Here is a 56,661-nt window from a genome sequence, read left to right on the forward strand (position 1 = left end):
CATCTCCTGCAATAGACGCGGACAACCGCTTCGAACAGATTCGAAATGCTGCGGCGGAGAGGCGCCGGAAATCTGATGCAGAGAGCACGCGCCGCCGCGCCCGACAGGCCGCCGAGGACAATCGGCTTCTCTGACGGGCCTTTGTTTAGGTAGCTTCGGGAAAGCGGGGCCGAGACCATCTCGGAGAGGCTGTCGAGCGGCGGTTCAGCAATCTGAATCGCTTGCTCGCGGTCCTGCATCGCGGCGCTAAGATCGGAATCGAAAATAGCGCAAATTGTTTGATTTGAATTGAGTTGCCCGCACGACGATCCCTATTCCGCGCTGGCTACATGGCGGGACCGTTCAGACGGTCGCGGCCAATTTCCTCGCTGTCGACATGGTCGACGCCGAGCACCGCGCGGCGCATCTTGAGCCCTCGCTCATAACGGGTCTGGTCCATGCTAGACCTCCTCCGGAACTTCATTCAGGAGCTACCTGATGATTTCGCCGACCAGGTCCGACGCCTCCAGCAGGACGGAATGCCCCTCAGGCCGGGCAGGATCCGGAGCCTGGCATCCGGCATGAGATCGCACAGCCATGCGACGCGTCGATCCGACGTCATTCTCTCCCGTCATGTCTCGAAAACAGCGTTGCGCGGCAAACGACGTTTTCCGGCCAGGCTGATATGTATACAATAGCCTGATCACACCGCTGGCAAATGAGATTCTTTGGGAGACTCGCCTCCCGATCCCAGCCAGGTCCTTGGCGGTCTCTCCAAAAGCAATAAACCTATCAAAAGCTTGTAGTTATCCACCACATTGCGGTCGGCAGGAACGCGCCCACTCCGCCGGATCGCGCCGAACTGCGGCCCATCCGCTGCAACGGTCGCCGGATTTCGTCAAAAGCCGTGTTGACAACCGCAAATTATATCCAATACGAATATCTAATAGTATACAATTTGGAAGGCTCGGGATTGGCCCGAACTTCCGCGAGCCCACCGGCTCAGAGGATCGCATGAGGATCAAGCTCATCAATCCGAACACGACCCAGTCGATGACCGATCTTATCGGCGACGCGGCGCGGGCGGTGGCGGCACCGGGGACTGAAATCCTGGCGGTGACGTCGCGATCCGGTGCTGCTTCGATCGAGGGTCATTACGACGAAGCGATGAGCATCATCGGCCTCGTCGACGAGATCATGGATGGACCCGCCGCCGACGCCTATGTCGTCGCCTGCTTCGGCGATCCGGGCCTGCTTGCGGCGCGCGAGCTCACCGGGGCGCCGGTGTTCGGCATCGCCGAAGCGGCGATGCACGCCGCGACCTTCGTTGCCACCGGGTTTTCGGTGGTGACGACACTTGAGCGCACGCGCATCATCGCCGAGCACCTCGTGCGCAACTACGGCATGCAGAACCATTGCCGCCGGGTACGCGCCACCGATGTGCCGGTGCTCGAACTGGAAAAGCCGGAATCGAACGCCCGCGCGATCATCCTTGCCGAATGCGAAAGAGCGCTCTCCGAGGACCGCTCGGAAGCCATCGTTCTGGGTTGCGCCGGCATGGCCGACCTGGCGAAATTCCTCGAGGACAGGCTGCAGGTGCCTGTGATCGACGGCGTGGTCGCCGCAGTCAAGTTTGCCGAGGCGATCGTCGGCATGGGCCTGAAGACATCGAAGCGCGGCGACCTCGCCTATCCTCTGCCCAAGACCTATCGCGGCAAGCTCGCCGGCTATGCGCCAGACACCCGGCTTGCCGACAGGTTGACGGCACGAAAAGTCAGTTAGCTTAGGGGTTTGAACAGCGTCTTGAAGTCGACGCGCACGGGGTGATCGGCAAGGTCGATCTGAGCCTCGATATGACGGAGGTGGTGGTCCATGTACTGCGCAGCTTTCTTGCCGTCCCGCCGCTTCAGCGCGTCCACGATCTCCTTGTGCTCGCTGTACGAACACGGCACTGCGCCCGGTGATTCGTACAGGGCGATGATCAGCGACGTCCGCGACACCAGTTCGTGGACGAAGTCGCGCAGCACCTCGTTACCAGCAAGCGAGGCGAGTTCACGATGAAAATCCCCGGAGAGCTGCAGCCGCCTTTGTTTGCTGTCTTGCTCGACTGCCTCCGCCTCGGCGCTCACCATGGCCGTCAGCCGATCGACGTCTTCCCTGGTGATCGTCGAGGCGAGCTTTTCGGTGAGGATGCATTCGACCCCGCGCCGTGCCTCGAACACCTGCCGCGCTTCCTCTATCGAGGGCTTGGAAACGAAGGCGCCCTTGTTGGGGATCAGGTCGACGAGCTTCTCGTGCGACAGCCGCTGCAAAACCTTGCGGATGATGGTGCGGCTGACGCCGAAGGCGGTCGCCAGCGCGTCCTCCTGCAACGGCGTCGCCGGCCTGATCTGGTGATTGATGATCGCCGAATAGATTTCGCCGTGGATGTGTTCGTCGGTCGGGCCGCCGCGCTTCTTGGTCTTGTCGGGGCTCGGCGGGGCGGCGGATTTCAAGGCGCGGGGCTCGCGTAACATGTCACGATCCTGATGAAACGGCATAGGGAGGACTAGGATGTATTCTATCCCGTACGATGCCCGCTTGGAACATGCCTTTTCCGCCAGCACAATCCCTCAAGCAAAGGCGGTGCAATGATGCATGGACACACTGTCGAAACCGGCGCTGTGCCGCAGATCCCGTCCGTTCTGGATGTACACAATCTGCGCATTGAATTCCCCTTGCGCCAGCGCTCGCTTGTCGCCGTCGACGACGTTTCGTTCAGCATCGGCAAGGGTGAGATTCTGGGCGTCGTTGGCGAATCCGGCGCCGGCAAGTCGCTGACCGGAAGCGCCCTGATCGGACTGCTGCAACCGCCCGGCCGCATATCGGGCGGTTCTGTTCATCTCTCCGGCCAGCGCATCGACGATCTGCCGCAGGCCGAACAGCGCAAGCTGCGCGGCCGCCACATCGGCGCGATCTTCCAGGACCCGCTGACCAGCCTCGATCCTCTCTTCACCGTCGGCCGCCAACTCACCGAAACCATCCGCGCGCATCATCCCGGCAATGCTGAAACCGCGCGTGCGAAGGCGCTGCAGCTGTTGCGCGAAGTCGGCATCGCCGATCCGGAAAACCGCTTCAGCCAGTATCCGCACCAGTTCTCCGGCGGCATGCGCCAGCGCATCGTCATCGCATTGGCGCTCGCCGGCGAGCCGGAACTGATCATCGCCGACGAGCCGACCACCGCCCTCGACGTCTCGGTTCAGGCCCAGATCATCGGGCTTCTCAAGCGGCTCGCGGCAACGCGCGGCACGGCGATCATGCTGGTCACCCACGATATGGGCGTCATCGCCGAGACCGCCGATCGGGTGGCGGTGATGTATGCCGGTCGCGTCGTCGAGATCGGGCCGGTCGACGAGGTCATTCACCGGCCGCGCCACCCCTACACGGCGGGGCTGATGGCCTCGATCCCCTCGCTCAACCGCAAGGCAGAGCGCCTCGCCCAGATCGACGGCTCGATGCCGCGCCTTGGCAGTTGGCCCGACGGCTGCGCCTTCAATCCGCGCTGCCCCAAGGCCGGCACGCGTTGCCGGACGGAGCTTCCGCGTCTGGCCGACGCCGGCGGCACATCCGCTGCCTGTTTCATCCACCAGGGTGGCACGCAACTCTGACTGAGACAGCCGCATTGCCAGCCCAAGGCAGCGCTGGCCCGAAGACCTGGAACATCGCGCGACGAGCGGCCCGCATTCCGCGGACGCTGCGCGCTTCTCGGCTTGCCTATTTCTCAGGCACATCATGTATACAATTGATGCATAGTTGCGCATACAAGGCTGTAGACGAAGCGTATTCGATGTGAAATCATCCCTCCTGTCGGCTCTCAACAGGCTGGGTTCCAGTGACAAGTGCTCGAGATCAGAACGGATCGAAATGGGCATTCCCCGACCCTCGGGGGATGAGAGGATCGCGACTTCGATTTTGTCACGCCGGCCACGCAGCGCTGTTGAACCACCTCAAGCCCCCGATGGATGCGGTGCCTTTCGGCACGCCCGACGCCTCGTCCCTCGGCCAGCCGGCATGTGAACGATTCAAGAATCCAACAAACAAGAACTGCGTGGGAACAGCCGATGAAAAACTACCTGAAACTGCTACTTCTCGCCTCGTGCGCCGGCCTGGCCGTCAACGCGGCTGACGCCAAGACGCTGCGGTTCGCTGAATCGCAGGAAATCAGCTCGATGGACCCTCACGCAGCGCGCGAGGATTTCACCCTCAGCCTGATCGGCAACGTTTATGAGGGCCTCGTCCGCTGGAACAAGGAACTGAAGATCGAGCCGGCCCTGGCCGAAAGCTGGGAGACCTTGTCCGACACCAAATGGCGCTTCCATCTGCGCAAGGGCGTTGAATTCCACAACGGCAACCCGTTCACCGCAGACGACGTGATCTTCTCCTTCGAGCGCGCCGGGTCGCCCGGCTCGCCCTTCGCCGGCCTGCTCGAGCCCATCGCCGAGGTGGTCAAGGTCGACGACCACACGGTCGACATGACGCTGAAGCGCAAATACGCATTGCTGCTCAACGACTTTGCCGGCTGGTACATCCTCGACAAGGAATTCCAGGAATCGATCGGCGCCCAGAAGCCGCTCGATCTGTCGACCAACACCGGCGGCGCGATGATCACGCAAGGGGTTGGCACCGGGCCGTTCAAGGTTGCCAGCCGCGAGCCCGACGTGAGGACCGTCTTTGCCGCCAACGAAAAATGGTGGGACAAGCGCGAGCACAACATCGACGAGATCGTCTACACGCCGATCGCCAACAATGCGACGCGCGTCGCAGCCCTGCTTTCGGGCGAGGTCGACTTCATCCGCAACGCGCCGCCCCAGGACGTCGCGCGCATCGAGGCCACGGCCGGAATGCAGGTGATGCGCGCGCCGCATCTGCGCAACATCTTCTACGGCATGGACCAGCAGTCGAAGACCCTGCCTGGCCTGGATTCCAATCCGCTCGCCGACGTGCGCGTCCGCAAGGCGATCTATCAGGCCATCGACGTCGAGGGCATCAAGCGTTCGATCATGCGCGACAACAGCCGTCCGTCGGCGATCATGATGGCGCCGGAACTGCCGTTCTACGACGCCAGCCTCGACGTCCGCTTCCCCTACGATATCGAGGCTTCGAAGGCACTGCTCAAGGAGGCTGGTTACGCCGATGGCTTCACCTTGCCGATGGATTGCCCGGCCGGTTCATTCATCAATGACGAGCAGATCTGCCAGGCAACGGTCGGCATGCTTGCCAAGGTCGGCATCAAGGCGCAGCTGACGATGCATCCGCCCGTGCAGTTCGACACCGAACTGCCGGCCGGCAAATATTCCTTCTACATGCTCGGCTGGGCCGGCCTGCCGACGCTCGACGCCTACAACATCATCTCGGCGACCTTCCATACGCCCACCGGCGACCTCGGCGCCTGGAACCCGAAGGGCTATTCGAACGCCCGGGTCGATGAACTGATCCCGCAGATCGGCACGGAATACGATGCCGAAAAGCGCCAGGAGATGATCTCGGAAGTCATGAAGCTGCATCGCGACGAGGTCGGCAAGATCATGCTGCACCAGCAGTTCCTGACCTGGGGCATGACCGACAAGGTCCATGCCATCGTGCCGGCCGACGAGTATACGCGGTTCTGGTACTACACGATGGACTGACGATTGATCGGAGGCTGGGCGCCCGGCGCCCGGCCTCCCTCTATTTCAGAGGCTGAGATGATTTCCTTGCTCGCCACGCGACTGACCAGCGTCATCCTCGTGATGCTGGTGGTATCAGCGCTTTCGTTCTCGATCTTCAACTTCCTTGGCGACCCGGTGAACAACATCCTCGGCGTCAACGCCACGCTTGCCCAGCGCGAGGAGTTGCGTGTCGCCCTGGGCCTCGATCAGTCGACATTCGTCCAGTTCTGGCGCTTCGTCGAACGCGCCGTGGTCGGTGATTTCGGCGTCTCCTACCGCAACCGCCAACCGGTGGTCGACCTGATCCTCGCCCGCCTGCCGGCGACGCTGGAGCTCGTCCTGTGCGCCACCGTCATCGCGCTTGCCGCTGGCATTCCGATGGGTGTCTACACCGCACTCAAGCCTCGCGGCTTGCTTAGCCGCACACTGCAGTTCGGTTCGCTGCTCGGCATCTCGATGCCGCAGTTCCTGATCGGCATGCTGCTGATCCTGGTCTTCTCCGTCGAGCTGCGCTGGCTGTCGGCCTTCGGCCGCGGCGACGTCGTCACGCTGGGCTGGTGGTCGACCGGCCTGCTCACAACATCAGGCGTCAAGGCATTGATCATGCCGACCATCACGCTTGCCGTGTTCCAGGTGTCGATGATCATGCGGCTGGTGCGCGGCGAGATGCTGGAGGTGGTGCGGACGGATTTCGTCAAGTTCGCCCGGGCCCGCGGCCTCTCCGACCGCGCCGTCTATCTGACGCATGCCCTTCGCAACAGCCTGTTGCCGGTCATCACCATCACCGGCCTGCAGATCGGCTCGCTGATCGCCTTCGCCATCGTTGTCGAGGCGGTGTTCCAGTGGCCTGGCATGGGCATGCTCATTCTCCAGGCGATCGAATTCGCCGACTTCCCTGTCATGGCGGCCTATCTCGCCTTCGTCGGATTCAGCTTCGTCACGATCAACCTGATCGTCGACCTGATCTATCTCGCCGTCGATCCAAGGTTGCGTGCAAAATGAGCCAGCTTGTCCTCAGACTGAAAGCAATCGGCAACAGCGAACTGGCCTGGCGGTTCAGGACCTCGCCACCGGTCATCTTCGCCACGGTCGTGCTGGTGGTGCTGGTCTTCTGCGCCGCCGCCGCCAACCTGATCGCCCCGCACAATCCGTTCGACCCGGCAACGCTCAACATCATGGATGCGCGCCTGCCGCCGGTGTGGATCGACGGCGGCTCCTCGACCTATCTGCTCGGCACCGACGAGCAGGGCCGCGACATCCTTTCCACCATCTTCTACGGCATGCGCGTGTCGATCCTTGTCGGCATCGCCGCCGTCGCCTTCTCGATGACCATCGGCGTGGCCCTCGGCCTGATCGCCGGCTACCTCGGCGGCTGGGTCGACGCCGTCATCATGCGGCTCGGCGACATCCAGTTGAGCTTCCCCACGATCATGATCGCCTTCTTCATCGACGGCGTCGCCAAGATCGTCATGCCGATCGGCATGCGCGAGGAAATGCGCTTCTACGTCGTCATCCTGGCGATCGGCGTCGCCGACTGGGTGCAGTTCGCCCGCACCGTGCGCGCCGCCACCATGATCGAGCGCCGCAAGGACTATGTTGCTGCGGCCCGCATCAGCGAGGTCGGCGGGTTCCGCATCCTGCTTGCCCACATCCTGCCCAACACCATCGGCCCGGTGTTGGTACTCGCCACGCTGGGCCTCGGCGTCGCCATCCTCACCGAAGCAATCCTGTCCTTCCTCGGCCTCGGCATGCCGCCGTCGCAGCCCTCGTTGGGAACCCTGATCCGCGCCGGCAACGATCTGCTCCTGTCGGGCGAGTGGTGGATCTCGCTGTTCCCCGGTGCAGCACTTGTCCTTCTGGTGCTGGCCGTCAACATAGTCGGCGACTGGCTGCGCGACGTCCTCAACCCCCGCCTCCGCTGAGACCACGGAACCTGCATCATGAACGATCTTCTGCTCACCAATGTTCGTCCCGACGCCGGTGCTCCGGCCAGCATCCTGATCGAGAACGGCCGCATTGCGGCCATCGGCACCGACATCAAGGCGCGCGATGACGTCAAGGTCGTCGACGGCAACGGCGCGATCGCCATCGCACCTTTCGTCGAGGCGCATGTCCATCTCGACAAGATCCTGTGGGGCCTGCCCTGGCACGGCATCAACGTGCCGGATTCGCTCAGGGCAATGATCGACAACGAGGTCGAGATCCGCCGTAGCCTGCCCTGGTCGGTCGCCGAGCGCGCCGGCAATCTGATGCGCCAATGCGTCGCCAACGGCTCGACCCATATCCGCAGCCATGTCGACATCTCGCCGGAATACGGGCTCGACAATCTTCATGGCGTGCTCGCGGCCTGGGAGAAGACCAAGCACGCCGTCGACCTCGAGATCGTCGCCTTTCCCCAGCTCGGCATGCTGATCGAACCCGGCACAGCCGAGCTGATGGAAGCTGCCCTCGACGAAGGTGCTTCGATCATCGGCGGCATCGATCCCGCCAGCGTCGATGGCGACGCCAAGGGTCACCTCGACACCATTTTCGGCATCGCCCACCGCAAGCAGGCCAAGATCGACATTCATCTGCACGAGCGCGGCGAGCTCGGGCTTTACGAACTGGGCCTGATCGCCGAGCGCGCCAAGGCGCTTGGCATGCAGGACAAGGTCATCGTCAGCCATGCCTTCTGCCTCGGTACGGCATCCCGAGACGACCTCGCCCGCATGATGGACCTGCTTGCCGAGGCCGGCATCGGCATCATCTCGGCGGTCCCCGGCGACATCCCCTTCCCGCCGATGTTCGAGCTCGCCGAATATGGCGTCCGTTGTGCCGTGGCCTCCGACTCGCTGCGCGACACCTGGAACCCGCATGGCAATGGCGACATGCTCGAACGCTGCTGGCTGCTGTCCTGGCGCAGCAACTGCCGCACAGATGCCGAGCTCACCGCGGCCCTTGACATGGGCACCAAGCGCGGCGCCGACCTGCTCGATCTCGACGGCCACGGGCTGGAGGTTGGTTGCGATGGCTCCCTGGTGCTGATCGAGGGCGAGAACCTCGCCCAGATCGTCGTCGACCGGCCGAAGCGCGCACTTGTCGTCAAGCGCGGCCTCGTCGTCGCAAAGGACGGCAAGTGGATCGATGGTGCCGGGTCATGAACGCAATCGTCACCGAACAACCCCTGCTCAAGGTTGCCAATCTTGGCCGCACCTTCGACGTCTCGGCGCCCTTCCTGCAGCGGCTGGTGACACGTGCGCCGCGGCGCAGCGTAAAAGCCGTCGATGGCGTCAGCTTCGCGATCAGTCCCGGCACGACCTTCTCGCTGGTCGGCGAGTCCGGCTGCGGCAAGTCGACGGTGGCGCGCCTCGTCGCCGGCTTGGAAAAGCCCACCCGCGGGTCGGTCGACATACGCAAGGCAGGCGGCGGGCGTGTCCGCCTGCAGATGGTGTTCCAGGATCCCGTCGGCAGCCTCAACCCGCGTTGGCGCATCGGCCAGAGCATCGCCGAGCCGATGGCGCAAAAGCTCGACCGCGCCGAGCGCCGCAAGCGCATTGGCGAGTTGCTGGTCACCGTCGGCCTCGCACCCAGCGACGCCGACAAATACCCGCACGAATTCTCCGGCGGCCAGCGCCAGCGCATATCGATTGCCCGCGCTCTTGCCGCCGAAGCCGAGTTGCTGCTGCTCGATGAGCCGACCTCGGCGCTCGACGTGTCGGTGCAGGCACAAGTGCTCAACCTGCTCAAGGATTTGCAACAGAGGCTGGGGCTGACCTACCTGTTCATCAGCCATAATCTTTCGGTCGTGCGTTTTCTCACAGACCGCATCGGCGTGATGTATCTCGGCCGTCTCGTCGAGGAGGGCCCGAGCGAAATCATCCTCGATAGTCCGCAGCATCCCTACACCAGGCTGCTGCTCGAAACCGTCCCCGACCTCGAAGCGCCGAAGCGCGATCGCGCGCCATTGGGTGGCGATATCCCGAGCCCGCTCAATCCGCCCAGCGGCTGCACCTTCCACCCGCGCTGCCCGCTGGCGATGGACGTCTGCAGCAGGGAACGACCCGAGCTGAAGCGCTCGGCCAGCGGCGCCAACGTCGCCTGCCACGCCGCAGAGGAATAAGACCGGCGCCACGGAAGCGCGGCCAAGCTTGGATCACTTGGTACGACTTGGCATTCGGAACTGACCAGCCTGGACTATGCCCGCCTAAGGCGCGGCGGCGGTTGCCTTCACCCCGACCTATAGATCCGCGCCTCTGCGACTGAGGTGTGCAGGACAGCGACCATGCGGGTCGCTCGATTGACCAGGCTTTGCGCCCCCTTCAACGACCGCTTCGCCTAACTACGGCCTGTGACAGACGCCTCAGCAAGGTGCCGTCTTGGCCGATGTCCACCCCTGTTTTCCTGCACCGGTTCGGCGATTGCTTTTGTGTACAATCTTGTATCAAAAATATATTGATTATGTATCCAATAAGTGCAACTCTTGGATTACGGAAACAGACTGAACGGCCCCGAGAACCCACGCTTTCAGGTCTTCGGGCTAATGCACTTCGCTTCTTCCGGTCAATTTCTGGCTGAGAGCCAGATTGGCCATGTGCGTGCAGCCGTTCATGGCCGTCTCTGTATTTGTATCCAATCTGCTAACACCCGAAACCGGGTGAAAGCGAGCATTTCGGGTACATGACGTTGGGAGTGAGGAGCGGTTTCTTTGCCGGCCTGGGCATTCGCCCAGGGAGCCGAAGGCTACCGCATTGCGTCAATCAAGCAGGCATGAGGAGGAAACATGGCCATGCAAAAAGATCTCAAGAATCAGGGCAAGGTCTCTCGACGCGCCGTCCTGGCCGGCATGGCAGGGGCAGCACTCACGGGGGCGATCGCATCCCGGGGGTTCGTCGGCAGTGCCAGCGCCCAGGGCAGCTACAAGCTCGACCTCGGTGGTTATGCCGGCCCCGAATTGTCCAGCGAGCCGGTGACGCTGCGCTTCATGCGCCAGGACTTCACCCCTGACGTCAACGCGCTGCTCGAAAGCGCCTACGCCGAGTTCAAGGCCGCCTATCCCAACATCTCGATCGTCGAGGAGAAGGTGCCTTACGGCGACCTGCAGAAGAAGCTGCTGGTCTACATCGCATCGGGCGACGCGCCCGACATCATGATGGGCCGCACCGATTTCACCGACGCCTACCACGCCGGCAGCGTGGCCCTGCCGGTCCAGGACTATCTCAGCGCCGACTACATCAACGACATCCCGGCCAACCTGCGTGCAGCGGCATCCTCGGGCGGCAACCTCTATTCGGTGCCCTGGGAAACCAGCGTGATGATGCTCTATTTCAATCGCGACCTGTTCGAGAAGGTCAAGATGCAGACGCCGCCGGAAGTCACCGGGCTCGACGGCGGCTGGAGCGACGAGGAGCTCGTCGCCAATCTGATCGAGATGAACGCCAAGCTCAAGGAAGCCGGTGACAACCAGTCCTGGGCGCTTGCGGCGGCTGGCCAGGGCAACGGCGGTCCGGGAGCCAACTACAGCCAGCTCGAAAGCATCTGGATTCGTTCCCAGGGCGATCCGAACGCGGCCAAGGATTCCGCCGCCTACAAGACCCTCATGGGCATCAGCGACGACGGCTTTACCGTCTCCGGCCACATCGACACGCCCGAGGCGATCAAGGGCATGCGCTTCTACCAGAGCCTGTTCGCTAAGGGGCTGACGCCGCTCGGCCCCGTGCCGAACCAGTATCCGGGCGGGCTCGCCGCGACCTATTTCGGCGGCCTCAACTTCACCAACCGCTTCCGCGTGCCCGGCAAGGAGCCCCCGTTCAAGTGGGGCGTATCGCTGCCGCCAAAGGGCAACATCGTCTTCAACGGCAATGGCTCGGACGCCCCGCTCGTCTGGTCCAAGTCCCAGCATCCCGCGGAAGCCGTCGCGCTGCTGTCCTATCTCTGCAACGACAAGAACCGGCTTGCCTTCCACAAGACCTGGGGGTCGATGCCGTCGCGTACCTCGCTGCGCGAGCAGATGAGCGTGTTCACCACCGAGCAACCGTTCAAGATGGCCCAGGCCCTGTCGGACGCCTCCTACAGCGTGCCGCGCAGCCCGGGTTACTTCGACTACTTCAACGCCATGAACCCGGCGGTGAAGGACATCGCGCTCGGCGCCGATCCGGCAAAGGTCCTGCCCGACACGGCCGCCAAGATCGACCGCCTGCTGGCCAAGTACCGGCGCTAGCCGCAAGGCCCATCACACCTGACGCGACGGCCCACCGGGCCGTCGCACGATGTCGCCTGAGCAAGCGGAGGAGAATTCCATGCGACCCACGACGGCACCTGCGCGCAAAAAGCGGCAGTGGACCGGCCAGAACAGCAACATGATCCTTGGCCCGGCAATGATCCTGCCGGCGGTCGTGGCGCTCGCCCTGTTCCAGTATCTTCCGCTGATCACCGCAGTCTTGAACAGCCTGCAATCTTTCAGCCCGTTCGACCAGTCATCGACCGGCTGGGTTGGCCTCGGCAATTACTTCGAGATCTTCGCCGACCCGGCCTTCCGCTACGCCCTGCTCAACACCTTTCTCTACATCGTGCTGATGCTGGTGATGACCATCCCGCTGGCGCTGGCGCTGGCGGTGCTGCTCGACCGGCGCCTGCCCGGAACGACGTGGGCACGCAATGCGGCGATCGGTGCACTCGCTGCCTCTGAGGCGGTGACCGCGCTGATCTGGAACCAGATGTACGAGCCCAGCAGCGGCCTGTTCAACGCCATCCTTCACGCAGTCAGCCTGCCCACGCAGCCCTTCCTCACCGGCGACAGCCAGGCGCTGGTGTCCATCGTCGTCATGACGGTCTGGAAAGATGTCGGCCTGCCGTTGCTGATCTTCTTGGCCGGCCTCCAGGCCATTCCACGCGAACTGCACGAGGCAGCCCAGCTCGACGGTGCCAACGACTGGCAGATTTTCCGCAAAATCACGCTGCCGCAACTGCGGCCCAGCCTCGTCGTCGCGCTGTTCATCATGACGATAACCGCCACCCGCATGTTCACCCCGATCCTGATCATGACCCAGGGCGGCCCCCAGGGGGCGACAACCAACCTGGCACTCTACTCCTACCTCCAGGGCTTTGAGTTCCAGTCGCAAGGCACCGCATCCGCAAGCGTCGTCTGCATGCTTGCAGTACTTGGCATCGTCACGCTCGTCCAAAGCTACGTGTTGCGCGAAAAGCAGGAGAAATAGGCCATGACCGCATCCTCCCTGACCCTGCAGGCGGAAGAGGGCGTTGACCGCACCGCGCGCCGGGCTGCCTTCCTGCATCGTGGCGCCAGCATCCTGCTGCTCGCCGTGGTCGGCGCAGTATTCGCCTTTCCGATCCTCTGGGCGGCAATGTCGTCGCTCAAGTCGACCGATGACATCATCACCGGGACCTACCCGCTGTCATGGTCGTCCTTCGTACCGCTGAAGGCGACGCTCGAGAACTACGTCTATCTCTTCAGCGAGCTGAATTTTCAGCGCAACCTGCTCAACACGCTGATCGCCGCCTGCGGCCAGGTCAGCGTCGCGGTGATCACTTCATCCCTCGCCGGCTACGCTTTCGCCCGCCTCAACTTTCCGTTCCGCGACGTCGTGTTCGGGCTGCTGTTGCTGACGGCCTTCGTGCCCGTCGAGGCGATCATCGTGCCGCTCTACCGGATCATGCACTGGTTCGGCCTGGTCTCCACCTACCCGGCACTTTTCCTGCCATTCGCCTGCAACCCCTTCGGCATCTTCCTGATGCGACAGGCTTTCCGCGATATCCCGGTCGAGATGGAGGAAGCCGCCCGACTCGATGGCGCGAGCCCGCTGCGCATCTTCTTTTCCATCGCCCTGCCCAACGTACGCCCCACTTTGGCAACGCTGGTGCTGATCCAGTTCATCTGGTCGTGGAACGCCTATCTCTGGCCGCTTGTCATCATGCAGGACCCCAACAAGCAGATCGCCCAGGTTGCCATCGCCAACCTCAAGTCGATCCCCAACTCGCCAATGGATGGCCCGCTGTTTGCAGCGGCAACCGCCGTGACGATCCCGCTCGTCATCCTGTCGATCGTGCTGCAGCGCTACTACGTCCGCGGCCTGGTCACGTCAGGAATGAAATAACCCGGCGCCGCGCTGGCGCCGACCGCACAACGAACCTGAAAGAGGAAAATCCGGCATGAGGATTGGCATCGACGGCCGCAAGATACCCGAGGCAGCAAAACGCGGCCCCGTCGGCAGTCTCGACCACGGCAAGAGCCTTGGCATGGCCGGCCTGTTCTACCGCACCGTGCTCGACATGAGCCCGACGCTCGATCTCGGCGAACTTCGCGCCATTCGGACCCGCGCCGACGAGCTTGGCATGTATGTCGAAACCGGCCTCGGCAAGGTCAATCCTTATGCCAGCCCGGAAGCGCCCGAACTCCGCCTGGTCGGCGATGGCGACATTGTTCTGGGGTTCCGACGGATGATGGAAGCCTGCGTTGCCATCGGCTGTACCGAGCTCTGGATCGCCACCGCCAACTACAAGCCCGTCTACAGCGCCCGCTTTGCCTACGACCGCTTCCGCACTGACGTGACCTGGCCGGAGCAGCTTGAGGCGACGAAGACCTTCCTCCTCAAGCTCGCACCGATTGCCCGTGACCTCGGCGTGCATATGAACATGGAAACGCATGAGGAGATCACGACCTTCGAGCTGCTGCGGCTGATCGAGGCCGTGGGCGAAGACGTCATGGGCGTCGTGCTCGACACGCTCAACCCGATGCAGCGCGCCGAACACCCGGTCTTCGCCGCCCGCCGTGTCGCTCCCTATGTCAGGCAGACGCATATCAAGGATGCCTATCTCGCCCATGTCCCCGGCGGCGTCACCATCCAGGCGCGCGCCTGCGGCGATGGCGTTGTCGATTTCCGCGAGGTCCTGAAAATGCTGGCAGCGCACAACCCGACGCTGAACCTGTCGCTCGAATGCGCCGGCCCGCGCGAGGCAAACTTCGTGCCGCGCCACACCTTGCTGGAGGTATTCGATCGCGACTGGCTGGCGAACCATCCGGATCTCAGCATCGAGGAGTATGCTGCCTTCCTCGAACTCGTGCAGGCCTACAGCGGCCGTATCGCGTCGGGCGAAGTGGCGAGCTGGGACGCCTATGTCGCCGCACCGTTCGACTACGAGGAGTCCGTTGCCACCATCAAGAAGAGCACGGCCCACCTTCGCGCCGTCTGCGCTGAACTGCAGCTTCCGCTCGAGGCCGCAGCATGATCGGCATCGTCAAGAGTTCATTGCCTGAAGGCCGGAACCTGGACGCGCGCACAGCCTTGCAGGCAGCCGCGCAGATGGGCCTCAAGGGCGTCCTGTTCAATTCGCTGTTCGACCTGAGCCCCACGCTCGATCCGGCAGAACTGCGCGCGGTGCGTACCGAAGCCGACCGTCTTGGCCTCTACATCTCGTCGATGCTGGGTGTGCTCAACCCTGCCTTGCCTTTCCGTGGCGAGCCCATAGCCAAGGCAGGCGGCGGCGATCTGGAGACGGGCGTCAAACGCCTGGTTCGCCTCGCCGCCGACATCGGCATCCATGACATGTTCTTCGTCATCGGCATGATCGAGGAGCGTTTCCATGAAACCGTGAGCTGGCACGACCAGCGCCATGCGCTCGCGGCAATGTTGCTGCGCTGCGCGCCGGTGCTGCGTGAGTGCAAGTCGAAGCTGCTGCTGAAGACCCATGAGGAGATCACCACTTCGGAGGTCGTTGCGCTGGTCAGGACTGTCGGCCCGGATCTCCTCGGCATCGCCTTCGATCCGGTCAATGTCGTCTGTCGGCTCGAAGACCCCGTCGAGGCAGCACGCCGCGTAGCGCCTTACGTCGCCCAGGTTCACGTCGACGACGCCATCGTCCGTTTCCAGGAAGGCGGCATCCGCCGCTACCTGGCACCTGTTGGCGAAGGCGTTCTCGACTGGGAAACGATCATTGCGCTGATGCCCGAGGCCCGGGTGTGGGTCGAGATGCACAGTGGCCAGTTCGCCATGCCCGTCTTCGATCCGGCATGGCTGGCCGCGCAACCCGACATCGTCCTTGTCGAATACGCTTCGGTGCTTGCCATGGCCACCAGCTTCGGACGGCGCGAGATGCGCTGGAACCAGGACACGCCGATCGAACGCCTGCCGCATGCCCTCAGGAGATTCCAGCCATGACCGACCTTCTGCTCCTCCACGGCACCGTCATCACCGTCGACCGCGAGCGCCGCATCATCGAGGACGGCGCGGTTGCCATTTCAGGTGACCGCATCGTCGAGGTCGGCACCTCGGCCGACCTCGAACCAAAGCATGCCGGCAAGAAGGTGATCGACTGCAAGGGCAAGCTGATAATCCCGGGTCTCGTCGACGCCCACGGCCATGCCGGCCATTCGCTGATCAAGACGATCGGCGCCGACAGCCCGTCGGTGTGGATGCGCATCGTCACCCCGACCTACTTCCACTACACGACGCGCGACTTCTGGTACGCCGACGGTCTGGTTTCAGGCCTCGAACGCCTTCGGGCAGGCGTTACCACCGGCGCCAGCATCATCGCCTCGATGCCGCGCAGCGACGATCCGGTGTTCGGCATCAATCATGCCCGCGCCTATTCGGAAGTGGGTATTCGCGAGATCCTCTGCGTCGGGCCGGCCGGACTGCCCTGGCCGCATCCGGTCACGCGCTGGGAGACCGGCAAGCCGGAGCGCCGGAACGTCAGCTTCGAAGAGATGATCGAAGGCGCTGAGGCGGTGATCGAGGCCTGCAATGGCAGCGCCGATGGCCGCATCAAGGTCTACCTGACCCCGTTCACCATCGTGCCTTCAGTCGACCCGTCCAACCCGACGACGCCCGACAAGGCGACCAGGCTCACCGACGACGACCGCATGCAGGCGCGCCGTGTGCGCGAGACCGCCCGCAAATGGGGTGTGCGCATCCATTCCGACGCCTTCGCCGGCCATGTCCGCATGGCTTTCCAGGACAAGGAAAACGCCCTTCTCGGCCCGGACGTGCACCTGCAGCACTGCATCGGCCTGTCGCATGAGGAGGTCGATATCCTTGCAGAGACCGGCACCCACATGACCCATTCGCCCGGTGGCCGCGCTCCGATCCTCGACATGATCTCGAAGGGCGTGAACGTCGCCATCACCTCGGACGGGACCGCGCCGCGCCGGCCGTTCGACATGTTCCAAATGGCGCGCATGGCACAGTTCGGCCAGCAGTTCCTGCATGCCGACCAGTATCTCCTGCCACCCGGCAAGCTGCTCGAGATGATCACCGTGGACGCGGCCAGGGCGCTCGGGCTCGAACACGAGATCGGTTCGCTCGAGGCTGGCAAGAAGGCCGATGTCACCATACTCGACATGCGCCAGCCGCACCTGACGCCCAACTGGATGTTCGTGCACCGCCTGATGTACCAGGCCGTCGGATCGGACGTCGATACCGTCATCGTCGACGGCAAGGTCCTGATGCAGGATCGAAAGGTGCTGACCACCAATGTGCGCGATGCACTCGATTTCGGCGAACGCGAGGCGCGCGCCCTGGTCGAGCGCGCCGGCCTGCAAGGCCATATGCGCGACCCGGGCTGGGGCAAGCTCAGCCGCACCTTCGACGAGCCGATCGAGCTGCCGCTGCCGCCTGCGGTCGACTGACGCTGCGACCGGCGCTGGGCCCGCCTTGCGCCGATCGAATTCCACCAACGCCACCCCGAGGGAGAGACAGAAGATGGCCCAGATCGATATCCGCGACGTCCGCAAATCCTATGGAACGACTGCCGTCCTGCACGGCGTGTCGATCGACATTCCCGACGGCGAATTCGTCATTCTCGTAGGCCCCTCCGGCTGCGGAAAGTCGACGCTGCTGCGCATGATCGCCGGCCTTGAAACCGTTACCGACGGCGACATCCAGATCGGCAGTCGCGTCGTCAACCACGTCGCCCCCAAGGACCGCGACGTCGCCATGGTGTTCCAGTCCTATGCGCTTTATCCGCATATGACCGTCTACGACAACATGGCCTTTTCTCTGCAACTCGCCCGCATTCCCAAGGCCGACATCGACACGCGCATTCGCAACGCCGCCGAGATGCTGAGCCTGACGGCACTGCTCCAGCGCTATCCCCGCCAGCTCTCCGGCGGCCAGCGCCAGCGCGTTGCCATGGGCCGCGCCATCGTGCGCAACCCGCAGGTCTTCCTGTTCGACGAGCCTCTTTCGAACCTCGACGCCAAATTGCGCGTCCAGATGCGCACCGAAATCAAGGCCCTGCATCAGCGGCTGAAGACGACCACCGTCTACGTCACCCACGACCAGATCGAGGCAATGACGATGGCCGACAGGATCGTGGTGATGCATGACGGGATCGTCGAGCAGATCGGTACGCCGCTCGACCTGTACGACCGCCCGGTCAACCTGTTCGTTGCGGGTTTCATCGGCTCGCCGGCGATGAACTTTCTAAGTGGACGCATCGCTGCCGATGGCAGCAAGACCTTCATCACCGATGACGGCTACAAGCTGCCGCTCAAGAACATCCCGGCCGACGGTGCCGGTCGCCAGGCGATTTACGGCATCCGCCCAGAGCACTTCGTGCTTGGCGGCGCCAATGCCGTCCCGCTCACGGTAGAGGTGATCGAACCGACCGGCTCTGAGACCCAGGTTTTCGCCAAATTGGGCGACAACAATGTCGTGGGCGTGTTCCGCGAGCGTATCGACGTGCGGCCGGGGCAGACCATTTCCGTGATCCCCGATCTGGACCACGTGCATCTGTTCGACGCCGACACCGGTGCACGCCTTGTTGCCCGCAAGGAGGCGCTGGCGGCGTGACGCACATGCGCCCGACGATCCCCGGACATGGCGTCGCGAAAGATCAGGTCTCGGTGGCGTTAACCCTTGCCTGGCTTGCATAGGTGCGAATGGCAGCGGCACAAGCATCGAGATAGGCATAGCCATATCTCAGATCGGGCTCCAGATAGGCACCCTCGCCCCATTCGTTCCAGGCATTGATGAAAACCAGCCGCTGGTCCGGAGGATTTTTCGTTGTGCGTTGCATGGCGTGCGTCAGCCATTCCTCGAACAGCCTGGGTGTCGATCCGTGGTAGATCTGGGCGGAACGTGGCTGACGCGCGCTGTTGTCCCATGATGGCATGACGCCGGGATGGACGACGCCTTGCCCGGTCGGCTTGGCCTTTTCGGCCGTCACGACATCGGCATAGTTTCGAATGCGGCCACCGTCTCTGAAATGCGAGACGGCCAGGCTGTTTTCGATGTTGGTTGTACGGATTTGGTGCGGCGGAAACTCCGACAGGGCGTCGAAGCCATATTGCTCGTGGCCGGCGAAGTCGAACGCATTTGTCGCGATCAAATAGATCCCAGGATAGCCCATCCTTTCTATTTCGCCGCGCCAACGCGTGATGGTTGCCTTGAGGTCAGGGAAAAGGCTGGCGCGATAGATCGTGAAAACCGGCTTGCCTTCGATCTTCAGATAGCGCTCGTCGCGGAAATATTTGTCGAGGCCGTGAATGACCGCGATATCGTCTTCCGCCGAATGCCTCTGTGGCATGAGCACATCCTGCTCGCGGCCAGACCAGCGCCGCGACCAGGTCTCGTTGGCCCAGCAGAGGCAGAACGGAAGTTCGAGGCTCGTTGTCTCCAGATAGTGGTCAAGCGGCCCCTCGAGCAGCCGCGTGCCGCCAAACCAGTAGAAATGGAAACAGAAGGCCGAGATGCCATAGAGCTTGGCAAGTTCGACCTGCCGTTCCATGACTTCCGGCAAGCGCAGGTCGTAGTAACCAAGTTCCCCCGGCATCCGCGGCTGATAATGGCCTTCGAAGACAGGAAATGCGCGCGCCACGTTGCGCCACTCGGTGAACCCCTTGCCCCACCACGCGTCGTTTTCCGCAATCGCATGGTACTGCGGCAGGTAATAGGCAATCAGCCGAACATCGGCCTGCGGCAGCTTCTCGCCTGAAATCTGCACGTGGTCAGCCTGCGGATAACGTCCCATCGCATTGCCGACGTAGCAATCGTACATGTCGCCCGCCGCAGCGGGACGCCCCGTTCCGGGCCGGACGGCACGGCGCAATTTGGCCCACAGCTTGCGCGGCCACGACACCTCCTCGCGCCATGGAGCACTGGCCCGCTCGCTCATGAATGCCCGCCGGCATTGTCCATCGAGCCGGCGTTGAGGCCGCGCAGGAAGCCCAGAAGCTTGGAACGGCGCACATTGCTGAACAGCACATGGGGTGCCATCAGCTTGAGCCACGAGCGATGCCGCTCCGCCGGCAGGTCGAGACGCATATGATGCTTGTTCATGACATAGACGAGCGAGCGACCCATGGCCTCGCCCTTGATGCGACCGGACTGGGGCGAGCGCGCGCTGGAGCCGCCTTCGGCATGATCGATGATAGACGCAGCAGCGAGACGAAGCTCAACGCCAGCCTGCCGCAGCCGCAAGCTGAGGTCATCGTCCTCATGGAACAGGAATATGTTCTGGTCGAAGCCGCCGACCTGCTTGAAATGCTTGCGGCGTATGAAGATGCACGCGCCATGCAGAACCGGTACTTCACAATCGTAGTCGGGCGGCGACCCATGCCAGAAATCGGAGGCCGGCAGCAACCGCGACCAGCGCCTGAAACGGCGCCGCGTGCCTGAATAGAAACGCGGATTGAAAGCAGCATCTGGGTAGGAAGCCGCAGCCGACACCAGCGCCTCGATGGCGCCGGGCTCGAACCGAATGTCGGGATTGACGAACAGCAGGAATGCTCCGTCGCTTGCAGCCGCACCGACGTTGCAGGCACTGCCATAGCCGACGTTCTCACCTATCTCGACAACCTCAGCGCCGGCAGCAGCAGCTACCGCAACTGAGTTGTCCGAACTGCCATTGTCGGCAACGATGACATTCACAAAGTCGGGGATGCTGCGAAGAAACGGCTCGAGAACCGAACCGCTGTTATAGCTGACGACGATCAGATCGATGTCGAGGTTCATGGCATCGTACGCAACATGCGTTGGCGCTCACTAAAATTCAAAGTCGCCATCCCAGAATGAAACCATGATTGAGCACCCCTTGCGCATCTTATTCCCGCTAGTCAGCCACGCCCCTCGGCAAGCCGGCCCCCTGAATCATAGGCATCAGGCTTTGATCGGCAATACATGTCCGATCACGGTTTCTTCTTGCTGATGAGACGCTGTGATCGAGGAGGCTACTCCCGCAACTAAACTCCAGATAGCCGTCTAAATGCGCGGAGCAACCCCCCGGAGACTTTCTTGGGTTCCTGGGCCTCGGTCTCCGGCAAAGAAGTGGGGGCCTCATAAGGCCTCTCCAACCACACGTCCACTTCGGTCCCAAAGACCGTCGCACAACGTGGAATGAAGATACCAGCGTCACGCCCGAAACCTCGATACGCGTCGTGTTCTGAAAGATGTGCAAGATAGGTCTTGTTGGACGAGACGGCGAACGGCTTCAGAATGCCGCCTGCAGACAGATACTGCGAAAACCCCGCCATCACGCCGGGCCACTCGCGATTGAAAAGATCATCGAGCACGACAACACCGTTATTTGAAATCAATTTCTCCGCCAGCCGCAGATCGCTCAGCGTGCACTCCTCCGTATGCCCTCCATCGACGGACAACATTCGCGCGGGCCCGCTTATTTTCAATATAGTATCAGCATCAATAATTCTGGAGTCCGCCTTTACTATCTGAAGACCACTAATATCTCCAGTCCATTTTAATACATTACTCTCGAATATTTTGGAGTTTCCAAACCCAGAACCATCAACGTTCAAGTGCTGCTCTTCAAACACATCAATCGCATACGTATTCTCTTGTTCGCCGGCACATAGTTTCAGCAATATGAATAGCTTTCCATGATGCACCCCTATCTCTCCCAGGCTTCCTTTGATGCCCAGATGAGACTGATGTTTGCTTAGCTTATGTATGATCGAGGCATCGAACGAATTAAGCCAACCTTCCACTTGCCGTCCGTTCGCCAGATAATTCTCGATTTTCTTTGTCATGCGTTCCTCGAAAAGACTTGCTAGATTCGGTTGACGCGTGGCCGGCCGCGCTTGAGGCGGAACCTCCCTGGGCTGGCCGCCTGCTACGACATCATCGGCAAACAGCCTGATGCTATGAGAGGCATCCCTTCCGCCCTCCGCCGGCTTGCGCGCTACGATAAGTAATTGTGAGTCTCCAAAATGCAGAAGTTGTTCAGACCAATAGCTCAGCACTTCTGCATCTTCGAAACCGATCGTCCGGAGCTCATCCAGCAGACGCCAACCGAAGTAACGGAAACATAAGGACCCCGCATTCATGTCCACAGGATTGCCATGGTACTCCGGCTCGAGAAGGTGATCGATGTTCCCATCCCTTTTCAGCACAGCACGGATCTTGTAGTCATAAACTGTTGATTGAAATGGGACGGTGATCATTAGCGTTCCGCCCGGCGCTAAGCACCGGAAAAACTCGCGCAGCGCGGCGGCATGATCGGGGACATGCTCCAAAACATCAAACGTTAATATATAATTAAATACATTATCCTCAAAAGAAAGGCTCTGCACATCTTGATGAATGATGCCCTCAACAACATCGCCAGATTTCTGGCCCGTAGTGAAATATTCGCTTCCGACAGTTTTGGGATACTTAGACCTAAGCCAATCGTATGTCCGCGTTATTCTTTCCGTAATGTAGATCGATGCGTTGCGGTTCGGCTTAAATTCCTGTTGAAGCAAATGAAGTGACGCACGTACGCGATTCACTAGGCGGCAGGACAGACAATCGAGATGTTCGCGCCAGTTGGGATAGGTTCTGCCGTCATCCAAGGTTGCCGACGAATACATCCCGCTGACCTGAAACCCCCCACGATGACCACAACAGGAGCAGACCCCGTCTAGCGTGAAGGCATATTGGCCGAATGGTATTCGGCTGACCTCGGCTTCCCGGCGCCGCGCAAGAATTGAAGTTAGCTGGGCGCGACTGGAGATGAACTCCTCCAGCGACCGGTGCCGTGCAACCGGCAGATGGGGGCGCACGGCTTCGCCACCCCGCATACGCTCGACAGAAATCGCACTGGGCGTGTGAATATTCTGCCCTGCCGCTCCATTCCAACTAAATGCGTAAGGAATGCGCGAGTAATATTCGTGACCATTGCGATAAACGGCGTCACGATACTCGCTCAAGAGATGATTTAACTCACCAATATTCTTAGTTGTGAACTGTGAACTATGACGAGAGAACACCTCGTAGTCTTCAATCTTATTCCCACTGAAATGAAAGAAACGAAGTGGCTGACCATTTGCGACCCACTCTTGGTCGAGATAGCGAATCCTCCGCTGCGACAAGTTCCAATATGCCGCATTGTATCCAGGATGCCTGAGCGCAACGGTGTGATCGATATAAGCCGGCAAAAGGTCCGCCCATTTCTGATCCACGAACAAACCGCCCGGCAGATCGATGACACAGAGGGACTCCAATCGCCTTCCCCACCATGACGCCACCCGCCGCACTTGCGGAGTGTCGCGCAAGGCGCAAAAGCCAAGATTGTAAACCCCGTAACGCAGAAACTGCCGGTCTTCCATTTCGGCATATTCCGCTGGCTCGAGCACATGCGGAGTCAGCACACAGTTCGCACCCGCCACGAACGCACTTTCCAACTCTTCGAACCGTCCAGTGACGAAAATGTCCGGATCCAAATACGTGACGATCTGCTCGGGAAATTTATCAAACAAATACAGGAAAACAAACGGCTTAATAGATGTATTTAGTTCAGTTATGTTGTATTTTCCAGACATCTCTTTGAGATTTGGGATTCCTAAATCGTCAATTTCAATAATAGTGAAGGGGAATTGATCCTTGTCAAAATCAGTCAAGTCATCGCAGACCGCTACATAGAATTTGACAGGACCATGGTGCCTCTGCAGGCTTTCGTGCAGAGTCAAAACATAACTGAAGAAATTTCTTGACGCGATAGTAAAGAATATCATCTTCTTGTACCCGGATGAGACAGATCAATATCCACACCACTGACCCCACCACCGGGAAATGCGGAACCTATTTCTAGAAGAATTTCTCGAATATTCTCGCGCCCCTTGGAGAAACTGTGCTCTTCAGATATCAACGAGTAGCCACCATCGGACAGCTCATTCCAGAGACCTTCGTCCGTGTAAAGGCGAACAAGTTGCTCGGCGAGTTCACCCGGCGAATCAGCAATGAGAACCGACTGCCCATGAACTAAGGCCATCCCCTCTGCCGCTACCTTGGTGACTACGCAAGGCACTCCGTGAGCAAGACTCGTAACTACTTTGCCTTTGGCTCCAGCCCCATACCTAAGAGGCGCCACCATTACGCGAATTTGCTCCAATGACTCTGCGAGATCCGATACGTGCCCCACCGCCACATAGCCGGCGTCCTTTCTTGTGCGGATATGCTCTGGCATGTCAGCGCCCATCGCATAGAATTTTACTTCGGGTAACCTCTTGCGAACTTCGGGCCATACTTGATCAAGAAAGAATGTCACTGCGTCGGTGTTCGGGCGATGAAGATATCCGCCAATAAAACCAATCCCGCTCCGCTCAAGGTAACCGCTCTTTCGGCCAGGCACTCCACGAATTAATGGCACCACCGACACAGGCGTGCCAGGAATTACCTGATTTAGTAACCGGCGCTCTTCGTGTGACACAACAATAGTTACGTCAGCCAGACGCGCTACGGCAAGCTCCCGTTCGCGCGTGCCTTGCGCACGATTGATAGCCTTCCGGTCCCCACGCATCCGCGCTTCGCGCTCCTCGCGTATGTGATGTAGATCGACTGTATTGAAGACAATTTTTGCATCGCCGCAATTCCGCCGTACCTCCTCGATGATCCGTCCACCACAATAGACTCGCGACAGAAACGCGACGTCAATTCGCCCGCCATGCGCGCGCAAAAACTCTTCCACGGACCAATACGCAGGGGCGCAAATACAATTGACCCCCATCTCTTCCAGATTTTCTCGGTAAGGCGATTCCTCGGTGTATTCCGTATCGGCAAAAAAAATCACCCTGAACCCAAGCTCTTGGAATATTTGAATGAAATTTACTGCATCGACAGAACCAGAGTCTCGATCTGGCCGCGGATATACGCCGTCGACCATCAGAACCGTCGGCCGCGCATCATCAAACCTTAACAAAGCTTGCTGTGCAACAGGGTCAATCTTCGTCCTAGCCCGAGACATGATTCTCATCAGCTTCTGTTTAAGACGTCGGGCACTCGGGCGCCTAATCTTTAGCGGACCAATCTTGATCCGGCGTCCATCGCTTGGTAAGCGCTCCATATGAATCTCCGAGGGATTGCCTAAAATTGGTGTAAGCGCCTGAAAAGCTCTTACTTCTTGACGAAGTTTTTCCTCATCGATGCGCGATTGCAATAGCTTTTTCTGTACATCATCAAGAACAACATCAACCTCTTGACGTGCTGCCAGTACAGTTGCCAACGACTTTTTGCATTGATTTACCTCGTAGTGCATCTCCTCATTTGAGGCCGATATATATTTAAGATCTTTCTTCATATCCAGATATGGTAAGTCAAATTTTTCAAATGACGAGTAAAATCCAGGCAACTTAGACTCGTATGAAGCCACCTTCATTAGGGCGTAAGGTCGAAGCAACATAGGCGCCCTCATCAGTGAAGGCAGGAGCTCAGGTATTTTTAAGTACGGCGCTATGGAATGTCGGTAAATCTTCTTCGCGCCCTTTAGATCAGATGCAAATTTTGCTTCTATACCCATCGTTGCAGCGACGTCGTTCCATTTGAAAGGCAAGTCGATGCTACCATTGTCCCAAAATGCAAATGGCCGATTGTACGCAGCAGCTACCAAGGCAGGATGCATGGCCGCCGAGAGCACGAAGTTCGAGCTGGTAAGCTCGTCAATAAATCGATGAATTTCCTCTATGCTAGGCTTTATATTTGGGCGGATGACCAAATCGCAGCCACTTATTTTCTTTAGTTCTTGGTCGGTTCGTTGATCATGGAAATGAGGTATGCAAACCGACCGTCCCTTGAAGTCAGAAACCCTACCGGGCGAATACAACGCTGGGAGCACGAAGGCCGGGTCGCCTAACGGTACGCTATCCTCAAGGCGTAGTTCGGTGGCCGACAATGGGCCGCGAACACTAAGGATCAACGCGCGCTCCCGGCCCTTGGCAGAGAGCCCGCCTGGCTGACGTACACCGCATCCCCAAAAGATAGTCTTGGCTTCAGATTCTTCCCCACTTGGACTATCCATATCGACAAACATGTCATCGATGACACTTCCAATAAGATGTATTGACTTCGCACTCATACCAAGCGGATAGAACACTTCCTCTAAGAGAAACTCGGTAAGGTAATCTCCAAAATTTTGGGTACCATTGTCCTTTAGCCAGTAGCTAATTCGAGATGATGTCACCACGCCAATAGCCCAATCATTTATTTGATTCCGGCACCAAGTAGATCAACAATTTCCACAACCCTCTCCCGCCAGTCCCCCGCTCTAAATCCGAAATCGCGATCGAAGGCGTCCGAGTTCAGCTCCGAGTTCGCTGGGCGGGCTGCCTTGGTAGGCCATTGCTCGCTGCTGATTGGCTCGACCACTGCCGATGGCCCTCCAAGCAAGGCACTGGCCGCGAGCACATGGCTTGCCAGCTCATACCAGCTCGCGCGGCCTTGGCCGGCAAGATGGTAGAGATCTTGCGGGAAGCCACCTCGCTTGCGCCAGATGCTTGCCGCCGCCAACAGGCCATCGGCCAGGTCATCGGCGCAGGTCGGATTGCCAAACTGGTCTGCCACCACCTGCAACCGGTCACGTGCAGCAGCCAGGGACAGCATCGTCTTGACGAAATTGCGGCCATAGCGGCTGACCACCCAGGCCGTGCGGACCACCATGTGATCCCGATTGCCGGCACGCACCGCCTCTTCGCCGGCGAGCTTGCTGCGACCATAGATCGTCTGCGGAGTGGGCCTGTCAGCTTCGACATAAGGCCTGCTCGACCTGCCATCGAAGACGTAGTCCGTGGAAATCTGGACAATCGGAATGCCGGCAAGCCTGGTCAGTCGTGCCAACTCCGCCGGAGCCTCGGCGTTGATCCTGAAAGCTCTTTCGGGCTCGTCTTCCTGCTGGTCGACCCCTGTGTGGGCCGCCGCATTGATGACCATGCCGGGCGCGACCGAGTTCAGGACCGGAGCAAACGTCGCCGGGTTTTCGAGGTCGAGATCGGGGCGACCGACCAGCACGATCTCCGCCTGCCCCCGTGCCCGCGCTGCGAGCGAGCTTGCCAGCTGTCCTGACGTTCCTGTCACCAGAATTCTCACGTCGACCGCACCAGTCCAAGCCTGCTCCCGTCGAACTGTTGCGCGCGTATCGGACGCCACCACCAGCCGTTCGCCAGGTACCAGTCGACGGTTTTCTCCAGACCGCTCTCGAATGTCTCTTTGGGTGCCCAGCCGAGTTCCCGTTCGCTCTTGGTCGGGTCGATGGCATATCGGCGGTCGTGGCCCGGGCGATCGGCAACATAGGCGATGAGGTCGAGGTGCGAGCGGCCACCAGCCCTTGGTCTGCAGGCGTCGAGCTGCGAACAAATCGTCTCGACGACCTCGAGATTGGTGCGCTCGGCCCGGCCGCCGATATTGTAGCTCTCGCCAACCTTGCCTTTTGTCAGCACCGCTTCCAGTGCCCTGGCGTGGTCCTCGACGAACAGCCAGTCGCGCACATTGGCGCCTTTGCCGTAGACGGGCAGGGGCCGCTCATCAAGTGCGTTGGCGATCACCAATGGGATCAGCTTTTCCGGAAAATGATAGGGTCCGTAGTTGTTGGAGCAGTTGGAAAGGACGACAGGCAGCCCATAGGTCTCGTGCCAGGCACGGACGAAGTGGTCGGATGCCGCCTTCGAGGCCGAATAGGGCGATGACGGCTTGTAGGGCGATTCCTCGGTGAACACGCCGGAATCGAAAGGCAGGTCGCCAAAGACCTCGTCCGTCGAGACATGGTGGAAGCGGAAACCCTTGCGTCGCTCTTCGCTCAGGCTGCGCCAGTGATCGAGTGCCGCCGACAGCAGGCTTGCGGTGCCGACAACATTAGTGGTGACGAAGTCCATCGGCCCGTCGATCGACCGATCGACATGGCTTTCAGCCGCCAGGTGCATGATTAGGTCGACCTTCTCGTCAGCCAGAATTTGGCGCACGCGGTCTGTGTCGCAGATATCGGCCTGACGGAAGAGGTAGTTGGAATTCCCTTCTATCTCGCGCAGAGACGCCAGGTTCCCAGCATAGGTCAGCTTGTCGAGGTTGACGACCCGAAAGTTGCCCGTGCCGACCAGATGTCGGCAGACGGCAGAGCCGATGAAACCGGCACCACCAGTGACCAGGACAGTCTGCGGAGCTTGTCTCATGCGTATACGAACCCGGTTTCGACTTCGGCCAGGTAGGGTGCCGTCGCGTCCTTGGTGGACAGCACCATCTCTGCGGCAGCTAGCGGCCATTCGATCCCGATGTCGGGATCGTCGAATCGGATCGACCGGTCATGCGGCTGCGAATAAGGGGCAGAAACCTTGTAGACGACCTCGGTGTCCGGCTCGAGCGTGACAAAGCCGTGCGCGAACCCCTTGGGCACCAGGATCTGGTTCCAGTCCTTGTCCGAGAGGGTCAACCCGACCCAGTTGCCGAAGCTCGGCGAACCTTTTCTTATGTCGACCGCAACGTCGAAGATCGAACCCCGTAGCACGCGCACCAGCTTGTCCTGCGCGAAGGGCGGTGTTTGGAAATGCAACCCCCGCATCACGCCGCGATCCCGCGAAAGGGATTGGTTGTCTTGCACAAAGTCCACCGCGATACCGGCGTGCGCCAGTTTTGCCGCGTTCCATGTCTCGGAAAAGAACCCGCGCGCATCCTCGATCTTGGCTGGCCGGATCTCGCAAACACCATCCAGCCCGAGCTCTCGCACCTCAACCATAGGCGATCTCCCGAACCCGGCGCTCGAGATAGCGCGCGTAGTCGGTCTTGCCGAGCGAGGCGGCCCGGCGGAGAACCTGCTCTTCGCTGAGCCAACCCAGTTCGAAGCCGATCTCTTCGGGACACATGACCTTGATGCCTTGGCGGTGCTCGATCGTGCGTACGAAGGAAGAGGCGTCGTGCAGGCTGTCATGGGTGCCGGTGTCGAGCCAGGCATAGCCTCTTCCAAGCCGGACGACATGCAGATTGCCCTGCTCGAGATAAGTCCGATTGACGTCGGTGATCTCAAGCTCGCCGCGCGCCGAAGGTTTGATTGACGCAGCAATATCGACAACCGGATTGTCGTAGAAATAGAGCCCCGTGACCGCCCAGTTCGAACGCGGCTGCACTGGTTTTTCCTCGATCGAAAGCGCCCGCTGTGTCGCCCTATCGAAGGTTACGACACCATAGCGCTGAGGGTCCTCGACCTGATAGGCGAAGACTGACGCACCGTCCTCACGCGCGACCGCGGCCCGGCAACGCTCCGACAGGCCGTCGCCATAGAAGATGTTGTCGCCGAGTATGAGCGCCACCGGACTGGTGCCGATGAACTCGCGTCCAATGATGAAGGCCTCAGCCAAGCCGTTGGGGGACGGCTGGACCGCATAGGAAAACGACACGCCAAACGCCGAACCATCGCCGAGAAGCTGCTGGAACTGCGGCAAGTCGCGTGGAGTCGAAATAACAAGGATTTCCCGTATACCCGCCAGCATGAGAACGCCGAGCGGATAATAGATCATTGGCTTGTCATATATTGGCAATATCTGTTTTGATACTGCAAGAGTGGCCGGGTAGAGTCTAGTTCCACTACCGCCTGCTAGTATAATTCCCTTCACCTAAGGTTTTCCTGACCTCGTTGCCTTTGACCCCCGTCCGGCGTACGATTCGCGGCTGAATGTATGTCAAACGCTGAACAGACTCCATGAGTTTGGCAGCGCCATTGCACAGATTTGATTTCAGCAGGTAACTATTTGCGAACGCTTGATACTTGCAGTTGGCTGGCTGCCTGAGGCAAGCGCTAGGTGCCTTGCGTTGCCTTATCGGTTCAATGCCTTAGCGCGCACTTGACCATCCGCAGCGAGGCCATGTTGGTAACTACGACACGCTGAAGGCTATTGCCTGTCCCTCGACAAGGGATTTGACCCTGGCGCGTTGACCCACGGGTGAGCGGCCTTCCAGCGTCCCCGGCGGGCCGTAAAATGCAAAAGCCGCCGGGACACCGGCGGCTTTTGATAATTTACCGACGCTGGGCAAGCGGCCTCAGATCGCGGCTTCCAGTGTCGACAGGTGATTGAGGTACGATTCCGCCTTGGTACGAACCTGGTCGTCCTTGGCATCCGACACGTCTTCGCGAGCTTCCTGGATACGGCGCAGCAATTCGGCGCGATCGATATCCTTTACCGGCGTTGCCGATTCAGCAAGCAGCGTGCAGCCAGCCGGAACGATATCGGCGAAACCGCCGAACACGACGTAGCGTTCTTCCTTGCCGCCGACGGCCTTCACCGTCACGACGCCCGGCTTGATCGTGGTCATGACGGGCGCATGGTTAGCCATGACAGTCATTTCGCCTTCCGCACCGGGAATGACGACGGACTCGACCTGCTCCGAAACGAGCAGACGCTCGGGCGAGACCAGTTCGAATTTGAATGCTTCAGCCATGGTGTCTCACAAATGCTTGGACGGAGTTCCGAGCAGACCTGCCCACGAAAGGGCAGTCATCGGTGCAACAGCGCGGACCTCAAGGCCCGCGCTGCGGCTTTTATGATTATGCCGCTTCCGCAGCCAGGCGCTGGGCCTTCTCGATCGCCATGTCGATGCCGCCAACCATGTAGAAGGCAGCTTCCGGCAGGTGATCGTACTCGCCGTCGACCAGGCCCTTGAAGCTCTTGATCGTGTCTTCGAGCGGAACCAGCTGGCCGGGCGAACCGGTGAACACTTCGGCGACGAAGAACGGCTGCGACAGGAAGCGCTCGATCTTGCGGGCGCGGGCAACCGTGATCTTGTCCTCTTCCGACAGCTCGTCCATGCCCAGGATGGCGATGATGTCCTGCAGCGACTTGTAGCGCTGAAGGATTTCCTGGACGCGACGGGCGACCGAATAGTGCTCTTCGCCGACGATCAGCGGATCGAGCATGCGCGAGGTCGAGTCGAGCGGATCCACGGCCGGGTAGATACCCTTTTCCGAGATCGCGCGGTTGAGAACGGTCGTCGCGTCAAGGTGCGCGAACGAGGTCGCCGGCGCAGGATCGGTCAAGTCGTCGGCGGGCACGTAAATGGCCTGCACCGAGGTGATCGAACCCTTGTTGGTGGTGGTGATGCGTTCCTGCATCTGGCCCATGTCGGTCGACAGCGTCGGCTGATAGCCCACGGCCGAAGGAATACGGCCAAGAAGAGCCGACACTTCCGAACCCGCCTGCGTGAAGCGGAAGATGTTGTCGACGAAGAACAGAACGTCCTGGCCCTGGTCGCGGAAATGCTCGGCGATGGTCAGGCCCGACAGGGCGACGCGGGCGCGCGCACCGGGCGGCTCGTTCATCTGGCCGAACACCAGGGCGCACTTCGAACCCTCGGTCGAGCCGTTGTTCTCGTGCGGGTCCTTGTTGACGCCCGATTCGATCATTTCGTGATAGAGATCGTTGCCTTCGCGGGTGCGCTCGCCGACGCCGGCGAACACCGAGTAACCACCGTGCGCCTTGGCGACGTTGTTGATCAGTTCCTGGATCAGAACGGTCTTGCCGACGCCGGCGCCGCCGAACAGGCCGATCTTGCCGCCGCGTGCGTAAGGAGCCAGCAGGTCGACGACCTTGATGCCGGTGACAAGGATCTGTGCTTCCGTCGACTGGTCGACATAGGCAGGCGCTTCCTGGTGGATGGCGCGCTTCGACTTGGTCTTGACCGGGCCGGCTTCGTCGACCGGCTCGCCGATGACGTTCATGATGCGGCCGAGCGTCTCGTCGCCAACCGGAACCATGATCGGCGAACCGGTGTCACGGACGGCCTGGCCACGAACCAGGCCTTCTGAAATGTCCATGGCGATGCAGCGGACGGTGTTTTCGCCAAGGTGCTGCGCCACTTCGAGGATCAGGCGGTTGCCGCCGTTCATCGTCTCGAGCGCGTTCAGGATCGGCGGCAGCTCACCGTCGAACTGCACGTCGACGACGGCGCCGATGACCTGCGAAACGCGGCCAGCGCCCGTGGCGACGACCGCCGACTTTTCGACCTTGGCAGCGGCTGCCTTGGCAGGCGCCGCCTTCTTTGCTGCCGGGGCCTTTTCCGCCGCCGGAGCGGCTTTCGGAGTAGCTGCTTTAGCCATCGTTCTAACCTCTGTGTCCGTTCGTTGTTTCACGCGGACCCGCCTTGCGGCGAGCCATCACGCGGCTAGAGCGCTTCGGCGCCCGAAATAATCTCGATCAGTTCCTTGGTGATCTGGGCCTGACGCTGGCGGTTGTACGTGATCGTCAGCTTGTTGATCATGTCGCCTGCATTGCGCGTGGCGTTGTCCATCGCGCTCATCTTGGCACCCATTTCACCAGCAGCATTTTCCAGCAGCGCCCGGAAAATCTGCACCGAGATGTTGCGCGGAATGAGATCGCCGAGGATTTCGCCCGGCTCAGGCTCGTATTCGTAGACAGCACCGCCGCTGGTGGCGGTATCAGTGCTGACCGTCGGAGCCGCAGCCGGAATCACCTGCTGTGCGGTCGGAACCTGGCTGATCACCGACTTGAACTCGGAATAAAACAGCGTGCAGACGTCGAACGCGCCCTGGTTGAACAGGGTGATCACCTTCTTGGCGATCATGTCGGCATGGACGAAACCAACCTGCTTGGCATCGCGCAGTTCGACGCGATCGATGATCAGCGAGGCGAAGTCGCGACGCAGGACATCGTAGCCCTTCTTGCCGACGGTGATGATCTTGACCGTCTTGCCCGAGGCCTGGAGCTTGCGGACGTGGTCGCGAGCCAGACGCGAGATCTGGCTGTTGAAGCCGCCGCACAGGCCACGCTCGGCGGTGCAGACGACGAGCAGGTGCACGTCGTCCTTGCCGGTGCCGGTCATCAGCGCCGGAGCATCGCCACCGCCACCAACAGCCTGGGCGATGTTCGCGAGAACCGCACCCATACGCTGCGAGTAGGGACGCGCGGCTTCCGCAGCTTCCTGGGCGCGACGCAACTTCGCCGCGGCGACCATCTGCATCGCCTTGGTGATTTTCTGCGTCGCCTTGACCGAGGCGATACGGTTGCGGAGGTCTTTTAGCGAGGCCATGCCTTATCCGTCAGTGTCAGGCGAAGTTTTTCGCGAAAGCGTCGATGTGACCCTTGAGCTTGCCGCGGAGGTCGTCGCTGAGCGCCTTCTCCGTACGGATGCCGTCGAGGACGTCCTTGCCTTCCGAGCGCATGTAAGCCAGCAGGCCCTGCTCGAACTTGCCAACCTTGTTGAGGGCGAGCTTGTCGAGGTAGCCGTTGACGCCGGCGAAGATCACGGCGACCTGCTCTTCGGTCTTCAGCGGCGAGAACTGCGGCTGCTTGAGCAGCTCGGTCAGACGCGCACCGCGGTTGAGCAGACGCTGGGTAGCTGCATCGAGGTCGGAGCCGAACTGCGCAAACGCCGCCATTTCGCGGTACTGCGCGAGCTCGCCCTTGATCGAGCCTGCAACCTGCTTCATCGCCTTGATCTGGGCCGACGATCCGACGCGCGACACCGACAGACCGACGTTCACGGCAGGACGGATGCCCTGGAAGAACAGGTTGGTCTCGAGGAAGATCTGGCCGTCGGTGATCGAGATCACGTTGGTCGGGATGTAAGCCGAGACGTCGTTGGCCTGCGTCTCGATGACCGGCAGTGCGGTCAGCGAACCCGAGCCGTTTTCGTCGTTCAGCTTGGCCGAACGCTCGAGCAGACGCGAGTGCAGGTAGAAAACGTCGCCCGGGTAAGCTTCGCGGCCCGGCGGGCGGCGCAGCAGCAGCGACATCTGGCGATAAGCGACGGCCTGCTTGGACAGATCGTCATAGCCGATCAGCGCATGCATGCCGTTGTCGCGGAAGTATTCGCCCATGGCGCAGCCGGCGAACGGAGCCAGGAACTGCATCGGCGCCGGATCGGAAGCCGTGGCCGCGATGATGATCGAGTATTCGAGCGCGCCGCGCTCTTCGAGCACCTTCACGAACTGCGCGACGGTCGAGCGCTTCTGGCCGACGGCGACGTAGACGCAGTAAAGCTTTTCCTTGTCCGGCCCGGACTGATGGATCGCCTTCTGGTTCAGGATGGTGTCGAGAATGATCGCGGTCTTGCCGGTCTGACGGTCACCGATGACCAGCTCGCGCTGGCCGCGGCCGACCGGGATCAGGGCGTCGATGGCCTTGAGGCCGGTCGACATCGGCTCATGCACCGACTTGCGGGGGATGATGCCGGGCGCCTTGACGTCGACGCGGCGACGTTCCTTGGCCTTGATCGGGCCCTTGCCGTCGATCGGATTGCCGAGCGCGTCGACGACGCGGCCGAGCAGCTCCGGACCAACCGGGACGTCGACGATCGAGCCGGTACGCTTGACGGTGTCGCCTTCCTTGATGTCGCGGTCGGCACCGAAGATGACGACGCCGACGTTGTCGCTTTCAAGATTGAGCGCCATGCCGCGGATGCCGCCGGGGAACTCGACCATTTCGCCCGCCTGGACGTTGTCGAGACCGTAGACGCGGGCGATACCGTCGCCCACCGACAGAACCTGACCGACTTCGGTAACTTCGGCTTCCTTGCCGAAATTCTTGATCTGGTCTTTCAGAATTGCGGAAATTTCCGCGGCGCGGATGTCCATCAGCCGACCTCTTTCAGTGCAAGCTTGAGCGAATTGAGTTTGGTTTTGAGCGACGTATCGATCTGGCGCGAGCCCATCTTCACGATCAGGCCGCCGAGCAGCGAAGAATCTACGGCGACCGAGATCGCCACATCCTTGCCGGCGACGCTTTTCAGCGCTGCCTTGAGTTCCGTTTCCTGGGCTGCCGTCAGCGCATGCGCCGAGGTCACTTCAGCCGAAGTCTCGCCGCGATGCTCGGCAGCGATCTGGCGGAACGCCTTGATCATGCCGGGCAGGGCGAAAAGGCGGCGATTGCGCGCCACGAGGCGAAGGAAGTTGCCAGCCAGGCCGGTGATCTTGGCCTTGTCGGCGATCGCCGAGATAGCCTTTTCCTGGTCTTCGCCGGAGAAGACCGGGCTCTTGATCAGGCGGTCGAGATCGGCGCTGCCATCAAGCAGAGCGGCGAAACGACCAAGGTCGGCTTCTACCTTTGCAACGGCGCCTGCTTCGAGCGCGAGATCGAACAGCGATCCAGCATAACGCTCAGCAACACCGGAGATTGGCGAGGAAGATTGGGCCACGGACCGTCTTTTCTCTTGTCTGACAGGCCGCAAGATTGTTGGCGCGAGCGTTTGACTCTAGCTAAATCTCTGACCTTACTGCGTTTTTTGACCCCGGAGCTAGCGGCAGCCGCATCCCCCCGGCCGAAAGTCGATTGCCGTCTAGCACAGGCTTTTGAGGACCGCAACACGTCCTCTAACAGCCATTTCAGGCACTATTGTCGCATCTTGGGCATTGAGGCTGCTGCCGGACGGCGATTCACGGCCAGAAGCCGAAAACAAACCCCAGGGGTAGGACCGCCAGACCCAGTTCGATGACGATGGCTACCCAGTTGTACGGGGTGTTGGCGCCGTCCGACATCATGGCGACGATCCGCCCGAAGGCGGTGAACAGCCACGACACGCCGAGCGCCATGTAGAGCCACGGCTGGGCGAGCAGGATCGCGCACAGGCCGACGCCGAGAAAGAAGCCCGCCATGGTGGCGCGGCCCTGGGCGATCGCTTCGGGATTGTCGGGGCGAGCCTGCAGCCTGAGCAGGCGAAAGGCGATCCTCGGGGCGAAGAAGAGGATGACGCCGAACAGCAGCGTCACCGCTGCCGAGCTCCAAGCCAACCACTCGCCCTGGCTCATCGGCCACGGAAATGCGAACTCCATCTTTCCCCCTCGGCTAGTGCGCCTCGCGTCCCTTCGGAAGCACTAGCACTTTGAACCGGCCGCGAATACGCGGCGATCATAACCTGCGAACGCGCGCAACGCGAAGCCTGTCCGCCACCAGCCTTCCAGGCACGCACTGGCATTTTTATTTCGCCTCGTTTATATTATGACTACGTGTAACTACAAGGATGGCCCCCGTGAAAAAGATGCAGGTTCGCGAAGCGAAAGCCGGGTTTTCTGCGGTAGTTGAAGCGGCCGAGAATGGCGAGCCGACCATTATCACCAAACACGGCAAGCCAGCGGCTGTAGTTATCCCTGTCGGCGACGCGGAACGACTCTACCCAAATCGAAAACCCAATCTCGGGACATTTTTGATGAGCTTCCCCGGAGGGCTGGAGTTTGAGCGCAACGACTCGCCGATGCGCGAGATTGATCTGTGACAGGCTTCCTGCTGGACACGTCCGTCCTGTCGGCGTTCGCTCCGGAGAGAAAAGCGACCTCTCCGGAAATCTCGGATTGGATGACCGCGCAGGGCGAGGCTCGGACGCTGTACTTATCCAGCATTACCGTCGCCGAAGTGGAGAAGGATATTTGTAAGTTGCGACGCTTTGGCGGCATCGCGCGAGCCGATCGGCTGGCCACATGGCTGGATTCCCTGCTGTCCAGCTTTGGTGATCGCCTACTGGCCGTCGATGCTTCAGTTGCAAGGATCGCCGGTGCGATGGAAGATACAGCGGTTGCTCGCGGCCGTCACCCCGGCTTGGCCGATGTGTTGATAGCAGCAACAGCCCAAGCGCACGGCCTCTTGTTGCTAACCGCGAACGGCAGACACTTCGAGCCGCTCGACATCGCGCATATCAATCCATTCGAATCGTTGCCGGGCGAGTAGTATATTTGCCCTCGCAGCGCCCGCCGCGACACCAGGGTAGGACCATGGCCATACCTCAACGCATTGCCTGGTCGATCGGCCATCTCGAAGTCGAACCGGGCGACCGCCTGCTGGAAATCGGCTGCGGCCGCGGCGTCGCCATGGCCGAGATCGCCCCTCTGCTGGTCGATGGCCACATCACCGGGCTCGACCGGTCCGGTAGTGCCGTCAATTCGGCGGAGGAGAGAGTCCGGGCATCGATCGCTTCCGGCAAGGCGGCGCTCTTTCAAGCCGCCCTGGCGGATTGGTCTGGTCCCGGTCACGCCTTCGGCAAGGTCTTCGCCATCAACGTCAGCCTGTTCTGGCTGGAGGCCGCGCGCGAGCTCAAGGTGATCAGTTCCCTGCTCACCCCTGGGGGCCGACTGTTCCTGTTCTTCGAGCCGCCAAGCGCCGGCCAGATCCCGACCATAGAGCACGCGATCGCCGTGCGCCTGAAGGCTGCGGGCTACACGCTGGAAAGGACGATGTACGGTCCGAGCCCGAAGCCGCCGCTGCTCGGCATGGTCGCGTCGCCCCCGGCCTGATCCGCCTACAGGAAACTCTGCGGGTCGATGTCGACCTGGACCCGCACCGATCCGCGCACCTTCGGCCCGGCTGCCAGTAGCGCGCGGATGTAGCCCTGGATGTCAGCCTTCCTGTCAGCCTGCACCAGCAGCCGGAAGCGGTGGCGTCCCCCGATCAGGGCCAGGGGCGCCTCCGCCGGACCGAGCACATGGACGTCCTGCGCAACCTGTGCTGCGCGCCTGAGTCCGCGCGCATGGCTCTCGGCCTCGGGCCGTGTCGCCGCGCTGACGATGATGCCCGCGAGCCTGCCGAAGGGCGGCAGCGCTGCCTTCTCGCGCTCGGAAATCTCGCGCTCGTAGAAGGCTTCCGAATCGCCCGAGACGATCGCCCGCATGACGGGGTGGTCGGGCTGGAAGGTCTGCAGCAGGCCCAGGCTCTTCTTGCCCGTGCGCCCTGCGCGGCCCGTCACCTGCGACAAAAGCTGATAGGTGCGCTCGGCGGCGCGCGGATCGCCATTGGCGAGGCCGAGATCGGCGTCGACGACGCCCACCAGCGTCATGTTGGGGAAATTGTGGCCCTTGGCGACCAGTTGGGTGCCGATAACGATGTCGGCCTCGCCGTTGGCGATCGCCTCCAGTTCCAGCCGCAACCGCTTGACCCCGCCGAGCATGTCCGACGACAGCACGATGGTACGTGCATCGGGGAAATGCGAGACGACCTCCTCGGCAATCCGCTCGACCCCCGGCCCGCAGGCGACGAGATGATCGAAGGTGCCGCATTCCGGGCAGGCCTCGGGGCGCTTCTCGTTGTGGCCGCAATGGTGGCAGATGAGCTGGCCGCGGAAGCGGTGCTCGACCAGCCATGCCGAACAGACCGGGCAGCCGAAGCGATGGCCACAGACCCGGCACAGCGTCAGCGGCGCATAGCCGCGACGGTTGAGGAACAGCAGCGATTGCTCCTGCCGGCCAAGCGTCTCGCGCATCTTGGCGAGCAGCATCGGCGACAGGAAACCGCCGCGCGCCGGCGGCGAACGCCGCATGTCGATGGTGGCAAGCTTGGGCAGTGCCGCCTCGGCAAAGCGCGCCGACAGCACCGAGCGCGCATACTTGCCCTGCTCGGCATTGACCCGGCTTTCGACCGAGGGCGTGGCGGAGGCCAGCACTACGGGGAAGCCGCCGATATGGGCACGTACCACGGCCATGTCGCGGGCGTTGTAGAAGACCCGGTCCTCCTGCTTGTAGGCAGGGTCGTGCTCCTCGTCGACGACGATCAGGCCAAGGTTGTTGAACGGCAAAAACAGCGCCGAGCGGGCGCCGGCAACCACCCGCACGCCGCCTTCCGCCACCTGGCGCCAGACACGCTCGCGCATCCTCGGCGGCAGGTCCGAGTGCCACTCCGCGGGCTTCGCGCCGAAGCGGTTCTGGAAGCGTTCGAGGAAGGCCTGGGTCAGCGCGATTTCCGGCAGCAGGATCAGCACCTGCTTGCCCTTGTCGAGCGCTGCCGCCACAGCCTCGAAATAGACCTCGGTCTTGCCGGAACCGGTGACGCCGTCGATCAGGGTGACTGCGAAGCGATCGGCCTCCACCTGGCCGCGCAGGCTGTTCGCCACCGTCTGCTGGTCGTTGGTGAGCTCGGCGCTGGCATAGGAGGTGTCGGGCGCCGCCACGACAGGCCGCGGCGGGATCAACACCGTCTCGAACACGCCTTGCGCCCTCAGCCCGTCGATGACCGTCGAGGAGACACCGGCGGCATGCGCCAGTCCCGAGCGGGTCCAGGCCATGCCGTCATTCGCCATCTCGAGCACGCGTGCGCGCGCCGCCGTCATCCGGTCGGGCTCGCCGTCGCTGCGCTTGAGGCCTTCCGTCCAAGGCTCCGGATCGAAGGCCTCCGGCGCCCGCAGGATCATCCGCGCCACCATGCCGGGTGGCGAGAGCGTATAGTGCGCGATCCAGTCGACAAGGCGGCGCATCTGGTCGGTGATCGGCGGGCAATCGAAGACATGGGCAATCGGCCTGAGCTTCTTCGGATCGACCGCCTCGACCGGACCGTCCCAGACGATGCCGGCCACTTCGCGCGGGCCCAGCGGCACGCGCACGACCGAGCCGGGCACCACTTGCATGCCGTCGGGGACGGCATAGGAATAGGCGCGCTCGGCCGGCATCGGCACCAGCACGGGGGCGGCCCTGGTTCTTGGCGAATCGGCGGTCATGACGCGTGACCTTGCCCCGAACTTGGTTTAGAGCAAAGGCCGACAAGTGCTGTGCCCCACAGGCACCCTTCCATTGCCAAGGAGAACCCCATGAAGTTTTTCGTCGACACCGCCGACGTGAAGGACATCCGCGAACTCAATGAGCTCGGCCTTCTCGACGGCGTCACCACGAACCCGTCGCTGATCCTCAAGTCCGGCCGCAACATTGCCGAAGTGACCAAGGAAATCTGCGACATCGTCGAAGGTCCGGTCTCGGCGGAAGTCGCTGCCACCGAATATGCCGAGATGATGAAGGAAGCGGCGGTGCTGTCGAAGATCGCCGACAACATCTGCATCAAGGTGCCGCTCACCCTCGACGGCCTCCGCGCCTGCCGCGCGCTGACCTCGGAAGGCCGCATGGTCAACGTCACGCTGTGCTTCTCCGCCAACCAGGCGCTGCTCGCCGCCAAAGCCGGCGCCACCTTCATCTCGCCCTTCATCGGCCGTCTCGACGACATGGCCGTCGATGGCATGGAACTGATCGCCGAGATCCGCCACATCTACGACAACTACGGCTTTGACACCGAGATCCTCGCCGCCTCGATCCGCTCGACCGAGCACGTCAAGCGCGCCGCACTCATCGGCGCCGACGTCGCCACCATCCCGCCGGCAACGCTGAAGGCGCTGGTCAAGCACCCGCTGACCGACAAGGGCCTCGAGATGTTCCTGGCCGACTGGGCCAAGACCGGCCAGAAGATCGGCTGATCCTTCCGAAAGGACCGACCAAAGCCGGCGCCACAAGCGCCGGCTTTTTTGTGTCCCTTGCCGGTCAGGCCAGCGGCGGCAGGCGCCGCTTCACCGGCTGCGCCTTGACGATCGAGCTGTTGGTCTCGGCCTTGTCGGTGATCTGGTCGAGGATTTTATCGAGCTCGTCGATCGAACGGATGTGCAGCCTGGCGATGAAACAGTCGTCGCCCGTCACCTTGTCGCATTCCGAGAACTGGGCGATGTCCTCGATCAGCTTCTGCACTTGATGCAGCTTGCCCGGCAGCGGCCGGATGCGCACGATCGCCTGCAGCGTATAGCCGAGTGCCTGGGGGTCGATGTCGACCGTGAAGGCGCGGATGACCCCGCGCTCCTCAAGCCGGCGCAACCGCTCCGACGTGCTCGGCGACGACAGGTTCACCCGCTGCGCCAGTTCCTTGAGCGAAATCCTGGCATCGTCGACCAGGATTTCGACGATGCGCCTGTCCAGATCGTCCAGCATGCAATCCTCTTAGGCATTTTTCAGCGTCCACCTTACATGATTAGGAGAATCCAAACAAACGCCTTCTGATATCCATATATTCCCGCAGACCATGAGCGTAAAAATACAGCCCTGAACAGAAAGGGCTGCGAGATGTCGGACAAGATGCGCGGAACCGTCGAAATGACCGCTGCAATGGTGATTTCGGGAACCATCGGACTGCTCGTCGTCCTGTCCGGCCAGCCGGTCATGGACGTGGTCTTCTGGCGTTGCGCCTTTGGCGCGGTCACGCTGCTGATCGTCTGTGCGGCGCTCGGTCTGTTCCGGCCTGAGGTGATGTCGCGCAGCCAGATCGCCTATGCAGCCATCGGCGGCGTCGCCATCGTCTCCAACTGGATCCTGCTGTTCGCCGCCTTTCCACGCGCTTCGATCTCGATAGCCACCGCCGTCTACAACACCCAGCCCTTCATGCTGGTGGCTCTGGGAGCGATGTTCTTCGGCGAGCGTCTGACGCTGACCAAGCTGGCGTGGCTCGGCATCGCCTTCGGCGGCATGCTGATGATCGTCCAGGCAAAATCAGGTGCAACCACCGGGACCGACTATCTCTCAGGCATCCTCCTGGCGCTGGGCGCTGCCTTCTTCTACGCGATTGCCGCCATCATCACCAAGAAGCTCAAGGGCGTGCCGCCGCATCTGATCGCGCTGATCCAGGTAACGGTCGGCATCGCGATGCTCGCACCCTTCGCCAACTTCGGCCATCTCCCCACCGACGCCGGCACCTGGGCACTGCTCATCGCCGTCGGCGTCATCCATACCGGCGTGATGTACATCCTGCTCTACGGCGCGATCCAGAAGCTGCCGACCAACCTCGTCGGCGCTCTGTCCTTCATCTATCCGGTCGTGGCGATCCTGGCCGACTTCCTGGCCTTCGGCCATCGCCTGCAGCCGCTGCAACTGCTCGGCGCCGCAGCCATCCTGATCGCCGCTGCCGGGATGACGCTCGGCTGGTCGCTGGCGAGGCCTCGCGTTGCGCAAGCCTAAACGCCTCAGTCGTCCTCCGGCATCAGCCCGGTCGTCCGCATGCCTTCGATCATGGTGGCACCCTCCAGACGCACGACCGTCAGCGCCCGCGAACCGGTGCGCTCATGCACGAGATCGGCCAGTTCGCGCGAATGCGTGACCACCCAGACCTGCGTCCGTTCGGCCGCGCGGGCGATCATGTCGGCCAGTGCCGGCAGCATGCGCACATGCAGGCTCGCCTCCGGCTCGTTGAGCGCGATGAGCCGTGGCAGCCGGTAGGACATCAAGGCGCCTGCCAGCGCCAGGAACCGAATCTGGCCGTCCGACAGCTCCTGCGGCCGGAACACCCGCTGCGGAAACTCCGGCAGCACAAGCCCGAAGGTCGCCGTTTCGCCCGGCACCGGAACATCTAGCAGCGCCCCGCCAAGCGCCTCGGCGATGCAGCGGTCGAGATCGACGGTATCTTCCCTGATGTGCCGCAGCGTCGCAAAGACGGCGGCGAGATTGGCGCCGTCCTCGTCGAGCATCGGCGCCGTCGTCGCCAGCGCCGGGCGGCGCACCAGCGAATCCGCGTCGGTGCGAAAGCCATGATAGAAGCGCCAGCCGGCAACCGCTGCACGCAGGTCGCCGACCTCGGGATAGCGCCCCGCTCCACCCAGAAGCGCAAGCGCAGTTTCAGAATTGAGGACGCGTTCGGTGTGTTCGACCCGGCGTCCGTCGCCGTCGCGGGCAAACACTGCAGGCCCCTTGCGGGTCATCATCTCGACCGGGCGGCGTCCGGCCTCGACGGTAAGCGTCTCTTCCTTGACGTGCGGTTCGAAGGCAAAGCCGGCCGAAACGGGCGGCGGCAGGCCGATCTCGACCTTGTAGGTGTATTTCGCCGCCGTTTCGTCGTCGACGAACTCGGCATCGATGATGACGCGGACCGGCTGGCCGGCGCGCCTTTTTCCCGACCACAGCGCCGAGCCCATCCCGCCCTCGCCCGCGATTTCGCGGGCCAGCGTTCCCTCGGCAGATGCCTGGATGAGTTGCAGCGAGCGGTAGAGGTTGGACTTGCCCACCCCGTTCTCGCCGACGAAGACACTGACCTGGCCGATGTCGAGCCGGATCGCTCTCAGCGAGCGGTAGCCTGCGGCCGAAAAGGATGTCAGCCGCATCGACCGACCTTCCGTAAAAGGGCCTCAGCCCTTCGACATGTCCTGGGCAATGGCCAGCCTGAGCAGTTCGGCAAGCTCGCGCGCCGCACGGTTCTCGGCGTCGCGCTCGGCGCGCATCCGCGCGAATTCCTGGCGTGGCCGGTCGAACGATGCAGAGACGTTGCGCTTGCCCGCGGCGATGCGCTTGCCGGTCTTGTCGGTGATGACATAGGTGCCGGTCAGCGTCACCGCACCCGCAGTCGGCTCGTCGTCCTTGCTGGTGACTTCGGCCAGCAGCGAGGACTCGGTAAGCGCCGCGACCGCCAGATCCATCGTGTAGGGCGCTGCGGCCTGCTGGCCCGCCCCGCCATTGAACATGAAGATCAGGTGGTTGCGGACTTCCTGGCCGTAGCGGGTGTTGACCGGCTTGATATTGATCGAGGCCAGTTGCGTCGCCGTGCCGGCTTCGACGCCTGCCGACGCCGGGCCGTCCGAATAGAGCGGACGCACCGTGCAGGCAGACGCCAGTGCAAGCGCGGCCAGGAGGGCCAGACGTGCAGCAACGCGCACCGAACCGGCAGAATTTCGCGCATCAGGCAACGACATTGACGATCCTCTGCGGCACAACGATCACCTTGCGCGGCGACTTTCCATCCAGCGCCTTCTGCACTGCTTCCAGTGCCAGCGCCGCTTTTTCGACGGTCAATTGATCTGCGTCGCGGGCGATTGTCAAATCGGCGCGTTTCTTGCCGTTGATCTGCACCGGATAGGTGATTTCGTTGTCGACGATGAGCGCGGGATCGAATTTCGGCCACGGCCGGTCGGCGACCATGCCCTGGCCCCCGAGCGCCACCCAGCACTCCTCGGCCAGGTGCGGCATCATCGGTGCAATCATCACGATCAGGATGTCGACAGCCTCGCGCAAGGCCGAGACCATCTCCGTTGATGCCTTGCCGGCGGCAGCGTCGGCCATGGGCCCCTGCAGCGTGTTGGACAATTCGTAGATGCGCGCCACCGCCTTGTTGAAGGCGAGCTTGCCGATGTCTTCGCCTACAGCCTTCAGCGCCTTGTGCGCAGCCTTCGACACAACGGCTGCATCGCCTTCCGCCGATGCCTCGGCGTCGGCTTTCGCCAGCGCATCGGCTGACTCGGAGATCAGGCGCCAGACCCGCTGCACGAAGCGGTGCGCGCCTTCGACACCGGCCTCGGTCCAGATCACGTCGCGCTCGGGTGGCGAATCCGACAGCATGAACCAGCGCGCCGTGTCGGCGCCGTAGCTGGCGATGATGTCGTCGGGGTCGACCACGTTCTTCTTCGACTTCGACATCTTCTCGATCGAGCCGATCTCGATCGGCGTGCCGTCGGAGAGCAGCGAAGCGCGGCGCTTGCCGTCAGCTTCCTCGATCTTGATCTCGACGGGCGTCACCCAGCCGTTCGGCCCCTTGTAGGTCTCGTGAACGACCATGCCTTGCGTAAACAGGCCCTTGAATGGCTCGGCAATGTTCAGGTGGCCTGCCTCGCGCATCGCGCGGGTGAAGAAGCGCGAATAGAGCAGGTGCAGGATCGCATGCTCGATGCCGCCGATATACTGGTCGACCGGCAGCCATTCATTGGCGGCCTTCGGATCCGTCGGCTCGTTCTCCCAGGGTGCGGTGAAGCGCGCGAAATACCACGACGAATCGACGAAGGTGTCCATCGTGTCGGTCTCGCGGCGCGCATCCTTGCCGCATTTCGGGCAGGCGACATGGCGCCAGGTCGGGTGACGGTCGAGCGGGTTGCCCGGACGGTCGAACTCGACGTCGTCGGGCAGCTTGACCGGCAGGTCGGCTTTCGGCACCGCCACCACGCCGCAATCGTCGCAGTGGATCATCGGGATCGGGCAGCCCCAGTAGCGCTGGCGCGAAATGCCCCAGTCGCGCAGGCGGAACTGCACCTTGCGCTCGCCCATAGGCCGATTGCCGATCGAGATTTGCTCCAGCCGGTTGGCGACGTCGTTGAAGGCGTCCGTCGGCTTCATGCCGTCGAGGAAGCGCGAATTGATCATCACGCCGTCGTCGGTATAGGCCTCCTCGGTGACCTGGAAGGTCGCGGCATCGCCGCCTTCCGGCATCACCACCGGCACCACGGGCAGGCCATACTTGTTAGCGAAGTCTAGGTCGCGCTGGTCACCCGACGGACAGCCGAAGATGGCACCGGTGCCGTATTCCATCAGCACGAAATTGGCGACATAGACCGGCAGCGTCCAGTTCTCGTCGAACGGATGGACGACGCGGATGCCGGTGTCCATGCCCTTCTTCTCGGCGGTCTCGAGCGCAGCCACCGACGTGCCCATGCGGCGCACGTCTTCCATGAAGGCGGCGAGCTCAGGCTTGTTTTCGGCAGCCTTCTTGGCCAGCGGGTGATCGGCTGAGATCGCCATGAACGAGGCGCCGAAGATGGTGTCGGGCCGCGTCGTGTAGACTTCGAGTTCGCTCTCGCCCGCAGGTGCGGTGCCGGCCGCCAGCGGCCAGCGGATCAGCAGCCCTTCCGAGCGGCCGATCCAGTTGCGCTGCATCAGCTTGACCTTCTCGGGCCACTCATCGAGGCCTTCCAGCGCATCCGACAGGTCCTGAGCGAAGTCGGTGATCTTGAAGAACCACTGCGTCAGCTCGCGCTGTTCGACCAGCGCGCCCGAACGCCAGCCGCGCCCGTCGATCACCTGCTCGTTGGCGAGCACGGTCATGTCCTCGGGGTCCCAGTTGACCTTGGACGACTTGCGCGTCACCAGGCCCTTCTCGACGAAGTCGATGAACAGCATCTGCTGGCGGTGGTAGTAGTCGACGTCGCAGGTCGCGAACTCGCGGCTCCAGTCGAGCGACAGGCCCATCGACTTCAGCTGCGTCCGCATCGTGTCGATGTTCTGGTAGGTCCAGGCCTTGGGGTGGACCTTGTTCTGCATCGCGGCGTTTTCCGCCGGCATGCCGAAGGCGTCCCAGCCCATAGGATGCAGCACGTTGCAGCCCATGGCCCGGCGATAGCGCGCGACGACGTCGCCCATCGTGTAGTTGCGGACATGGCCCATGTGGATGCGCCCCGACGGATAGGGGAACATCTCGAGCACGTAATATTTCGGCCGCGGATCGTCGTTCTTCGTCTCGAAGAGTTTTGCCTCGCCCCAGGCCTTCTGCCATTTGGGTTCGGATGCGCGCGGATTGTATCGTTCGGTTGCCATCGGATGTTTTTCACTTAAAAGCGTGCGTGGACCGGGGCGAAAACCCGCGGTTCAGGAAATCGTTGCCGGGTGTTCACCATGGATTCCCGGACCCGTCAACTCCGGCAGGCCGGGGGCGGGCAAAAAGCAGCAGGGCCAAAGTATGGAAAGCTCGGTCGAACAACTCACCCTGGTGAAGCATAAGATAGGTGCGGCCGAGCGCGAGGCCAACCGGCCGGACGGCTCCGCCACGCTCGTGGCCGTGTCCAAGACGTTCGACGCCGAGCACATCCGCCCTGTCATCGAAGCCGGCCAGCGCGCCTTCGGCGAAAACCGCGTCCAGGAAGCGCAGGGCAAGTGGCCTGAACTGAAGGCCGAATTCCCCGACATCGAGCTACATCTCATCGGCCCCCTCCAGTCCAACAAGGCCAAGGAAGCCGTCGCCCTGTTCGACGTCATCGAGACGGTCGACCGCGAGAAGATCGCAGCGGAGCTTGCCAAGGAAATCGAGCGCCAGGGTCGGTCGCCAAAGCTCTACGTGCAGGTCAACACCGGCTCCGAGCCACAAAAGGCCGGCATCGAGCCGCGCGAGGCGATGGCCTTCGTCAAGCGCTGCCGCGAGGTCCATCACCTGGCCATCGAAGGCCTGATGTGCATCCCGCCAGCCGACGAGAATCCCGGCCCGCATTTCGCGCTGCTGGAAAAACTGGCGCGCGAGGCCGGCCTCGAAAAGCTGTCGATGGGCATGTCCGGCGACTACGAACTTGCAGTTGCATTCGGCGCCACCAGTGTCCGCGTCGGCTCGGCGATCTTCGGCAGCCGGTAGGACGGCAATTCAGGAGTCCGTTGAACCGGTCGGTATCTTGCACTATATTCTGGCTAGCCAAGCTAGCTAGGTGATGACCATGAACTGGCATCTGCAGGACGCCAAGAACAATTTCTCCAAGCTCGTCCAACGTGCCCGCAACGAGGGACCGCAGACAGTGACGGTGCGGGGCGAGCCGGCTGTAGTGGTGCTTTCGACGGAAGAGTACGAAAAGCTTGCGGGCAAGCGGAAATCGATTGCTGAATACCTGCTGACCGGTCCAACTTGGGACGAAGAGTTTGCAGCGGAGGTCGAGCGTCGTCCAGACAACATGATCCGCGATATCGAGCTATAATATGTACCTGCTCGATACGAACATTGTCTCCGATGTACAAAGGCGGCTTCCAAAGCCCACGGATTGGCTTGCCACGATCGACCCGTATTCGGTCAACTTGAGCGTCATCACCATAGGTGAGATCGAACGCGGCATCATCAAGCTGCAGCAGCAGGACGCAGAACGGGCAAGACGCCTGGAACTATGGTTGCGCAAATTGCGCCACGACAACGAAAAACGAATTCTCCCGATAACCGAGGAGGTTGCGCTGACTTGGGGCCGGCTGACTGCCGGACGGACAAGAGGCAGCGCCGACTCGCTCATTGCCGCCACGGCGCTGGCTCACGATCTCGTTCTTGTGACACGAAACGTCGCCGATTTCGACGGCATCAGCGTTCCGCTGCTTAACCCCTGGACCCTGTAGACTGACTCACGGGCCTGCCTGGACAGAACGGGCCATAGTCCGCGCATGTACAAAAGGCCGGAGCTTGCGCCCCGGCCTCTTCAAGCAATTTCGCAGTGGCTTATTCGGCTGCGACGATCTTGCCGCCTTCCCACTTGAACAGCGAGAAGCTCGGCGAGGTCAGGTCGCCGCTCTCGCCGTAGGTCAGGTTGCCGATGGCTGTCGCGATCGGCTCGCCCGACTTGAGCGCCGCGGCAACTGCTGCCGTGTCGTCCGCCTTGCCAGCCTTCTCGATACCAGCCTTGAGCACCTCGACCGCGGCATAAGCATTGAGCGTGAAGGCTTCCGGCGGGATGCCCTTGCCCTCGAGAACCTTGACGGCGTCGGCCGAAGCCGGGTTCTTCAGCGCGTCGGACGCGTTGGTGAACAGCGTGCCGGCCGCAGCCTCGTTGCCGATGGCCCAGAACTCGGTGTTGGAGAGTCCTTCGCCGCCGATGATGACGGCATTAACGCCGCCGTCCTTCAGCTGGCGGGCCAGAAGACCGCCTTCGGGATGATAGCCGCCGAAGTAGATCACGTCGACATTGTCCGCCTTGATGCGCGTGACGAGGGCAGAAAGGTCCTTCTCACCCGGGGTCAGCGAGTTCTGCTGCACTTCCTTCAGGCCGCCGGCGTTGATCGCCGCCCTGAAGGCATCCGCCAGGCCCTTGCCGTAAGTGCCCTTGTCGTCGATGACCGCGACGCGCTTGTCCTTCATGTTCTTGAGCACATAGGCGGCGGCGACTTCGGCCTGCTGATCGTCGCGGCCGCATGTGCGCAGCACGTTGGTCAGGCCACGGGTGGTGAGATCAGGTGCGGTCGCAGTCGGGGTCACCATCAGGATGCCGTTTTCGGCAAACACGTCCGAAGCAGGGATCGCGACGCCCGAAGTCACCGGACCGACCACATACTGCACGCTTTCGCCGACCAGCAGGTTGGCAGCCGAAACGCCCTGCTTGGGATCGCCCGCATCGTCGGCGAGCTTCAGCACGACCTTCTCGCCGAGGATGCCGCCCTTCTCGTTGATGGCATCGACGGCCGCCTGGGCGCCGTTCTTGACCTGGGCGCCATAGGCGGCGACCGGTCCGGTCAGCGGCGCGACAAGGCCAATAGTGATGTCGGCGCGTGCTGCAGAGCCAAAGGCAAGCAAAGCAGCCAGCGAGACGCCAGCTAGGATCTTCATGTTCATCGTAACTCTCCCTTTAACCCGCAAGCCTCGAGGGCACAGCGGAAGTTCTTGTGGCGGAATACCCGTCCCGGGACCTGCTTGCAATCAGCCCAGTGGCCACATCGCCCGCGATTGATTTGTGCCAGCGTCTGTCACAGGCCACCGGCAGCGACGAAACCACGCGTCAGAAGTAGCGCCGCACCCGCGGATGCCGGCTCAGCGAGCCCGGTCTGTAGCGAGGACTGTAGCCGTCGAAGCGCTGCTCGATATCGACGCACAGCCTGTCGACGTCGACCTCCTTGCCTTGAATGGAGCGCGCTCCCGGCAGCCAGAAGACACCCAGCCCCGTACGCTCGTCATGCGCGAGGCCAAGCACCTTTCCCTCGAGCTCGACTGCGATGGGAAAATCGAGGCCGGACAAGCTGCGCAGCCTCTCGAGCATCCAGCCGAGACTGAGCTTGGCCAGGTTGTCGTCGTCGTCATATCCGCCGCCGATGTCGGAATGCACGCCCGGAAACCAGCATTGTTCGACGACCTGGCCCGACGCCCTGCCGTCGGCATCGACCTCGTCCCAAGGCACCAGAGCGAACGCCCTGCGGTTTTCGTCGATGGAGAGCGCATGCAAGCCGACCGGCACGCGTACCGACAGTTCGTTGTCGTGGAACGCGTGCTTGTAGGGGTTCACCATGTTCATGATGCCCGGCAGCCCGAGCGCACGGACCGTGTCGAACACGCCGATCACATCGGGAACGACGGGTGCTGCACCGTATCTGGCGCCAAAGTCGGAACCGGCCTTCTGCCGCTCGGATTTGTCCCTGATCTTGTAGGCGCTGACGGCTTCGTCGGCGATGGCCCTTCGCCGCTTTGCGCCGGCGCCGTCCTTGTCCCGCGATATCGGCCCGCCGCGATCTGTGGTCGCGATCCCGCATGTCGCCAGCACGCCGCCGAGGCAGCGCACCGTGTAGGCGCCGCGGGAAAAGCCGAACAGCCCAATCTTCATGCCGGGCTGCCAATCCAACATCAGCGCTTCATAGCAATCGACGATGTTTGCGGTAATGCCCCAGCCGGTGGCCTTGCTCCAGAGGTTGCGCAGGGTGCGCGTCCAGTTCCACTCACCTGCTTCCGGTGCGCCGAGCCCGGCATCGTAGAAGGCGCGAATGCCCGGCCTGCCGTCGATGGCCGAATACATCTGGAAGACGTTGGTGTTCTTGAACTGGCGATCGCCGACCTGCTCGATCTCGTCGGCCCGGACGCCACGCTGCCCGGTGCCGTCGGAAAAGATCAGAACCCAAGCGCCGCTTGCCTGAGACATGCCGCCTCCCGCCGACTGTCACTCCACCGACGGCGGATACTAGCATGCGACGCACGCCCGCCTGCGCACAATTGGCCGCGCAAGGTTAACCGGCAGTCCGCCTAGTGCATGAGGAACTCGCCATCCACCTTGCGCCACTCGTTGGGCGCGATCAGCTTGCGATGGGTGTAGTGCACCGAATGCAGCGGGCCGTCGAGCTTGGCCCTCCAGAACTCGATGAAGCCGAACAGGATTGGGAATTTCGGCGCCAGGTCGTAGTCCTGCCAGATATATGTCTGCAGCACGTGCGGATGGTCAGGCAGATGGTAGAGAATTTCAGCTGTCGTCAGGCCGTAGCCCTTCAGCATCAGTTCCAGTTCAGAAGTGTCGCGCATCGCAAGCCTTCCGTGTCGAACAACTCCTCCACGGCATGAGTCTGCGCCGCGGTCGTTAACCGTCCACTAAAATGAACGTGATCCGCCCGTGATAAGTTCCAAGAAATCAGCCGTTTAGCACTCGACCGCGACCATTGCTGATAGCTATATAGCGGCGGCGATTTGCCGCTGCGGAATGTGTCGAGGCAAATCCAATGTCTAATATTGTGACGCACTGCAAATTGATAATAATGCGCGCCAACGTGCGGCCCTGAGGTCGCCGTCCGCAGGCCATCAGGGGCCGTCGGATCGCATCCGGGAGGAAGGGAAAGAAATGTCCGAAGTCCGTGTCCACCGCATCCAGCCGGCGTGGAAGAAGAATGCGCTCATCGACAACGACACCTACCTGAAATGGTATGGTGAGAGCGTCAAGAACCCCGACAAGTTCTGGGGCAAGCACGGCAAGCGGATCGACTGGTTCAAGCCCTACACCAAGGTCAAGAACACTTCCTTCGAGGGTAAGGTCTCGATCAAGTGGTTCGAGGACGGCCTGACCAACGTCTCCTACAACTGCATCGACCGCCATCTGAAGAAGCGCGGCAACCAGACCGCCATCATCTGGGAAGGCGACAACCCTTACGACGACAAGAAGATCACCTACAACGAGCTCTACGAGCACGTTTGCCGCCTCGCCAACGTCATGAAGAAGCACGGCGTCAAGAAAGGTGACCGCGTCACCATCTACATGCCGATGATCCCCGAGGCAGCCTATGCGATGCTCGCCTGCACGCGCATCGGCGCCATCCATTCAATCGTCTTCGGCGGCTTCTCGCCCGACGCTCTGGCCGGCCGCATCGTCGACTGCGAATCGACCTTCGTCATCACCGCCGACGAAGGTCTGCGCGGCGGCAAGGCGATCCCGCTCAAGGAAAACACCGACAAGGCGATCGACATTGCCGCCAAGAACCACGTCATGGTCAAGGACGTGCTGGTCGTGCGCCGCACCGGCGGCAAGATCGGCTGGGCTCCGGGCCGCGACCGCTGGTACCACGACGAAGTCCGCTCGGTGAAAGCTGAGTGCAAGCCCGAGAAGATGAAGGCCGAGGATCCGCTGTTCATCCTCTACACCTCCGGCTCGACCGGCAAGCCCAAGGGCGTGCTGCACACCACCGGCGGCTATCTCGTCTATGCCGCGATGACCCACCAGTATGTCTTCGACTACCATGACGGCGACATCTACTGGTGCACCGCCGATGTCGGCTGGGTCACCGGCCACAGCTACATCGTCTATGGTCCGCTCGCCAACGGCGCGACCACGCTGATGTTCGAGGGCGTGCCCAACTATCCTTCCGCCTCGCGCTTCTGGGATGTCGTCGACAAGCACAAGGTCAACATCTTCTACACCGCGCCCACCGCCATCCGCGCGCTGATGGGTGCGGGCGACGACCACGTAAAGACATCCTCGCGCAAGTCGCTGCGCGTGCTGGGTTCGGTCGGCGAGCCGATCAACCCCGAAGCCTGGGAGTGGTACTACAACGTCGTCGGCGACAAGAAGGTGCCGATCGTCGACACCTGGTGGCAGACCGAGACCGGCGGCATCCTGATCACGCCGCTGCCTGGCGCCACCGACCTCAAGCCGGGCTCCGCGACGCGGCCGTTCTTCGGCGTGGTCCCCGAGCTGGTGGACAATGAAGGCAAACTGCTCGAAGGCGCTGCCGACGGCAATCTGTGCATCGCCGATTCCTGGCCGGGCCAGATGCGCACCGTCTATGGCGACCACGAGCGCTTCATCCAGACCTATTTCGCCACCTACAAGGGCAAGTACTTCACCGGCGACGGCTGCCGCCGCGACGCAGACGGCTACTACTGGATCACCGGCCGCGTCGACGACGTCATCAACGTCTCCGGCCACCGCATGGGCACGGCGGAAGTAGAGTCGGCACTGGTCAGCCACGACAAGGTCTCGGAAGCCGCCGTGGTCGGCTACCCCCACGACATCAAGGGCCAGGGCATCTACAGCTATGTCACGCTGATGTCCGGCATCGAGGCCACCGAGGACCTGCGCAAGGAGCTCGTCGCCCACGTCCGCAAGGAGATCGGCGCCATCGCCTCGCCCGACAAGATCCAGTTCGCGCCCGGCCTGCCCAAGACGCGCTCCGGCAAGATCATGCGCCGCATCCTGCGCAAGATCGCCGAGGACGATTTCGGCGCATTGGGCGATACCTCGACGCTGGCCGATCCGGCCGTCGTGGACGATCTCGTTGCCAACCGCCAGAACAAGCGCGCCTGAACGGACCCATCCCCTCGCGCCACCGGTGCGAGGGGAGCCGGCCTGCAAGTGCGACTAGATCGATGGTCGCACTTGCGCAAACTGCGAAAAGACCCCACCTTGCTATTCGTGTTCAACGAACTGAAAGGAGGTGATCCGATGTCGAGTGATTTCGTTTTCCTGAACGTGGCCTCTACGGATTGCCTTCTCGGGAAGCAGCCTTCCTGAGCGATGCATGACGTGCGGCAGGTGATGCCCCAGGCATTGCCGCTGACGGCCGCGCCACGGACGAAACACGGAAAGGCCGCGTCTTCGCAAGAAGCGCGGCCTTTTTGATTCCTGGAGATCCCGCCTATTTTGTCAGCGACAGCTGTTCGATGTTGCGGGCGATGGTCTGGAAGGCATCGTCGAGTTCCTTGCCCGTCGAGACTTCGAAATAACGCTTCAAGGTGCCGGTATCCGGCGTCGCGCAGTTCTTGAGCACGGCCTTGGCTGCATTCCTTTCGGATTTCGAGGTATCCTTGTTGTCGAGATCGAAGCCAATGGTGAAAACCTCGATGCCGTCCTTCTTCATGTTGGCGCAGATGCTTTCGGCGTAGCTTCCGGACTTAGCCGACTGGCCGCCCTGGGCCTTCCCGGACACGCCTGCAAAGGCGGTGTTGAACAGGCCGTCGGTCATCAGGATCGCAACCTTCGCGACCTTCTTGGCATCGTGGTCAGCTGGGCCCGCACCGATGTTCGCATCCTTGATGGCGGTACGCCATTTGGGCGAAAGCATGTAATAGCCCCATTGCGCCGCGATACCGCCTGCTGTCACCCCGTTCGCCCTGAAACCGTCGATCGCGGTCGTCAGCTTCGCCATGTCGGCAGTCAGCGGTATCAGCTTCGCCGAGGGGCAAGACCCCACCCGGTCGTCGCGATTGACCCTGGCGAGGTAGATCTCGCCCTTGTTGTTCTCGCGCTCGGTATAAGGTCCGTCATCGCTGAAGTCGGCGGCTCCGTCCTTGTCCTTGCGCTCGGTGGCGCAACCGTCGCCACCGCTGCTGGCGGACACGGCCTGAACGGCATCGATCGGCGGCGGCAGGTCCGACTTGCCCGGCTTCTCGACGAAGACGGCATCCGAAAGTCCGCCGGTGTTGACGGCCTCGGCATAGGGAACCAGCGCAATACGTATGCGCGGCTTGTCGGCATTCTGGCCCGTGAGAAGGATGCTGACGGCGTTCTGGGCGGCCGTCTTCAGGTCCTTGATCTTCTGCCCGCCCATGGAGCCGGTGACATCGAGCATCATCGCAACTTCGATGCGCTTGTCGGAATAGAGCGACGCGGTCGTTGCCGAAACGCGCTGGCGATTGGCCGTACCGAAGAGCGGGAAGAAGATGTCGACGTCGATCTCGGCGGTCGCCTCGACCGTGCCCGCCAGCTTGTCGACGGTCACACTGCGCAGCACCACCTTCTCGCCCGGCGCCAGCAGGTTCGCGGCGTTGACCTCGAGGAGCGTCCGGACGGAGGAGTCCGCATCTTCCGGCTTGATCCTCCCTGTCGTCAGGTCGCGGGCCGTCGACGTCACGGCAGCATCGACCGCCAGCGACAGGCTGGATTTGACATTGGAAAGCTGGACGATGTTGAGCCCGAACCCGGCAGCCATGGCCAGCAACGGAATCGTCACGCCGCCCAGGACGGCAAAATTGCCCCGACGATCCCCGGCCAGGCGAAGTGCCGTCCGTCCCACCTTCCGAAATTGCAACATGTCCCGCCCCGCCATTCGATTGCCTCTGGCGAAGGGCGTTGCAGGAAACTGGCCGTGTCGGCCTTCTACCGGTCCTAACTGACCGGCGCATCGACAAGTTATTGAATTCGCAAGGTTTCAGCTGACATCAAGGTAAATGGAGCGTAAACGGCGCTGCCAGCTGCGCGCCTTTTTCACCATTCGCTAACCATGATGCATTGCGATTTCCAAGGCCGGTTTCGAACTGTTCCGTTTCGGTGCGTCGGAGGTGTCCCAAAATCTGCCAGTGACCACCAACATACCCGTCGGCGACAGTCATAGGGTCAGGAGGCTGATGCCAATCGGCCTACCTCCTCGGCTCGCCGCTGACCGGATCGATCTTGATTTCAACCTTGGCTTTATCAGACGTGTAATAAACCACGTCATAATAGCCTTCACTCTCCCAATCGATCTCGGAGATGTAGTGGAACTGATCGCGCTGCTCGATCTTGGCGATGATCTCGGACAGCTTGAGCGAATTCTGCGGCGGCACCGCCGGATCCTTGGTCTGGGCGTGCGCCGGCATGGCGGCAAGCAATACAGCAAGCACGAGTCCCGAAATCATCTTGGTCATAGCAGCTCCTTGCGCAATTCTTGGGAAAACGAACTGCTCACGACTTCGGTTCCATCGCGGCCAGCAAGGTGCGCGCGAGCCCAAGTGCCGTCAGAAGTCGCTGGTCAGCCCCTTGATTTCCCAGTCGCCGTAGCGCCCAGGCTCCTTGCCGCCGCGGCCGCCGATCTCGCGCGGCAGCTTCGCCTCCTGCGCCCTGTAGGCTTCGCGGCGTGCCTCGGCTTCAGCCAAGGCGCGTTTGGCAGCCGGCGAAAGCTCCTTCGGCGCCGGCTGCTCCGGCTCGATTTGCGGCATGGCGTCGTTCATGGGATTCCTCGGAAATGATTGAAACGCACCCTCGTCTCTCCCATCATATAGCGAAGCGCGCAGCCGGGATCGACCCTGGCACGCGCGGAAAAGGACGGAGCGAACGATGAACATGATGCGGACGGCGATGCTTCTGGCGACCATGACGGCGCTGTTCATGGGCGTCGGCTACCTGATCGGCGGTTCGGGCGGCATGACCATTGCCTTCCTGATCGCGGCGGGCATGAACCTGTTCAGCTACTGGAACTCCGACAAGATGGTTCTGCGCATGAACCATGCCGTCGAGGTCGACGAGCGCAACGCGCCGGAATACTACGCCATCGTGCGCGGGCTTGCGGCCAATGCCGGCCTGCCGATGCCGAAGGTCTACCTGATCGACAATCCGCAGCCCAACGCCTTTGCCACCGGCCGCAATCCTGAGAATGCCGCCGTCGCCGCCACCACCGGCCTGTTGCAACGCCTCAGCCACGAAGAGGTCGCGGCCGTGATGGCGCACGAACTCGCCCACGTCGAGAACCGCGACACGCTGATCATGACGATCACCGCGACGATTGCCGGCGCGATCTCGATGCTTGGCAACTTCGCCTTCTTCTTCGGCGGCAACCGCGACAACAACAATCCGCTCGGCTTCATCGGCGTGCTTGTGGCGATGATCGTCGCACCTTTCGCCGCCATGTTGGTGCAGATGGCGATCAGCCGGACGCGCGAATATTCGGCCGATCGTCGTGGCGCGGAAATCTGCGGCAATCCGCTCTGGCTCGCCTCCGCCCTTGACAAGATCGCCCGCAACGTCGAACGCATCCACAACCCCGAAGCCGAGCGCAATCCTGCCATGGCTCCCCTCTTCATCATCAATCCTCTATCCGGCGAGCGCATGGACAATCTATTTTCGACCCACCCCAATACTGAAAACCGAATCGCCGCCCTTCAGGCGATGGCGAATGAGGGTGTCGGTCGTCCTGCATCGCGCACGGCACCGCAGCAACCGACCGCCCAGCGTACCGCTCCTTCCAGCCAGCAGGGCCCGTGGGGCGGTCGCCCCTCCGAGGAGGCGGCACCCGAGCAGCCGCGCCCGTCCGGCCCATGGGGCCGCAATCCGACCGGGCCGAAGGGCCCGAGGTCGTGAGCGCCGACCAGCGCGACCCCAAGCGAAACCGCGCACGCACCGGCGACAGCAAGGGCAACCGTCCATCCATCGTTCCCGATGTCCCCGGCATCGCCGCGCGCATGGCCGCCGCGCGCCTGCTGGCAGCCACCATTGACGCCAGGACGCCGCTCGACGGCTTGACCGATCACGAGCACGGCCATCCGCAGTTCCGGGCGCTGGACCTGCGCGACCGCGGTCTCGTCCGCGCCATCCTCGCCACGGCGCTGCGCTATCGTGTCACCATCGCCAAGCTGCTCGCGCGGCGCTTGGAGAAGCCGCTCCCGGCCAACGCCACGGTGCTCTCCCATATCCTGCATGTCGCGGCGGCCCAGATCCTGTTCCTCGAC

General features: G+C 61.9%; 52 protein-coding genes (2 of these 52 only partly in view). 26 read left to right on the forward strand and 26 right to left on the reverse strand.

Annotated features, from left to right (window positions below):
• Together GGQ99_RS12590 and GGQ99_RS12595 are read left to right on the forward strand one after the other, a co-directional pair.
• A protein-coding gene (locus GGQ99_RS12590) for a hypothetical protein (RefSeq protein WP_183262790.1) crosses the window boundary here: on the forward strand, window positions 1-134 show its 3' portion. 55 nt of this gene lie to the left of the window's left edge; the window shows 134 of its 189 coding nt (coding positions 56-189); its start codon lies beyond the left edge, outside the window; its stop codon occupies window positions 132-134.
• Between the two features lie 859 nt (window positions 135-993).
• A complete protein-coding gene (locus GGQ99_RS12595) occupies window positions 994-1,761 on the forward strand; it encodes an aspartate/glutamate racemase family protein (RefSeq protein WP_183262791.1) in 768 nt (255 codons plus the stop codon).
• Here the strand turns inward: GGQ99_RS12595 and GGQ99_RS12600 are convergent.
• Entirely contained in the window at window positions 1,758-2,495 is a 738-nt protein-coding gene (locus tag GGQ99_RS12600; RefSeq protein WP_159091570.1) for a GntR family transcriptional regulator, read from the reverse strand. The genes GGQ99_RS12595 and GGQ99_RS12600 overlap by 4 nt on opposite strands.
• Before the next feature lie 114 nt (window positions 2,496-2,609).
• Here GGQ99_RS12600 and GGQ99_RS12605 point away from each other — a divergent pair, with 114 nt between their 5' ends.
• The 13 genes from GGQ99_RS12605 (at window position 2,610) to GGQ99_RS12665 (ending at window position 18,451) form a co-directional block, all read left to right on the forward strand.
• The gene (locus tag GGQ99_RS12605; protein ID WP_246389561.1) at window positions 2,610-3,626 is read left to right on the forward strand and encodes an ABC transporter ATP-binding protein; all 1,017 of its coding nucleotides are present in this window, start codon (window positions 2,610-2,612) and stop codon (window positions 3,624-3,626) included.
• A gap of 453 nt (window positions 3,627-4,079) precedes the next feature.
• On the forward strand, window positions 4,080-5,645 hold the full coding sequence (locus GGQ99_RS12610) for an ABC transporter substrate-binding protein (RefSeq protein ID WP_108606413.1): 1,566 nt from the start codon (window positions 4,080-4,082) through the stop codon (window positions 5,643-5,645).
• Window positions 5,646-5,702: 57 nt separating this feature from the next.
• Entirely contained in the window at window positions 5,703-6,668 is a 966-nt protein-coding gene (locus GGQ99_RS12615) for an ABC transporter permease (protein ID WP_108606412.1), read from the forward strand.
• Complete coding sequence (locus GGQ99_RS12620) at window positions 6,665-7,588, forward strand: ABC transporter permease (RefSeq protein WP_183262792.1); 924 nt, start codon at window positions 6,665-6,667, stop codon at window positions 7,586-7,588. Before GGQ99_RS12615 ends, GGQ99_RS12620 begins: the two co-directional genes overlap by 4 nt.
• A gap of 18 nt (window positions 7,589-7,606) precedes the next feature.
• Window positions 7,607-8,806: an amidohydrolase family protein gene (locus GGQ99_RS12625; protein WP_183262793.1), complete on the forward strand. Its 1,200-nt coding sequence runs from the start codon at window positions 7,607-7,609 to the stop codon at window positions 8,804-8,806.
• Window positions 8,803-9,765, forward strand: a complete 963-nt coding sequence (locus tag GGQ99_RS12630) for an ABC transporter ATP-binding protein (RefSeq protein ID WP_183262794.1) — start codon at window positions 8,803-8,805, stop codon at window positions 9,763-9,765. Before GGQ99_RS12625 ends, GGQ99_RS12630 begins: the two co-directional genes overlap by 4 nt.
• A gap of 660 nt (window positions 9,766-10,425) precedes the next feature.
• Window positions 10,426-11,862 (forward strand): extracellular solute-binding protein, encoded by a 1,437-nt coding sequence (locus tag GGQ99_RS12635; protein WP_183262795.1) that lies wholly within the window; start codon window positions 10,426-10,428, stop codon window positions 11,860-11,862.
• Window positions 11,863-11,941: 79 nt separating this feature from the next.
• On the forward strand, window positions 11,942-12,859 hold the full coding sequence (locus GGQ99_RS12640; RefSeq protein ID WP_159091569.1) for a carbohydrate ABC transporter permease: 918 nt from the start codon (window positions 11,942-11,944) through the stop codon (window positions 12,857-12,859).
• A gap of 3 nt (window positions 12,860-12,862) precedes the next feature.
• Window positions 12,863-13,756, forward strand: a complete 894-nt coding sequence (locus GGQ99_RS12645; RefSeq protein ID WP_183262796.1) for a carbohydrate ABC transporter permease — start codon at window positions 12,863-12,865, stop codon at window positions 13,754-13,756.
• 55 nt (window positions 13,757-13,811) lie between these two features.
• Window positions 13,812-14,888, forward strand: a complete 1,077-nt coding sequence (locus GGQ99_RS12650; RefSeq protein WP_183262797.1) for a sugar phosphate isomerase/epimerase family protein — start codon at window positions 13,812-13,814, stop codon at window positions 14,886-14,888.
• Complete coding sequence (locus GGQ99_RS12655) at window positions 14,885-15,817, forward strand: sugar phosphate isomerase/epimerase family protein (RefSeq protein WP_183262798.1); 933 nt, start codon at window positions 14,885-14,887, stop codon at window positions 15,815-15,817. The genes GGQ99_RS12650 and GGQ99_RS12655 overlap by 4 nt, the downstream gene beginning before the upstream one ends.
• Window positions 15,814-17,286, forward strand: coding sequence for an amidohydrolase family protein (locus tag GGQ99_RS12660; RefSeq protein WP_183262799.1), 1,473 nt, complete (start codon window positions 15,814-15,816; stop codon window positions 17,284-17,286). Before GGQ99_RS12655 ends, GGQ99_RS12660 begins: the two co-directional genes overlap by 4 nt.
• A 73-nt stretch (window positions 17,287-17,359) precedes the next feature.
• The gene (locus tag GGQ99_RS12665) at window positions 17,360-18,451 is read left to right on the forward strand and encodes an ABC transporter ATP-binding protein (protein ID WP_183262800.1); all 1,092 of its coding nucleotides are present in this window, start codon (window positions 17,360-17,362) and stop codon (window positions 18,449-18,451) included.
• Between the two features lie 43 nt (window positions 18,452-18,494).
• On the opposite strand, the gene GGQ99_RS12670 is transcribed toward GGQ99_RS12665, so the two are convergent.
• The 14 genes from GGQ99_RS12670 to GGQ99_RS12735 all read right to left on the reverse strand — a co-directional run bounded on the left by GGQ99_RS12670 (window position 18,495) and on the right by GGQ99_RS12735 (window position 35,630).
• Window positions 18,495-19,775: a glycoside hydrolase family 99-like domain-containing protein gene (locus GGQ99_RS12670; protein ID WP_183262801.1), complete on the reverse strand. Its 1,281-nt coding sequence runs from the start codon at window positions 19,773-19,775 to the stop codon at window positions 18,495-18,497.
• Entirely contained in the window at window positions 19,772-20,614 is an 843-nt protein-coding gene (locus GGQ99_RS12675) for a glycosyltransferase family 2 protein (protein WP_183262802.1), read from the reverse strand. Before GGQ99_RS12675 ends, GGQ99_RS12670 begins: the two co-directional genes overlap by 4 nt.
• A gap of 227 nt (window positions 20,615-20,841) precedes the next feature.
• Complete coding sequence (locus GGQ99_RS12680) at window positions 20,842-23,610, reverse strand: methyltransferase domain-containing protein (RefSeq protein ID WP_183262803.1); 2,769 nt, start codon at window positions 23,608-23,610, stop codon at window positions 20,842-20,844.
• Window positions 23,607-26,054, reverse strand: a complete 2,448-nt coding sequence (locus GGQ99_RS26385) for a glycosyltransferase (RefSeq protein ID WP_183262804.1) — start codon at window positions 26,052-26,054, stop codon at window positions 23,607-23,609. Before GGQ99_RS26385 ends, GGQ99_RS12680 begins: the two co-directional genes overlap by 4 nt.
• Window positions 26,055-26,071: 17 nt before the next feature.
• Window positions 26,072-27,016, reverse strand: a complete 945-nt coding sequence (gene rfbD, locus GGQ99_RS12690) for a dTDP-4-dehydrorhamnose reductase (protein WP_343061720.1) — start codon at window positions 27,014-27,016, stop codon at window positions 26,072-26,074.
• A complete protein-coding gene (gene rfbB / locus GGQ99_RS12695) occupies window positions 26,950-28,029 on the reverse strand; it encodes a dTDP-glucose 4,6-dehydratase (RefSeq protein ID WP_108606396.1) in 1,080 nt (359 codons plus the stop codon). The genes rfbD and rfbB overlap by 67 nt, the downstream gene beginning before the upstream one ends.
• Window positions 28,026-28,589, reverse strand: coding sequence for a dTDP-4-dehydrorhamnose 3,5-epimerase (rfbC, locus tag GGQ99_RS12700; RefSeq protein WP_183262805.1), 564 nt, complete (start codon window positions 28,587-28,589; stop codon window positions 28,026-28,028). Before rfbC ends, rfbB begins: the two co-directional genes overlap by 4 nt.
• Window positions 28,582-29,463, reverse strand: coding sequence for a glucose-1-phosphate thymidylyltransferase RfbA (gene rfbA, locus GGQ99_RS12705; protein WP_183262806.1), 882 nt, complete (start codon window positions 29,461-29,463; stop codon window positions 28,582-28,584). The genes rfbC and rfbA overlap by 8 nt, the downstream gene beginning before the upstream one ends.
• 424 nt (window positions 29,464-29,887) lie before the next feature.
• A complete protein-coding gene (locus tag GGQ99_RS12710; protein WP_055974902.1) occupies window positions 29,888-30,286 on the reverse strand; it encodes a F0F1 ATP synthase subunit epsilon in 399 nt (132 codons plus the stop codon).
• A gap of 106 nt (window positions 30,287-30,392) precedes the next feature.
• Window positions 30,393-31,940, reverse strand: coding sequence for a F0F1 ATP synthase subunit beta (gene atpD / locus GGQ99_RS12715; RefSeq protein WP_108606393.1), 1,548 nt, complete (start codon window positions 31,938-31,940; stop codon window positions 30,393-30,395).
• 65 nt (window positions 31,941-32,005) lie between these two features.
• Window positions 32,006-32,890, reverse strand: coding sequence for a F0F1 ATP synthase subunit gamma (locus GGQ99_RS12720; protein WP_108606392.1), 885 nt, complete (start codon window positions 32,888-32,890; stop codon window positions 32,006-32,008).
• A 16-nt stretch (window positions 32,891-32,906) separates the two neighbouring features.
• Window positions 32,907-34,436: a F0F1 ATP synthase subunit alpha gene (gene atpA, locus GGQ99_RS12725; RefSeq protein WP_108606391.1), complete on the reverse strand. Its 1,530-nt coding sequence runs from the start codon at window positions 34,434-34,436 to the stop codon at window positions 32,907-32,909.
• On the reverse strand, window positions 34,436-34,996 hold the full coding sequence (locus GGQ99_RS12730; RefSeq protein WP_108606390.1) for a F0F1 ATP synthase subunit delta: 561 nt from the start codon (window positions 34,994-34,996) through the stop codon (window positions 34,436-34,438). Before GGQ99_RS12730 ends, atpA begins: the two co-directional genes overlap by 1 nt.
• A 238-nt stretch (window positions 34,997-35,234) precedes the next feature.
• The gene (locus tag GGQ99_RS12735; protein WP_108606389.1) at window positions 35,235-35,630 is read right to left on the reverse strand and encodes an AGROH133_08824 family phage infection protein; all 396 of its coding nucleotides are present in this window, start codon (window positions 35,628-35,630) and stop codon (window positions 35,235-35,237) included.
• A gap of 188 nt (window positions 35,631-35,818) precedes the next feature.
• Here GGQ99_RS12735 and GGQ99_RS12740 point away from each other — a divergent pair, with 188 nt between their 5' ends.
• From GGQ99_RS12740 to GGQ99_RS12750, 3 genes are read left to right on the forward strand one after another with little or no spacing between them, the layout of a single operon-like run.
• A complete protein-coding gene (locus GGQ99_RS12740) occupies window positions 35,819-36,070 on the forward strand; it encodes a type II toxin-antitoxin system Phd/YefM family antitoxin (protein ID WP_210307843.1) in 252 nt (83 codons plus the stop codon).
• Entirely contained in the window at window positions 36,067-36,519 is a 453-nt protein-coding gene (locus tag GGQ99_RS12745; protein WP_183262808.1) for a PIN domain-containing protein, read from the forward strand. Before GGQ99_RS12740 ends, GGQ99_RS12745 begins: the two co-directional genes overlap by 4 nt.
• A gap of 44 nt (window positions 36,520-36,563) precedes the next feature.
• Complete coding sequence (locus GGQ99_RS12750; RefSeq protein ID WP_183262809.1) at window positions 36,564-37,082, forward strand: SAM-dependent methyltransferase; 519 nt, start codon at window positions 36,564-36,566, stop codon at window positions 37,080-37,082.
• A 5-nt stretch (window positions 37,083-37,087) separates the two neighbouring features.
• Here the strand turns inward: GGQ99_RS12750 and GGQ99_RS12755 are convergent, their stop codons facing one another.
• Window positions 37,088-39,271, reverse strand: a complete 2,184-nt coding sequence (locus tag GGQ99_RS12755; RefSeq protein ID WP_183262810.1) for a primosomal protein N' — start codon at window positions 39,269-39,271, stop codon at window positions 37,088-37,090.
• Between the two features lie 90 nt (window positions 39,272-39,361).
• Here GGQ99_RS12755 and fsa point away from each other — a divergent pair, with 90 nt between their 5' ends.
• The gene (fsa, locus tag GGQ99_RS12760; RefSeq protein ID WP_055974926.1) at window positions 39,362-40,015 is read left to right on the forward strand and encodes a fructose-6-phosphate aldolase; all 654 of its coding nucleotides are present in this window, start codon (window positions 39,362-39,364) and stop codon (window positions 40,013-40,015) included.
• 64 nt (window positions 40,016-40,079) lie between these two features.
• Here the strand turns inward: fsa and GGQ99_RS12765 are convergent, their stop codons facing one another.
• Entirely contained in the window at window positions 40,080-40,517 is a 438-nt protein-coding gene (locus tag GGQ99_RS12765) for an Lrp/AsnC family transcriptional regulator (protein WP_055974929.1), read from the reverse strand.
• A 132-nt stretch (window positions 40,518-40,649) separates the two neighbouring features.
• On the opposite strand from GGQ99_RS12765, the gene GGQ99_RS12770 reads away from it, so the two are divergent.
• Window positions 40,650-41,537 (forward strand): DMT family transporter, encoded by an 888-nt coding sequence (locus tag GGQ99_RS12770; protein WP_183262811.1) that lies wholly within the window; start codon window positions 40,650-40,652, stop codon window positions 41,535-41,537.
• A gap of 5 nt (window positions 41,538-41,542) precedes the next feature.
• On the opposite strand, the gene GGQ99_RS12775 is transcribed toward GGQ99_RS12770, so the two are convergent.
• The 3 genes from GGQ99_RS12775 to leuS are packed head-to-tail and all read right to left on the reverse strand — an operon-like array spanning window position 41,543 to window position 45,863.
• A complete protein-coding gene (locus GGQ99_RS12775) occupies window positions 41,543-42,673 on the reverse strand; it encodes an AAA family ATPase (protein ID WP_183262812.1) in 1,131 nt (376 codons plus the stop codon).
• Window positions 42,674-42,697: 24 nt separating this feature from the next.
• Entirely contained in the window at window positions 42,698-43,258 is a 561-nt protein-coding gene (gene lptE, locus GGQ99_RS12780; protein ID WP_108606382.1) for an LPS assembly lipoprotein LptE, read from the reverse strand.
• Complete coding sequence (leuS, locus tag GGQ99_RS12785) at window positions 43,245-45,863, reverse strand: leucine--tRNA ligase (RefSeq protein WP_183262813.1); 2,619 nt, start codon at window positions 45,861-45,863, stop codon at window positions 43,245-43,247. Before leuS ends, lptE begins: the two co-directional genes overlap by 14 nt.
• A 142-nt stretch (window positions 45,864-46,005) precedes the next feature.
• Between leuS and GGQ99_RS12790 the strand changes: the two genes are divergently transcribed.
• The 3 genes from GGQ99_RS12790 (at window position 46,006) to GGQ99_RS12800 (ending at window position 47,405) form a co-directional block, all read left to right on the forward strand.
• Entirely contained in the window at window positions 46,006-46,668 is a 663-nt protein-coding gene (locus GGQ99_RS12790) for a YggS family pyridoxal phosphate-dependent enzyme (RefSeq protein ID WP_183262814.1), read from the forward strand.
• Between the two features lie 79 nt (window positions 46,669-46,747).
• Window positions 46,748-47,002 carry a type II toxin-antitoxin system Phd/YefM family antitoxin gene (locus GGQ99_RS12795; protein ID WP_108609662.1) on the forward strand — a complete coding sequence of 85 codons (255 nt, stop codon included), beginning with the start codon at window positions 46,748-46,750 and terminating at the stop codon, window positions 47,000-47,002.
• Between the two features lies 1 nt (window position 47,003).
• The gene (locus GGQ99_RS12800; RefSeq protein ID WP_108606379.1) at window positions 47,004-47,405 is read left to right on the forward strand and encodes a type II toxin-antitoxin system VapC family toxin; all 402 of its coding nucleotides are present in this window, start codon (window positions 47,004-47,006) and stop codon (window positions 47,403-47,405) included.
• A 100-nt stretch (window positions 47,406-47,505) separates the two neighbouring features.
• Here GGQ99_RS12800 and GGQ99_RS12805 read toward each other — a convergent pair whose 3' ends face one another.
• From GGQ99_RS12805 to GGQ99_RS12815, 3 genes are all read right to left on the reverse strand, one after another.
• Window positions 47,506-48,606: a branched-chain amino acid ABC transporter substrate-binding protein gene (locus GGQ99_RS12805; RefSeq protein WP_425486804.1), complete on the reverse strand. Its 1,101-nt coding sequence runs from the start codon at window positions 48,604-48,606 to the stop codon at window positions 47,506-47,508.
• 169 nt (window positions 48,607-48,775) lie between these two features.
• Window positions 48,776-49,903, reverse strand: a complete 1,128-nt coding sequence (locus GGQ99_RS12810; RefSeq protein ID WP_183262815.1) for a phospholipase effector Tle1 domain-containing protein — start codon at window positions 49,901-49,903, stop codon at window positions 48,776-48,778.
• A 101-nt stretch (window positions 49,904-50,004) separates the two neighbouring features.
• Window positions 50,005-50,277 (reverse strand): usg protein, encoded by a 273-nt coding sequence (locus tag GGQ99_RS12815; RefSeq protein WP_055974952.1) that lies wholly within the window; start codon window positions 50,275-50,277, stop codon window positions 50,005-50,007.
• Window positions 50,278-50,590: 313 nt separating this feature from the next.
• Between GGQ99_RS12815 and acs the strand changes: the two genes are divergently transcribed.
• Window positions 50,591-52,546 carry an acetate--CoA ligase gene (gene acs / locus GGQ99_RS12820; protein ID WP_183262816.1) on the forward strand — a complete coding sequence of 652 codons (1,956 nt, stop codon included), beginning with the start codon at window positions 50,591-50,593 and terminating at the stop codon, window positions 52,544-52,546.
• A 331-nt stretch (window positions 52,547-52,877) separates the two neighbouring features.
• Here the strand turns inward: acs and GGQ99_RS12825 are convergent, their stop codons facing one another.
• The 3 genes from GGQ99_RS12825 to GGQ99_RS12835 form a co-directional block, all read right to left on the reverse strand.
• A complete protein-coding gene (locus GGQ99_RS12825; protein ID WP_183262817.1) occupies window positions 52,878-54,272 on the reverse strand; it encodes a vWA domain-containing protein in 1,395 nt (464 codons plus the stop codon).
• Window positions 54,273-54,597: 325 nt separating this feature from the next.
• Entirely contained in the window at window positions 54,598-54,864 is a 267-nt protein-coding gene (locus GGQ99_RS12830; protein ID WP_183262818.1) for a PepSY domain-containing protein, read from the reverse strand.
• Window positions 54,865-54,954: 90 nt separating this feature from the next.
• On the reverse strand, window positions 54,955-55,167 hold the full coding sequence (locus tag GGQ99_RS12835; RefSeq protein WP_108606372.1) for a DUF1674 domain-containing protein: 213 nt from the start codon (window positions 55,165-55,167) through the stop codon (window positions 54,955-54,957).
• A gap of 106 nt (window positions 55,168-55,273) precedes the next feature.
• Between GGQ99_RS12835 and htpX the strand changes: the two genes are divergently transcribed.
• Both htpX and GGQ99_RS12845 read left to right on the forward strand, forming a co-directional pair.
• Entirely contained in the window at window positions 55,274-56,293 is a 1,020-nt protein-coding gene (htpX, locus tag GGQ99_RS12840) for a zinc metalloprotease HtpX (RefSeq protein WP_183262819.1), read from the forward strand.
• Window positions 56,290-56,661 carry the 5' end (the start) of an RsmB/NOP family class I SAM-dependent RNA methyltransferase gene (locus GGQ99_RS12845; RefSeq protein WP_343061721.1) on the forward strand. It continues 1,032 nt past the right edge of the window, so only the first 372 of its 1,404 coding nucleotides appear in the window; its start codon is at window positions 56,290-56,292; the stop codon falls past the right edge of the window. The genes htpX and GGQ99_RS12845 overlap by 4 nt, the downstream gene beginning before the upstream one ends.

It is taken from the genome of Aminobacter niigataensis (assembly GCF_014200015.1).
GTDB classification, from domain to species: Bacteria; Pseudomonadota; Alphaproteobacteria; order Rhizobiales; family Rhizobiaceae; genus Aminobacter; species Aminobacter niigataensis.

Excerpts from the sequence above, each read along its gene's own strand:
- GGQ99_RS12680 (WP_183262803.1), bottom strand. The coding sequence starts at position 23,610 with ATGATATTCTTTACTATCGCGTCAAGAAATTTCTTCAGTTATGTTTTG.
- GGQ99_RS12675 (WP_183262802.1), bottom strand. The coding sequence starts at position 20,614 with ATGAACCTCGACATCGATCTGATCGTCGTCAGCTATAACAGCGGTTCG.
- lptE (WP_108606382.1), bottom strand. The coding sequence starts at position 43,258 with ATGTCGTTGCCTGATGCGCGAAATTCTGCCGGTTCGGTGCGCGTTGCT.
- GGQ99_RS12625 (WP_183262793.1), top strand. The coding sequence starts at position 7,607 with ATGAACGATCTTCTGCTCACCAATGTTCGTCCCGACGCCGGTGCTCCG.
- GGQ99_RS12795 (WP_108609662.1), top strand. The coding sequence starts at position 46,748 with ATGAACTGGCATCTGCAGGACGCCAAGAACAATTTCTCCAAGCTCGTC.
- GGQ99_RS12755 (WP_183262810.1), bottom strand. The coding sequence starts at position 39,271 with ATGACCGCCGATTCGCCAAGAACCAGGGCCGCCCCCGTGCTGGTGCCG.
- GGQ99_RS12650 (WP_183262797.1), top strand. The coding sequence starts at position 13,812 with ATGAGGATTGGCATCGACGGCCGCAAGATACCCGAGGCAGCAAAACGC.
- GGQ99_RS12605 (WP_246389561.1), top strand. The coding sequence starts at position 2,610 with ATGATGCATGGACACACTGTCGAAACCGGCGCTGTGCCGCAGATCCCG.
- GGQ99_RS12740 (WP_210307843.1), top strand. The coding sequence starts at position 35,819 with ATGGCCCCCGTGAAAAAGATGCAGGTTCGCGAAGCGAAAGCCGGGTTT.
- GGQ99_RS12810 (WP_183262815.1), bottom strand. The coding sequence starts at position 49,903 with ATGTCTCAGGCAAGCGGCGCTTGGGTTCTGATCTTTTCCGACGGCACC.
- GGQ99_RS12750 (WP_183262809.1), top strand. The coding sequence starts at position 36,564 with ATGGCCATACCTCAACGCATTGCCTGGTCGATCGGCCATCTCGAAGTC.
- GGQ99_RS12620 (WP_183262792.1), top strand. The coding sequence starts at position 6,665 with ATGAGCCAGCTTGTCCTCAGACTGAAAGCAATCGGCAACAGCGAACTG.
- GGQ99_RS12800 (WP_108606379.1), top strand. The coding sequence starts at position 47,004 with ATGTACCTGCTCGATACGAACATTGTCTCCGATGTACAAAGGCGGCTT.
- htpX (WP_183262819.1), top strand. The coding sequence starts at position 55,274 with ATGAACATGATGCGGACGGCGATGCTTCTGGCGACCATGACGGCGCTG.
- GGQ99_RS12835 (WP_108606372.1), bottom strand. The coding sequence starts at position 55,167 with ATGAACGACGCCATGCCGCAAATCGAGCCGGAGCAGCCGGCGCCGAAG.
- GGQ99_RS12645 (WP_183262796.1), top strand. The coding sequence starts at position 12,863 with ATGACCGCATCCTCCCTGACCCTGCAGGCGGAAGAGGGCGTTGACCGC.
- GGQ99_RS12805 (WP_425486804.1), bottom strand. The coding sequence starts at position 48,606 with ATGAAGATCCTAGCTGGCGTCTCGCTGGCTGCTTTGCTTGCCTTTGGC.
- GGQ99_RS12815 (WP_055974952.1), bottom strand. The coding sequence starts at position 50,277 with ATGCGCGACACTTCTGAACTGGAACTGATGCTGAAGGGCTACGGCCTG.
- rfbB (WP_108606396.1), bottom strand. The coding sequence starts at position 28,029 with ATGAGACAAGCTCCGCAGACTGTCCTGGTCACTGGTGGTGCCGGTTTC.
- GGQ99_RS12670 (WP_183262801.1), bottom strand. The coding sequence starts at position 19,775 with ATGAGCGAGCGGGCCAGTGCTCCATGGCGCGAGGAGGTGTCGTGGCCG.
- atpD (WP_108606393.1), bottom strand. The coding sequence starts at position 31,940 with ATGGCTAAAGCAGCTACTCCGAAAGCCGCTCCGGCGGCGGAAAAGGCC.
- GGQ99_RS12665 (WP_183262800.1), top strand. The coding sequence starts at position 17,360 with ATGGCCCAGATCGATATCCGCGACGTCCGCAAATCCTATGGAACGACT.
- rfbC (WP_183262805.1), bottom strand. The coding sequence starts at position 28,589 with ATGGTTGAGGTGCGAGAGCTCGGGCTGGATGGTGTTTGCGAGATCCGG.
- GGQ99_RS12720 (WP_108606392.1), bottom strand. The coding sequence starts at position 32,890 with ATGGCCTCGCTAAAAGACCTCCGCAACCGTATCGCCTCGGTCAAGGCG.
- GGQ99_RS12660 (WP_183262799.1), top strand. The coding sequence starts at position 15,814 with ATGACCGACCTTCTGCTCCTCCACGGCACCGTCATCACCGTCGACCGC.
- GGQ99_RS12630 (WP_183262794.1), top strand. The coding sequence starts at position 8,803 with ATGAACGCAATCGTCACCGAACAACCCCTGCTCAAGGTTGCCAATCTT.
- GGQ99_RS12775 (WP_183262812.1), bottom strand. The coding sequence starts at position 42,673 with ATGCGGCTGACATCCTTTTCGGCCGCAGGCTACCGCTCGCTGAGAGCG.
- acs (WP_183262816.1), top strand. The coding sequence starts at position 50,591 with ATGTCCGAAGTCCGTGTCCACCGCATCCAGCCGGCGTGGAAGAAGAAT.
- GGQ99_RS12735 (WP_108606389.1), bottom strand. The coding sequence starts at position 35,630 with ATGGAGTTCGCATTTCCGTGGCCGATGAGCCAGGGCGAGTGGTTGGCT.
- GGQ99_RS12640 (WP_159091569.1), top strand. The coding sequence starts at position 11,942 with ATGCGACCCACGACGGCACCTGCGCGCAAAAAGCGGCAGTGGACCGGC.
- GGQ99_RS12615 (WP_108606412.1), top strand. The coding sequence starts at position 5,703 with ATGATTTCCTTGCTCGCCACGCGACTGACCAGCGTCATCCTCGTGATG.
- GGQ99_RS12600 (WP_159091570.1), bottom strand. The coding sequence starts at position 2,495 with ATGTTACGCGAGCCCCGCGCCTTGAAATCCGCCGCCCCGCCGAGCCCC.
- GGQ99_RS12790 (WP_183262814.1), top strand. The coding sequence starts at position 46,006 with ATGGAAAGCTCGGTCGAACAACTCACCCTGGTGAAGCATAAGATAGGT.
- GGQ99_RS12655 (WP_183262798.1), top strand. The coding sequence starts at position 14,885 with ATGATCGGCATCGTCAAGAGTTCATTGCCTGAAGGCCGGAACCTGGAC.
- GGQ99_RS12635 (WP_183262795.1), top strand. The coding sequence starts at position 10,426 with ATGGCCATGCAAAAAGATCTCAAGAATCAGGGCAAGGTCTCTCGACGC.
- GGQ99_RS12765 (WP_055974929.1), bottom strand. The coding sequence starts at position 40,517 with ATGCTGGACGATCTGGACAGGCGCATCGTCGAAATCCTGGTCGACGAT.
- fsa (WP_055974926.1), top strand. The coding sequence starts at position 39,362 with ATGAAGTTTTTCGTCGACACCGCCGACGTGAAGGACATCCGCGAACTC.
- GGQ99_RS12595 (WP_183262791.1), top strand. The coding sequence starts at position 994 with ATGAGGATCAAGCTCATCAATCCGAACACGACCCAGTCGATGACCGAT.
- GGQ99_RS12830 (WP_183262818.1), bottom strand. The coding sequence starts at position 54,864 with ATGACCAAGATGATTTCGGGACTCGTGCTTGCTGTATTGCTTGCCGCC.
- GGQ99_RS12770 (WP_183262811.1), top strand. The coding sequence starts at position 40,650 with ATGTCGGACAAGATGCGCGGAACCGTCGAAATGACCGCTGCAATGGTG.
- leuS (WP_183262813.1), bottom strand. The coding sequence starts at position 45,863 with ATGGCAACCGAACGATACAATCCGCGCGCATCCGAACCCAAATGGCAG.
- atpA (WP_108606391.1), bottom strand. The coding sequence starts at position 34,436 with ATGGACATCCGCGCCGCGGAAATTTCCGCAATTCTGAAAGACCAGATC.
- GGQ99_RS12710 (WP_055974902.1), bottom strand. The coding sequence starts at position 30,286 with ATGGCTGAAGCATTCAAATTCGAACTGGTCTCGCCCGAGCGTCTGCTC.
- GGQ99_RS12825 (WP_183262817.1), bottom strand. The coding sequence starts at position 54,272 with ATGTTGCAATTTCGGAAGGTGGGACGGACGGCACTTCGCCTGGCCGGG.
- GGQ99_RS12610 (WP_108606413.1), top strand. The coding sequence starts at position 4,080 with ATGAAAAACTACCTGAAACTGCTACTTCTCGCCTCGTGCGCCGGCCTG.